The 57,671-nt window shown below is 41.7% G+C and carries 49 protein-coding genes, 9 tRNA genes and 1 rRNA gene (1 of these 59 running past the window's edge); 44 read left to right on the forward strand and 15 right to left on the reverse strand.

Going from position 1 to position 57,671, the window contains the following annotated elements; genetic code table 11:
- Positions 1-114 precede the first annotated feature (114 nt).
- The 11 genes from rrf (at position 115) to rocF (ending at position 2,273) form a co-directional block, all read left to right on the forward strand.
- Positions 115-230 (forward strand): 5S ribosomal RNA (gene rrf / locus ACQKFG_RS25125).
- Between the two features lie 45 nt (positions 231-275).
- A tRNA-Asn gene (locus ACQKFG_RS25130) sits at positions 276-350 on the forward strand.
- A gap of 3 nt (positions 351-353) precedes the next feature.
- A tRNA-Thr gene (locus ACQKFG_RS25135) sits at positions 354-426 on the forward strand.
- A 31-nt stretch (positions 427-457) separates the two neighbouring features.
- Positions 458-532, forward strand: a tRNA-Glu gene (locus ACQKFG_RS25140).
- Positions 533-542: 10 nt separating this feature from the next.
- Positions 543-618, forward strand: a tRNA-Val gene (locus ACQKFG_RS25145).
- Positions 619-633: 15 nt separating this feature from the next.
- Positions 634-709, forward strand: a tRNA-Thr gene (locus ACQKFG_RS25150).
- 18 nt (positions 710-727) lie between these two features.
- Positions 728-811: transfer RNA gene (locus ACQKFG_RS25155), tRNA-Tyr, on the forward strand.
- Positions 812-915: 104 nt separating this feature from the next.
- Positions 916-990, forward strand: a tRNA-Gln gene (locus ACQKFG_RS25160).
- 3 nt (positions 991-993) lie between these two features.
- Positions 994-1,065: transfer RNA gene (locus ACQKFG_RS25165), tRNA-Gly, on the forward strand.
- A 23-nt stretch (positions 1,066-1,088) separates the two neighbouring features.
- Positions 1,089-1,164 (forward strand) — tRNA-Ala (locus tag ACQKFG_RS25170).
- 206 nt (positions 1,165-1,370) lie between these two features.
- A complete protein-coding gene (rocF, locus tag ACQKFG_RS25175; RefSeq protein WP_342614899.1) occupies positions 1,371-2,273 on the forward strand; it encodes an arginase in 903 nt (300 codons plus the stop codon).
- Between the two features lie 138 nt (positions 2,274-2,411).
- On the opposite strand, the gene ACQKFG_RS25180 is transcribed toward rocF, so the two are convergent.
- The gene (locus ACQKFG_RS25180) at positions 2,412-2,597 is read right to left on the reverse strand and encodes an aspartyl-phosphate phosphatase Spo0E family protein (RefSeq protein ID WP_192207461.1); all 186 of its coding nucleotides are present in this window, start codon (positions 2,595-2,597) and stop codon (positions 2,412-2,414) included.
- A 172-nt stretch (positions 2,598-2,769) separates the two neighbouring features.
- Here ACQKFG_RS25180 and sigW point away from each other — a divergent pair, with 172 nt between their 5' ends.
- The 7 genes from sigW (at position 2,770) to ACQKFG_RS25215 (ending at position 10,673) form a co-directional block, all read left to right on the forward strand.
- Entirely contained in the window at positions 2,770-3,333 is a 564-nt protein-coding gene (gene sigW / locus ACQKFG_RS25185; RefSeq protein WP_063236211.1) for an RNA polymerase sigma factor SigW, read from the forward strand.
- A gap of 16 nt (positions 3,334-3,349) precedes the next feature.
- A complete protein-coding gene (locus ACQKFG_RS25190) occupies positions 3,350-3,973 on the forward strand; it encodes a zf-HC2 domain-containing protein (RefSeq protein ID WP_427563793.1) in 624 nt (207 codons plus the stop codon).
- Between the two features lie 218 nt (positions 3,974-4,191).
- A complete protein-coding gene (gene cdaA, locus ACQKFG_RS25195; protein WP_034304935.1) occupies positions 4,192-5,016 on the forward strand; it encodes a diadenylate cyclase CdaA in 825 nt (274 codons plus the stop codon).
- A complete protein-coding gene (locus ACQKFG_RS25200; RefSeq protein WP_427563795.1) occupies positions 5,009-6,367 on the forward strand; it encodes a CdaR family protein in 1,359 nt (452 codons plus the stop codon). Before cdaA ends, ACQKFG_RS25200 begins: the two co-directional genes overlap by 8 nt.
- Before the next feature lie 56 nt (positions 6,368-6,423).
- Positions 6,424-7,773 (forward strand): phosphoglucosamine mutase, encoded by a 1,350-nt coding sequence (gene glmM / locus ACQKFG_RS25205; RefSeq protein WP_427563797.1) that lies wholly within the window; start codon positions 6,424-6,426, stop codon positions 7,771-7,773.
- 451 nt (positions 7,774-8,224) lie between these two features.
- Complete coding sequence (gene glmS, locus ACQKFG_RS25210) at positions 8,225-10,027, forward strand: glutamine--fructose-6-phosphate transaminase (isomerizing) (RefSeq protein ID WP_427563799.1); 1,803 nt, start codon at positions 8,225-8,227, stop codon at positions 10,025-10,027.
- Positions 10,028-10,301: 274 nt separating this feature from the next.
- Positions 10,302-10,673: an iron chaperone gene (locus ACQKFG_RS25215; protein ID WP_427563801.1), complete on the forward strand. Its 372-nt coding sequence runs from the start codon at positions 10,302-10,304 to the stop codon at positions 10,671-10,673.
- Between the two features lie 130 nt (positions 10,674-10,803).
- Here ACQKFG_RS25215 and ACQKFG_RS25220 read toward each other — a convergent pair whose 3' ends face one another.
- From ACQKFG_RS25220 to ACQKFG_RS25230, 3 genes are read right to left on the reverse strand one after another with little or no spacing between them, the layout of a single operon-like run.
- On the reverse strand, positions 10,804-11,838 hold the full coding sequence (locus tag ACQKFG_RS25220; protein WP_427563803.1) for a sensor histidine kinase: 1,035 nt from the start codon (positions 11,836-11,838) through the stop codon (positions 10,804-10,806).
- Positions 11,835-12,509, reverse strand: a complete 675-nt coding sequence (locus tag ACQKFG_RS25225; RefSeq protein ID WP_427563805.1) for a response regulator — start codon at positions 12,507-12,509, stop codon at positions 11,835-11,837. The genes ACQKFG_RS25220 and ACQKFG_RS25225 overlap by 4 nt, the downstream gene beginning before the upstream one ends.
- A gap of 23 nt (positions 12,510-12,532) precedes the next feature.
- Positions 12,533-14,278: an ABC transporter ATP-binding protein gene (locus tag ACQKFG_RS25230; RefSeq protein ID WP_427563807.1), complete on the reverse strand. Its 1,746-nt coding sequence runs from the start codon at positions 14,276-14,278 to the stop codon at positions 12,533-12,535.
- 365 nt (positions 14,279-14,643) lie between these two features.
- On the opposite strand from ACQKFG_RS25230, the gene ACQKFG_RS25235 reads away from it, so the two are divergent.
- From ACQKFG_RS25235 to ACQKFG_RS25290, 12 genes are all read left to right on the forward strand, one after another.
- A complete protein-coding gene (locus ACQKFG_RS25235) occupies positions 14,644-15,813 on the forward strand; it encodes an ATP-grasp domain-containing protein (RefSeq protein WP_369619804.1) in 1,170 nt (389 codons plus the stop codon).
- Between the two features lie 13 nt (positions 15,814-15,826).
- Entirely contained in the window at positions 15,827-17,521 is a 1,695-nt protein-coding gene (locus ACQKFG_RS25240) for a methyl-accepting chemotaxis protein (RefSeq protein ID WP_427563809.1), read from the forward strand.
- 592 nt (positions 17,522-18,113) lie between these two features.
- On the forward strand, positions 18,114-18,314 hold the full coding sequence (locus ACQKFG_RS25245) for a cold-shock protein (RefSeq protein WP_034304915.1): 201 nt from the start codon (positions 18,114-18,116) through the stop codon (positions 18,312-18,314).
- Positions 18,315-18,851: 537 nt separating this feature from the next.
- Positions 18,852-19,223 carry an ArsR/SmtB family transcription factor gene (locus ACQKFG_RS25250; RefSeq protein ID WP_427563811.1) on the forward strand — a complete coding sequence of 124 codons (372 nt, stop codon included), beginning with the start codon at positions 18,852-18,854 and terminating at the stop codon, positions 19,221-19,223.
- Positions 19,216-21,339 carry a heavy metal translocating P-type ATPase gene (locus ACQKFG_RS25255; protein ID WP_427563813.1) on the forward strand — a complete coding sequence of 708 codons (2,124 nt, stop codon included), beginning with the start codon at positions 19,216-19,218 and terminating at the stop codon, positions 21,337-21,339. Before ACQKFG_RS25250 ends, ACQKFG_RS25255 begins: the two co-directional genes overlap by 8 nt.
- Positions 21,340-21,611: 272 nt before the next feature.
- On the forward strand, positions 21,612-22,877 hold the full coding sequence (gene hflX / locus ACQKFG_RS25260) for a GTPase HflX (protein WP_427563815.1): 1,266 nt from the start codon (positions 21,612-21,614) through the stop codon (positions 22,875-22,877).
- A gap of 694 nt (positions 22,878-23,571) precedes the next feature.
- On the forward strand, positions 23,572-24,945 hold the full coding sequence (locus ACQKFG_RS25265; protein ID WP_427563858.1) for an NAD(P)-dependent oxidoreductase: 1,374 nt from the start codon (positions 23,572-23,574) through the stop codon (positions 24,943-24,945).
- 10 nt (positions 24,946-24,955) lie between these two features.
- Positions 24,956-26,242 carry an NAD-dependent dihydropyrimidine dehydrogenase subunit PreA gene (gene preA / locus ACQKFG_RS25270; RefSeq protein ID WP_098371750.1) on the forward strand — a complete coding sequence of 429 codons (1,287 nt, stop codon included), beginning with the start codon at positions 24,956-24,958 and terminating at the stop codon, positions 26,240-26,242.
- A 14-nt stretch (positions 26,243-26,256) separates the two neighbouring features.
- A complete protein-coding gene (gene hydA / locus ACQKFG_RS25275; RefSeq protein WP_192207480.1) occupies positions 26,257-27,675 on the forward strand; it encodes a dihydropyrimidinase in 1,419 nt (472 codons plus the stop codon).
- A 42-nt stretch (positions 27,676-27,717) separates the two neighbouring features.
- Positions 27,718-29,202 (forward strand): NCS1 family transporter, encoded by a 1,485-nt coding sequence (locus tag ACQKFG_RS25280; protein WP_427563818.1) that lies wholly within the window; start codon positions 27,718-27,720, stop codon positions 29,200-29,202.
- Positions 29,203-29,218: 16 nt separating this feature from the next.
- On the forward strand, positions 29,219-29,434 hold the full coding sequence (locus ACQKFG_RS25285; RefSeq protein ID WP_427563820.1) for a hypothetical protein: 216 nt from the start codon (positions 29,219-29,221) through the stop codon (positions 29,432-29,434).
- A gap of 166 nt (positions 29,435-29,600) precedes the next feature.
- On the forward strand, positions 29,601-31,235 hold the full coding sequence (locus tag ACQKFG_RS25290) for a PucR family transcriptional regulator (protein ID WP_427563822.1): 1,635 nt from the start codon (positions 29,601-29,603) through the stop codon (positions 31,233-31,235).
- A 111-nt stretch (positions 31,236-31,346) separates the two neighbouring features.
- Here the strand turns inward: ACQKFG_RS25290 and yhfH (ACQKFG_RS25295) are convergent, their stop codons facing one another.
- Genes yhfH (ACQKFG_RS25295) through yhfH (ACQKFG_RS25315) form a run of 5 tightly spaced genes read right to left on the reverse strand, consistent with a single transcriptional unit; the run spans position 31,347 to position 32,166 of the window.
- Positions 31,347-31,487 carry a protein YhfH gene (yhfH, locus tag ACQKFG_RS25295; RefSeq protein WP_098371755.1) on the reverse strand — a complete coding sequence of 47 codons (141 nt, stop codon included), beginning with the start codon at positions 31,485-31,487 and terminating at the stop codon, positions 31,347-31,349.
- 29 nt (positions 31,488-31,516) lie between these two features.
- Positions 31,517-31,654, reverse strand: a complete 138-nt coding sequence (gene yhfH / locus ACQKFG_RS25300; protein ID WP_192207483.1) for a protein YhfH — start codon at positions 31,652-31,654, stop codon at positions 31,517-31,519.
- Positions 31,655-31,683: 29 nt separating this feature from the next.
- Positions 31,684-31,821, reverse strand: coding sequence for a protein YhfH (yhfH, locus tag ACQKFG_RS25305; protein WP_076372630.1), 138 nt, complete (start codon positions 31,819-31,821; stop codon positions 31,684-31,686).
- A 29-nt stretch (positions 31,822-31,850) separates the two neighbouring features.
- Positions 31,851-31,988 (reverse strand): protein YhfH, encoded by a 138-nt coding sequence (gene yhfH, locus ACQKFG_RS25310; RefSeq protein ID WP_192207484.1) that lies wholly within the window; start codon positions 31,986-31,988, stop codon positions 31,851-31,853.
- A gap of 43 nt (positions 31,989-32,031) precedes the next feature.
- Entirely contained in the window at positions 32,032-32,166 is a 135-nt protein-coding gene (yhfH, locus tag ACQKFG_RS25315; protein ID WP_427563826.1) for a protein YhfH, read from the reverse strand.
- A gap of 512 nt (positions 32,167-32,678) precedes the next feature.
- Between yhfH (ACQKFG_RS25315) and ACQKFG_RS25320 the strand changes: the two genes are divergently transcribed.
- The 10 genes from ACQKFG_RS25320 (at position 32,679) to ACQKFG_RS25365 (ending at position 44,395) form a co-directional block, all read left to right on the forward strand.
- Positions 32,679-33,569, forward strand: a complete 891-nt coding sequence (locus ACQKFG_RS25320; protein ID WP_192207486.1) for a diacylglycerol/lipid kinase family protein — start codon at positions 32,679-32,681, stop codon at positions 33,567-33,569.
- A 472-nt stretch (positions 33,570-34,041) separates the two neighbouring features.
- Complete coding sequence (locus tag ACQKFG_RS25325; RefSeq protein ID WP_192207487.1) at positions 34,042-36,075, forward strand: Na+/H+ antiporter; 2,034 nt, start codon at positions 34,042-34,044, stop codon at positions 36,073-36,075.
- Positions 36,076-36,195: 120 nt separating this feature from the next.
- Positions 36,196-36,720 (forward strand): GNAT family N-acetyltransferase, encoded by a 525-nt coding sequence (locus tag ACQKFG_RS25330; RefSeq protein WP_427563829.1) that lies wholly within the window; start codon positions 36,196-36,198, stop codon positions 36,718-36,720.
- Positions 36,721-36,884: 164 nt separating this feature from the next.
- Entirely contained in the window at positions 36,885-38,270 is a 1,386-nt protein-coding gene (locus ACQKFG_RS25335; protein ID WP_427563831.1) for a protoporphyrinogen oxidase, read from the forward strand.
- A 624-nt stretch (positions 38,271-38,894) separates the two neighbouring features.
- Positions 38,895-39,437 carry a helix-turn-helix domain-containing protein gene (locus ACQKFG_RS25340; RefSeq protein WP_192207490.1) on the forward strand — a complete coding sequence of 181 codons (543 nt, stop codon included), beginning with the start codon at positions 38,895-38,897 and terminating at the stop codon, positions 39,435-39,437.
- 63 nt (positions 39,438-39,500) lie between these two features.
- Positions 39,501-40,610 carry an ABC transporter ATP-binding protein gene (locus ACQKFG_RS25345; RefSeq protein ID WP_192207491.1) on the forward strand — a complete coding sequence of 370 codons (1,110 nt, stop codon included), beginning with the start codon at positions 39,501-39,503 and terminating at the stop codon, positions 40,608-40,610.
- Positions 40,600-41,403 carry an ABC transporter permease gene (locus ACQKFG_RS25350; RefSeq protein WP_192207492.1) on the forward strand — a complete coding sequence of 268 codons (804 nt, stop codon included), beginning with the start codon at positions 40,600-40,602 and terminating at the stop codon, positions 41,401-41,403. Before ACQKFG_RS25345 ends, ACQKFG_RS25350 begins: the two co-directional genes overlap by 11 nt.
- 1 nt (position 41,404) lies before the next feature.
- Positions 41,405-42,208: an ABC transporter permease gene (locus tag ACQKFG_RS25355; protein ID WP_192207493.1), complete on the forward strand. Its 804-nt coding sequence runs from the start codon at positions 41,405-41,407 to the stop codon at positions 42,206-42,208.
- Positions 42,205-43,278 (forward strand): ABC transporter substrate-binding protein, encoded by a 1,074-nt coding sequence (locus tag ACQKFG_RS25360; protein WP_427563835.1) that lies wholly within the window; start codon positions 42,205-42,207, stop codon positions 43,276-43,278. The genes ACQKFG_RS25355 and ACQKFG_RS25360 overlap by 4 nt, the downstream gene beginning before the upstream one ends.
- 226 nt (positions 43,279-43,504) lie before the next feature.
- Positions 43,505-44,395 carry a foldase protein PrsA gene (locus tag ACQKFG_RS25365; protein WP_349730359.1) on the forward strand — a complete coding sequence of 297 codons (891 nt, stop codon included), beginning with the start codon at positions 43,505-43,507 and terminating at the stop codon, positions 44,393-44,395.
- A gap of 282 nt (positions 44,396-44,677) precedes the next feature.
- On the opposite strand, the gene ACQKFG_RS25370 is transcribed toward ACQKFG_RS25365, so the two are convergent.
- Positions 44,678-45,220, reverse strand: a complete 543-nt coding sequence (locus tag ACQKFG_RS25370) for a YtxH domain-containing protein (protein WP_192207496.1) — start codon at positions 45,218-45,220, stop codon at positions 44,678-44,680.
- Positions 45,221-45,389: 169 nt separating this feature from the next.
- Here ACQKFG_RS25370 and ACQKFG_RS25375 point away from each other — a divergent pair, with 169 nt between their 5' ends.
- Both ACQKFG_RS25375 and ACQKFG_RS25380 read left to right on the forward strand, forming a co-directional pair.
- The gene (locus tag ACQKFG_RS25375) at positions 45,390-45,854 is read left to right on the forward strand and encodes a MarR family winged helix-turn-helix transcriptional regulator (protein ID WP_427563837.1); all 465 of its coding nucleotides are present in this window, start codon (positions 45,390-45,392) and stop codon (positions 45,852-45,854) included.
- Positions 45,855-48,971, forward strand: a complete 3,117-nt coding sequence (locus ACQKFG_RS25380) for an MMPL family transporter (protein WP_427563839.1) — start codon at positions 45,855-45,857, stop codon at positions 48,969-48,971.
- 114 nt (positions 48,972-49,085) lie between these two features.
- Here the strand turns inward: ACQKFG_RS25380 and ACQKFG_RS25385 are convergent, their stop codons facing one another.
- The 4 genes from ACQKFG_RS25385 to nagA form a co-directional block, all read right to left on the reverse strand.
- Positions 49,086-49,808, reverse strand: a complete 723-nt coding sequence (locus ACQKFG_RS25385) for an SIS domain-containing protein (protein ID WP_192207499.1) — start codon at positions 49,806-49,808, stop codon at positions 49,086-49,088.
- A 63-nt stretch (positions 49,809-49,871) separates the two neighbouring features.
- Positions 49,872-50,594 carry a GntR family transcriptional regulator gene (locus ACQKFG_RS25390; RefSeq protein ID WP_098372142.1) on the reverse strand — a complete coding sequence of 241 codons (723 nt, stop codon included), beginning with the start codon at positions 50,592-50,594 and terminating at the stop codon, positions 49,872-49,874.
- 15 nt (positions 50,595-50,609) lie between these two features.
- Entirely contained in the window at positions 50,610-51,344 is a 735-nt protein-coding gene (gene nagB / locus ACQKFG_RS25395; protein ID WP_192207500.1) for a glucosamine-6-phosphate deaminase, read from the reverse strand.
- Positions 51,341-52,522, reverse strand: coding sequence for an N-acetylglucosamine-6-phosphate deacetylase (gene nagA / locus ACQKFG_RS25400; protein ID WP_427563842.1), 1,182 nt, complete (start codon positions 52,520-52,522; stop codon positions 51,341-51,343). Before nagA ends, nagB begins: the two co-directional genes overlap by 4 nt.
- A gap of 311 nt (positions 52,523-52,833) precedes the next feature.
- On the opposite strand from nagA, the gene nagE reads away from it, so the two are divergent.
- Positions 52,834-54,744, forward strand: a complete 1,911-nt coding sequence (gene nagE, locus ACQKFG_RS25405) for an N-acetylglucosamine-specific PTS transporter subunit IIBC (protein ID WP_427563844.1) — start codon at positions 52,834-52,836, stop codon at positions 54,742-54,744.
- Between the two features lie 584 nt (positions 54,745-55,328).
- On the opposite strand, the gene ACQKFG_RS25410 is transcribed toward nagE, so the two are convergent.
- Complete coding sequence (locus ACQKFG_RS25410; protein WP_192207503.1) at positions 55,329-57,062, reverse strand: AAA family ATPase; 1,734 nt, start codon at positions 57,060-57,062, stop codon at positions 55,329-55,331.
- A gap of 249 nt (positions 57,063-57,311) precedes the next feature.
- Between ACQKFG_RS25410 and def the strand changes: the two genes are divergently transcribed.
- Positions 57,312-57,671 carry the 5' portion of a peptide deformylase gene (gene def, locus ACQKFG_RS25415; RefSeq protein ID WP_048688779.1) on the forward strand. It continues 219 nt past the right edge of the window, so the window shows 360 of its 579 coding nt (coding positions 1-360); its start codon is at positions 57,312-57,314; its stop codon lies beyond the right edge, outside the window.

The following is a 57,671-nucleotide window of genomic DNA, read 5'->3' on the forward strand; positions in this document are numbered from 1 at the left end:
TGGAGCTGACTGATACTAATAGATCGAGGACTTAACCAACGCTTTAAAAAAAATGAAATACCTTCTTATTATCTAGTTTTGAAGGAATGAAAATTCTTCAAAAAATGAATATAGTCTGGCAATGATGGCGAAGAGGTCACACCCGTTCCCATTCCGAACACGGAAGTTAAGTTCTTCAGCGCCGATGGTAGTTGGGGGTTTCCCCCTGTGAGAGTAGGACGTTGCCAGGCTATTCATTTAAATCTTTAAATGGGTTTTAGGAAACATTATATTATTCCGCAGTAGCTCAGTGGTAGAGCATTCGGCTGTTAACCGAACGGTCGTAGGTTCGAGTCCTACCTGCGGAGCCATATGCTTCCATAGCTCAGTAGGTAGAGCACTTCCATGGTAAGGAAGAGGTCAGCGGTTCGAATCCGCTTGGGAGCTTCCCAATCTATCTATGAACGCAAAACAGATCGGCCCGTTGGTCAAGCGGTTAAGACACCGCCCTTTCACGGCGGTAACACGGGTTCGAATCCCGTACGGGTCACCATTTTAAATCCGGAGGATTAGCTCAGCTGGGAGAGCATCTGCCTTACAAGCAGAGGGTCGGCGGTTCGATCCCGTCATCCTCCACCATTTCATTCTTTACTTGCCGGTGTAGCTCAACTGGTAGAGCAACTGACTTGTAATCAGTAGGTTGGGGGTTCAAGTCCTCTTGCCGGCACCACTTACAACCATATATTGCGGAGGGGTAGCGAAGTGGCTAAACGCGGCGGACTGTAAATCCGCTCCTTCGGGTTCGGCAGTTCGAATCTGCCCCCCTCCACCATTTTAATAAAATCCTGTGGATTAGTTATATATTCTCTGTATTGGGGAAGTATATGATTACCACCTTTTTATTTTGTTGAACATTAAACATTGCATATCATATATTGGGCTATAGCCAAGCGGTAAGGCAACGGATTTTGATTCCGTCATGCGAAGGTTCGATCCCTTCTAGCCCAGCCATTTGCGGAAGTAGTTCAGTGGTAGAATACAACCTTGCCAAGGTTGGGGTCGCGGGTTCGAATCCCGTCTTCCGCTTAATAAATTTTAAATCCCTTAAAGGGGCCTTAGCTCAGCTGGGAGAGCGCCTGCCTTGCACGCAGGAGGTCAGCGGTTCGATCCCGCTAGGCTCCACCATCAACTACATACACCAAAACTTACGTCTTAAGCCAAAAGTGGTTTAAGACTTTTTTTTGTTTAAGACATGTTTGGGTAAGCTAATCCCCAGAAAGATTTTATTTCACAAATAACATATGTGATAGGAACGTGCATTTTTATACATGGGAATGTCGAGTTGAACCAACCGGCATATACGATATAAAATGATGGAAAGGGGGAATTGTATGTCTATTCAGAAAATTTCCGTCATCGGACTGCCTATGGACCTTGGTCAAGCAAGGCGGGGGGTGGATATGGGACCTAGTGCCATTCGCTGCGCAGAGATTATCGAGCGTCTTGAAAAGTTGAATATAGAAGTGGAGGATTTAGGAGATATCATTGTAGGGCGTCCTGAAAACGCAGATGAGCCTGGGACAAATCTAAAAAACCTACAGCTTGTAGCGAAGGGTAACTCCCTGTTAGCAACAAAAGTTGATGAAATAATAGAAGGGGGTTCCTTTCCGCTTGTATTGGGAGGAGACCATTCCATAGCTATAGGTACACTGGCAGGAGTCGCAAAGCACTATGAAAATGTGGGTGTGATTTGGTACGACGCACATGGGGATTTAAATACGGAGGATACTTCACCATCAGGGAATATACACGGTATGCCCCTAGCTGTCAGTATTGGGCTTGGACATCCGGACCTAATCAATATCCATGGTTTTGCTCCAAAAGTGAAACCGGAAAACATCGTAATAATTGGAGCAAGGTCATTGGATGAAGGTGAAAAAGAACTTATCCGTGAGAAAGGGATTAAAGTATACACGATGCATGAGATCGACCGCATGGGAATGACACGGGTGATGGAGGAATGCATTGATTATTTAAGGGAAAGAACGGATGGCGTCCACCTGTCATTGGATTTGGATGGAGTTGACCCAGCAGATGCACCCGGAGTGGGGACACCGGTGATTGGTGGTATAAGTTATCGGGAAAGTCATTTGGCCATGGAATTGCTTGCGGAATCCAACTTGATTACATCAGCTGAATTCGTTGAAGTGAATCCAATTTTAGATGAGCGGAATAAGACGGCGATCGTTGCCGTGGCCCTAATGGGTTCGCTATTTGGAGAAAAATTATTATAACTGAAAAAATAAAAGAAACAGTAACCGGCTTGTAATGGGTTACTGTTTTTTATATGCTAGAAGACGTAGGTTTATTTACTAGGGCGTATGTAACAGGAACATATCTATAGATAATTGGTTGCAATCGTAAATCCATATTCACTTGAGGGCACTTCTGTTATTGAGATCTCCATTTTTAGTTAAATGGATGTATTGGATGATTAAAGAATCCAGTTTACTGCTAACTTCAACAACTTCATTATCCACCATCGAAGAACGGGAAGCCAAAAACATCATTTTCTGTCTGTATTGTTCAATATGGACTAAAATTTGTTCTGCAGTCATATAGAGAAACACTCCCTTAGATTTTACAATTTCTTACTATATAGCCCTGTTTTTTTTTTCTTAAACATAAAATGTAAAACTTTGTTAAAATTAATGTATTAAATTTTTGAAACCTTTTAGCTTACGATTCGTAGTAATCGTATAGCCGCATGAGCGGGGGTAATACCGGAAAATGGATGCACTCATTAAAGAGAGAATTAATCAAGTATTAAAGGGAGACCATAATGCATTTGGAGAAATTGTCGAAATATACAAGGACAAAGTGTTCCAAATATGTTTCAGGATGCTCGGAAACAGGCAAGAAGCAGAAGATTTGGCACAAGAGGCCTTTGTAAGGGCCTACGTGAATATTCGAAGTTTCAATATACAAATGAAATTTTCTACATGGTTATACCGGATTGCGACCAATCTTTGCATTGACCGGCTTCGCAAGAAAAAACCGGATTACTATTTAGATGCAGAGGTGGCAGGAACAGAGGGATTGAATATGTATTCCCAAATTGCATCGGATATGGCGAAACCCGAGGAAGAGGTTGAATCTTTAGAACTACAGGAAACCATTCAAGTGGAAATAATGAAATTGCCCGAGAAATACCGGTCGGTAATCGTATTGAAGTATATTGAAGAGTTATCCCTAAAGGAAATCAGTGAAATACTCGATTTGCCTGTCGGTACGGTCAAGACGAGGATACATCGTGGTCGGGAAGCCTTGCGTAAACAACTACGCCATTTATAAAAAGAAGGTGAGAAAAATGAACTGCCATGAGGAAATCATTGAATATATGCATGATTATTTAGATGAGGACATCAAACCGGAGCATAAAGAAGTTTTACGGGAGCACTTGCATAACTGTGCTGAATGCCGGGAGTACTTTCATGAAATGAAAAAGGCGGTCGCTCTTGTACAAAGCACTTCCCATATAAAGGCCCCGGATGACTTTACAGCAAAGGTTATGGCTCAATTGCCAAAGGAAACGAAAACAACAGGTGCCAAACGTTGGTTCAAAAGCCATCCCTTCATGACAGCGGCAGCGATGTTCATCATATTGATGACAGGATCTGTTTTCTCCACTTATAATCAGGACGAACATTTTTCAGTATCAAAGCAGCCTAACTTAGTGGTCGAAGGTGAAACGGTGATTGTGCCTGAGGGTGAGACAATCAAGGGGAATGTGGTAGTTCAAAATGGTAACATTCAAATAGATGGTGAAGTAGAGGGAGATGTGACAGTCATAAATGGGCATAAATATATGTCAAAAGCAGGGAATGTGACTGGAAGCATCCATGTTATTGACCAAGCTTTTGAGTGGATGTGGTATAAAGTAAAGGATACTGCAACCTCGTTGGTTCCTGCTAAAGAGGAGGAAAAGGAATAAGGAATAGAAGCTGGGAGAGGGCACCGTTTTTTCATTTACGGTGACTTCGCTCAGCTTTATTTTTTAAGGGAAGGGGACCCTTTTACATGATTCGTTTTTCCTATGTAAATTTCTCACACTAGTTTTTAGATGTATCATTTAAAAAATGGTATACTATTAAGGTTATCGTATAAAGATTGTAATTTGTATTTGGAGTAATACTGACTGGAGGAAACAACATGTCTTTAACCAACTTGACTGTTTGGGACTATGTAGTAAATTTCATTGATATTCTCCTTGTATGGTTTGTGATATATAAATTGTTAACTATTATTCGGGGTACAAAGGCTATTCAGCTGCTAAAAGGAATTTTTGTAATTGTCATTGTAAAAAGCTTAAGCAACCTGTTTGGTTTCAATACACTCGGATGGTTAATGGCACAAGTCATGAATTGGGGAGTATTGGCGATTCTCGTCATTTTTCAACCTGAACTGAGAAGAGCACTTGAACAATTAGGACGCGGGAAGCTCTTTGCAAGGGGCACCGTTCCGGAAGAGAATCAGCAAGAGCGTTTAGTCGAAGAAATTCTAAAGGCGTCCACCTATATGGCAAAAAGGCGGATCGGAGCCTTGATTACTATAGAAAAAGGTACGGAGCTAGGGGATTATGTTGAAACGGGGATACCTCTAAAATCCTATATCTCTTCAGAACTGCTCATTAATATCTTCATCCCTAATACGCCGCTCCATGATGGCGCAGTTATTTTGCAAAATAACCAGGTGGCAGCTGCAGCTTGCTATTTGCCATTATCAGAGAGTCCATTCATATCAAAGGAACTTGGAACGCGGCATAGGGCAGCCATAGGCATGAGTGAAGTTACGGATAGTCTTACGATTGTCGTTTCAGAGGAAACGGGAGGGATATCCGTCACTAAAAACGGGGAACTTTACCGCGATTTGAATCAAGAATCATTTAGGGCCATGCTTACAAGTGAACTGGTAGTGGAAAACATCAAATCAACTTCCTCAAGCATCTTTAACTGGAGGGGGAAAAAGAATGGATAAATTCACCAATAGCGCTTGGTTTATGAGAATCGTAGCTTTTGCCTTGGCGGCACTTTTATTCATTTCCATTAACTTTGAGATGGAGTCGGATAAGAAATCCCTTGGTTTATCGACTGCCCCTGAAATCAGCACGGAGACCATTGAAAATGTACCGGTCGAAGTGTACTATGACCGTGAGAATCTAGTGGTGAGCGGAGTGCCGGAGACGGTTGATGTTACTCTAAAGGGAGCAAAAAGCTTATTGATCAATGCGAAAAACCAAAGGGACTTTAAAGTGTATGTAGACCTTTCCGATCCTGCAATCTCAATGGGGGACAGAACTGTCACATTTAAAATAAGTGATTTGAATGAAAAGTTAGTGGCAACGATCGATCCGGAATATGCAGAAGTCAACGTTCAGGAACGGGTGACGAAGGAATTCTCCGTTGAAGCCGAGTATAATAGCTCTTTACTTGAAGAGGGATATACCGCTGGCCAGCCAACAGTCAGCCCTAAAACTGTCAAAATAACGGGTGCTAAAGATGCGATTGAACAAATTTCCTATGTAAAGGCAAACCTTGAAATAAGTAAGGGGCTTAACGAAACGGTGAACGGCAAGGCAACCGTAAAAGCCCTGGACAGGGACTTGAATAAGCTGGATGTGACGATCGAGCCATCTACTGTTTCAGTTTCCTTAAAAGTGAGCATTCCTTCCAAGACGGTGTCGATAGCACCGAAGCAAACTGGCAAGGCAAAGGATGGCATCAGGATCACGAGTATGAGTGTTGACCCGAAAGAGGTCACCTTATTTGGTTCGGAAACGGACCTTGAGAAAATAGATGTAGTAAATCTTCCTGTAAATATCTCGAAAATTGATGGTGATACAGAACTGGAACTCGATCTTGATAAACCGGAAAGTGTACAAAAAATGTCCTTGGGTAAGGCAAAGGTCAAGATTCGTACAGAGAAAGTTGATGTGGATGAAGATAATGCAGAGCCAGTCGTAGAAGAGGAAAAACCAGAAACCGAACAAAAACAAGAAGAACAAGTAGTCAAAGAAGAAGAGAAAGAAGATGAACCGGCTGCCATAGAGTCTAAAACCTTCAACAATATACAAATAGTGCCTGTGGGCATACAGGATGACCAAAATGCCGAATTGGAATCCGATGTAACCAGCATCACTTTGCTTGGTGAGGCGGATGATTTGAAGAAAATAACTAAAGACGACATTAATCTTACAGTAGATGTGAGTAATTTAGATGAAGGTACGCATGATGTGGATTTGGCGGTAACAGTGCCTGAGGGAGTGGAATGGGAACTGGATTCTAAAACGATTTCGGTCACCATCACACAGAAAGACGAAGAGACATGACCTTCCTTTAACATCATCATTAAATTCAGTAACGATTCGAAGAAGGAGCGATAAAGATGGGTAAATATTTTGGAACAGACGGAGTCAGGGGTATAGCGAATAGCGAATTAACACCGGAGTTGGCATTTAAACTAGGCCGTTTTGGTGGCTACGTGCTTACTAGAAATACAGAAAAACCCAAAGTGCTGATAGGACGCGATACTCGAATTTCAGGTGAAATGCTGGAAGGTGCGCTTGTTGCCGGTCTTTTATCCATTGGAGCTGAAGTGATGCGCCTGGGTGTCATTTCGACACCGGGAGTTGCCTATTTAACAAAGGCCTTAAGTGCTGAAGCAGGTGTCATGATTTCCGCTTCTCATAATCCGGTAGCGGATAATGGGATTAAATTCTTTGGACCGGATGGGTTTAAGTTATCCGATGATCAAGAAGCGGAAATTGAAGCACTATTAGATATGGAAAAGGATGAACTTCCACGCCCTGTAGGCGGGGATTTAGGCCATTTGAACGATTATTTCGAAGGAGGGCAAAAGTATCTCCAGTACTTGAAACAATCAGTGGATGAAGATTTTACAGGCATTCATGTTGCTCTTGATTGTGCACATGGGGCGACATCTGCCTTGGCCATGCATTTGTTTGCAGATCTTGATGCAGACATCTCTACGATGGGAGCATCGCCCAATGGCTTGAACATTAATGATAAGGTAGGTTCCACCCACCCTGAGGCACTTGCTGAATTCTTAAAAGAAAAAGGTGCGGATGTCGGACTTGCATTCGATGGTGACGGAGACCGAGTCATTGCGATAGATGAAAAAGGGAATATAGTGGACGGCGACCAAATCATGTATATCTGTGCGAAATACTTAAAAGAAAATAACCGTCTGAAACAGGGAACAGTGGTTTCTACGATCATGAGCAACCTTGGTTTTTATAAAGGTCTTGAAGAGCATGGTATACAAAGCGCCCAGACGGCAGTGGGGGATCGCTATGTGGTCGAGGAGATGCGAAAAGGCGGCTATAACCTTGGCGGCGAACAATCCGGACATATCATCTTCCTGGATTATAACACGACAGGCGACGGCTTATTGACGGGCCTGCAGCTCGTGAACATCATGAGTGACACCCAAAAAACCTTATCGGAGCTCGCTGGCGAGATGAAGAAATATCCACAAACGCTGATCAATGTCAGAGTTACCGATAAACACGCAGTAACCGATAATGAAAAGGTACAGGAAGTCATCAAGGCAGTCGAAGCGGAAATGAACGGGAACGGCCGTATTTTGGTGAGACCATCCGGTACTGAACCGCTAGTCCGTGTAATGGCTGAAGCACCGACAGCTGAGGAATGCACTAATTATGTAGAGCGCATCGTCGCAGTGGTAAAAGCGGAAATGGGTATGAATGAATAACTAATCCTATGCATAAAAGGAACGAAATTTCCTTTTATGCATATTTTTTATAAAGAAGTTCTTTTTATAGGTCTTGGTAATAAAGAATTGACCTATGTCCCTTGTTTAAGGTATGATTATCCTGATTTACAACAATCGTTGTCATGAAAAGGAGGGTAGACAAGGAACGGATTCATAAAAGCGCCTGAACTAAGTCTGGACGAGAAATGGCTTAGTTGACGAGGAGGAGGTTTATCGAATGATCGGCGGATACCTCCCGGCTGAAGTGCACAGCCGCAGTAATTCCAATCTTAAAACAGTAGGGCAACTTACTGCACAAAGGGTTGGAAATGCACAAAGGGAAAAAGTGCTTTAAAGCATTTCCTTTATAAAAAATATATATCAGAGATGAGGGGGCAGGGATGCCCCCGTGCATTCCTGTTCCCTCGAATCGGTTGGAGGAACAGAAATTATGTGTGGAATTGTTGGATATATTGGACTTAACGATGCAAAGGAAATTTTATTAAAAGGTCTTGAAAAACTTGAATACCGCGGTTATGACTCTTCAGGAATTGCTGTGAGAAATGAAGCAGGCGTTACAATCTTTAAGGAAAAAGGAAGAATCGCGGACCTACGTGGAGCCGTGGATGAAAATACTATGGCGCATACTGGAATAGGACATACACGCTGGGCCACCCATGGTGTGCCAAGCCGTGAAAATGCCCATCCTCACCAAAGTAATTCAGGTCGATTGACTTTAGTTCATAATGGGGTCATTGAAAACTATGCGATTCTAAAACGTGAATATTTGAAGGATGTTGCCTTTAAAAGTGAAACGGATACAGAAGTCATCGTTCAACTCATCGAGAAGTTCGTGAACGAGGGCATGGAAGTGGAAGAGGCATTCCGTCAAACACTCACTCTATTAGAGGGTTCATATGCGATTGCCCTATTGGATGCTGAAAATGATGAAACCATCTTAGTCGCAAAAAATAAAAGCCCGCTGCTGATCGGTGTCGGAAAAGACTTTAACGTTGTCGCTTCTGATGCAATGGCCATGTTGCAAGTCACAGATCAATTCCTTGAACTGATGGATAAGGAAATGGTTATCGTGACAAAAGAAAAGGTAACGATCAAGAACCTTTCCAACGAAGAAGTCATGCGTGCTCCGTACACTGCTGAACTGGATGCAAGTGATATCGAAAAAGGTACGTATCCGCACTATATGCTTAAAGAAGTCGACGAGCAGCCAGCTGTCATACGTAAAATCATTCAAGCATACCAAAATGAAGAAGGTAAACTTGCAATCGATTATAACATTACTGAAGCCGTAAGTGAGGCTGACCGTATTTATATCATCGCTTGCGGAACCAGCTATCATGCAGGATTGATTGGTAAGCAATTCATCGAAAAAATGACTGAAATTCCGGTTGAGGTTCATGTGGCATCTGAATTCACCTACAATATGCCGTTATTATCGAAAAAACCGTTATTCATCTTCATTTCACAAAGTGGTGAAACTGCAGATAGCCGTGCCGTGTTAGTGTCCATCAAAGCGCTTGGTCATAAAGCCCTGACCATCACGAACGTACCTGGCTCTACATTGTCACGTGAAGCGGATTATACGCTCTTGCTGCATGCCGGCCCTGAAATTGCCGTAGCCTCGACTAAGGCTTATACAGCTCAAGTGGCAGTCCTATCGATCTTAGCGAATGTAACTGGCCAATTCCGTAACATGGAGTTTGATTTCGACCTTGTAAAAGAGCTTGGAATCGTTGCGACAGCAATGGAAGCCCTATGTGATTCGAAAGAAGAGATGGAAGACATTGCCCGTGAATACTTGTCCGTTACGAGAAACTGCTTCTTCATTGGCCGTTCCCTTGACTACTATGTTGTGCTTGAAGGGGCCCTTAAGCTGAAGGAGATTTCTTACATCCAGGCGGAAGGCTTTGCTGGCGGAGAGCTGAAGCATGGAACGATCGCCTTGATTGAAGAAGGTACACCTGTCATAGCCCTTGCTACGCAAGCAGGCGTCAACCTAAGCATCCGTGGTAATGTAAAGGAAGTGGTTGCCCGTGGCGCAAACCCTTGCATCATTTCCATGAAGGGGCTTGAAGAAGAGGATGACCGTTTCGTCATCCCGGAAGTGAATGAACTATTAACACCCCTTATCTCTGTTATCCCGCTGCAGCTCATTGCTTACTACGCAGCCTTGCACCGTGAATGTGACGTGGATAAACCACGTAATCTTGCGAAAAGTGTAACGGTTGAGTAAGTCGGAATGAATGCAATGTATGTTATGTAGATCTAAATAAAGATTAACTGTTTATAAAGAGTTGCGAAGCTTCACCCCTTTGGCTATGATTAGCCATAGGGGTGTTTTTTTATGTCTAAAAGAACGGGAACCTCTCAAGTTGACAAGTGGATTAAAGAAGGCCGAGGAATCGGTGTGCAGTGTAAATAAAGCCGTTTAATACATATTGATTATGATACGGATGAGGGGAAAATGACATTATTCAAAAAAATTTTCAATTTTAGGAGAGAATGACATGGAAGTTTTTGCAGAATTTTTAGCGAAGATTGATGACCCGCAACATCGGGACCGAACGGAAGAAGTTTTGGCTTGGGTAACTAACAAATATCCAAATTTAATTCCGAAAATCGCGTGGAATCAGCCTATGTTTACCGATCATGGCACATATATCATTGGCTTTAGTGTAGCCAAACATCATTTGGCTGTTGCCCCTGAAATAGCAGGGATTAATCATTTCTCTGATGAAATCGTGCAGGCTGGCTATGATCACACCAAGCAGTTGGTGCGTATCAAGTGGGATCGCCCGGTTGATTACTCATTACTTGAGAGAATGATCGAGTTTAATATTTTGGATAAGGCAGACTGTTCAACTTTTTGGCGGAAATAAAAAATCACTTTATTAAGGGTGAAGTTAATTTTTATCAAACTTTTTACTACATAGATTTTAAAAACAGCTGCCATTGCAGCTGTTTTTTATTAATATGATTGTTAAAAAAACTTTAAAATGACAAAACCCTTCACGAAATAGGCAGCAGAATGGTGAAAGTCGTTCCCTTATCGAGCTCACTTTTTACGGATATGGTCCCTTCATGCATTTCAATAATCTTTTTCACGATGGATAGGCCTAAACCGCTGCCGCTTTTTGTACGTTCCCTTGCCAGGTCGGCTTTATAGAATCGTTCGAATATATGGAACTGGTCTGTTTCAGATATGCCAATTCCATTGTCGGATATCGTTATGGATGCCAGGTCATCAATCTGTTGTAATCGAATCGTGATCTTTCCACGATGGCGGTTGAATTTGATACTATTGTGTATTAAATTTGTCCATACATGGCTCATTAAATCCTGGTCTGCAAAAATTCGAATCTTTTCTAAAGATATATCCAATTCGAGTTCTTTTTCCAACCACGTCGGTTCACAAGCCAAAATAATGGTTCGTATCTGCTGATCCAGCCGGAAGTCTGTCTTTTCAAAAGGATGATGCTCGGATTCCAGGGATGTAAGCTTTAGAAGGTTTTCGCTTAATTTGGATAATCTCCTGCTCTCTGTCTCAATTATATGAAGATAATGATTTCGTTCTTCGATTGTCAGCTTATTATATTGAAGAGCTTGGGCAAATCCTACGATGGAGGTTAGGGGCGACTGTATTTCGTGTGAGACGTTAGAGATGAATTCCTGCCGCATTTCTTCCATTTGCTTTAATTGCTTGGCCATGTGATTGAAGTGGTTAATGATATCGGTCATTTCGTTTTTCCTATCGATTTTAAAATCCAATTGTACATTATAATCGCCATTTGCTATTTTCCTTAAGGCATCAATGATCTCGAGGTAAATATTTGCCCGTTTATTGTGATGGATGGCATGCATAAGATATCCAATGAATATCATGATTGCGATGCTTGTCATGATTGTGGTCAGATACCGAACAAAATCGGATAACCTTAATGGCAATAGCTCAATGATATAGTACCCGGCCGAAAAGCAAACTGAATTAAACGTAAGAAAAAACAATATGCCAAGCATTTTTTTGAAAAATCGATTGCTTCTCATCTCGTTATCTCCAAACGGTAGCCCAATCCCCAAATCGTTTTAATCCGGAAGGGGAATTCCGATTCCGGAAACCTTTCTCTTACTCTTTTAATATGAACATCGACAGTTCGTTCATCACCTTCATAATCATAGCCCCAAATGTCTTCAATAAGATCTTCCCTGGAAAAAGTTTTTCCAGGATAGCTTGCTAATTTAAACAACAATTCGAATTCTTTTAATGGAATCGTATATTCCTGTTCTTTGAATGACATTTCATGCGTGTTGCGATTCAGCTTTAATTCGCTGATATTTAATGTTTGTGAAATAGTGATTTTATACCGTTTAAGCAATGCCTTTATTCTAAGAACCAATTCGATCGGTTCAAATGGCTTTACAAGATAATCATCTGCCCCAAGGCCGAATCCTTTTACTTTTTGTGTTGTTTCCCCTTTTGCAGTCAGCATTAAAATGGGAATATCACTAAATTCCCTCAACTCTTTGCATAATTGCCAACCATCCATGTTAGGCATCATAATATCGATGACTGCCAAATCAATTTTCACCTTCTCCATTAATTTCAATGCTTGCAGTCCATCTGAGACTTCATATAAATCAAATCCTTCTTTTCTTAACAACAGGTTTATAAGTTCACGAATATGTGCATCATCATCGACTATTAATATTTTTGTCATCCTTCTTCTTTCCTTTCGGTGAATTAGGCCAGTTCAAGTTTGTGTAACTGCTGTTCTGCAAATTCGCGATATAATGAGTGTGTATTATAAAGCTCTTTATGTGTTCCGCTTCCTGTTATTTTGCCTTTTTCGAGGAAGATGATTTGATCTGAACCTATGACGGTTGATAGACGATGGGCGATTACTATTGTTGTTCGACCTCTCATTAAATCATTTAACGCCTGTTGAACCACTTTTTCTGATTTGCTGTCTAGACTGGAAGTAGCTTCATCAAGCATTAATATTTTAGGGTTTCTTAAAAATGCACGAGCGATCGCGATTCTTTGTCTTTGGCCGCCTGATAATTTCATGCCCCTTTCACCAACCTCTGTATCATATCCGTTCGGAAGCTCAGAAATAAACTGATCTGCATATGCCATTTTAGCCACTTTATTCAATTCATCATCCGTTATATCCCCATCGATGCCATAACAAATATTATCTCGAATTGTACCCGATACAATCGGGCTTTCTTGTGAAACATACCCAATCTGGCTTCTCCATGAAAGCAGTGTGAAGTCATTTATGGATTTCCCGCCTATAGAAATGGATCCTTGCTGTGGTTTGTAGAAACGCTCGAATAAAGAGAAAAGTGTCGTTTTTCCGCTGCCGCTTGGTCCGACAATTGCAGTGACCTTACCAGCTTCAACGTTAAAGCTTATATCTTTAAGTACCTGTTCTCCATTATTGTAACTATAGTTCAGGTGATCCACGCTGATAGATTGACTTATATTTTGAACTGGCTGCTTCGCATCTTCTTCCTCCACTGAATCCAATATGGAAATGATGCGCTCTGTTGCACCCGTTGCTTTTTGAAATTGTGTAAAGAAACTGGCTAATTGAGCCATTGGCATGATTATTTGGAAAAGATACATGATGAATGCAACTAGGGCTCCAGCTGTCAGGGCTCCTGAAGAAACACGCATTCCCCCATAACCTAAAATCAGCACGAGTAAGGCCATCATGACAAAACTCATTAGCGGTGCAATCAACGCTTGGATTTTTGCTTCTTTTAATCCGAATTGAAATAACTTATGGATTCCTTTTTTTCCATTTTGATATTCCAATGCTTCTGCATTCGATGCTTTAACAAGACGTATTTCCATTAGCACCTGCTGAAGGACTGAGGTGAAGCTTGCTGTCTCATCCTGCATCCCTTTTGAAATTTTATGCATTTTTTTCCCTAGTGGCATTAATATCAAAACAGAGAGTGGAATTGCAATGAACATCAATAATGTCATTTTCCAATCGAGGACGAATAAAACGATCATGGAACCTACGATGGAAATGATTCCAGTAACGAAATTAGCGAGGTGTTCAGAGATTAATCCCTTCACTACAGTTGTATCGTTTGTCATTCGGCTGACTGTTTCTCCCGAAGGATGTTCATCAAAATAACTCACGGGCAATACGAGTAATTTTTTCCATAGTTGATCACGGATACCCGCCACTACAGATTGACCGATCCGATTTAATAAATAGATGGAAAATCCACTGGCCAATGCTTGAACGATGATGGCAAGAACGAGAAGGGTGATCCGTTCAGTGCTTAGTGAGCTGATCGAAAAATCATTAATTAGATTTTTGGTGAATAAAGGGACTAATAAACCTACACCCGTTGTACCAAGGCTTAATGCCAATGCAATCCCTATCATTAGTTTAGAAGGCTTCGTTTGTTGAACTAACCGGATGAACTGGCGCCATCCCTTTTGTTTTTTTTCTTCTGACATATGAAATACATCCTTTCTTGATCTTCATAGGGCAAGTATATAAAGAAGTTATGAATTGAATATGAACTAGTCTTAATTATTCCAAGAAAATTACTGGTGAACTTTTTCTGAATGATAAATTTGAAAAAATATGGCGGACACTTAAAATAGTGTCGGCTCTTTTTAATGAAAATACAAGAAAATTAAATATGCTTTTTTCATGCCCTCATATGCATTTTGAATTTGGGAGTATAGGTAAAAAGATATATTAACATTTTGATTTTTAATGGATTTTTAATAATAAATACCTATATAAGCTAAATACTTACCACTTTTAACCGATTAAATATGGAGATACAAAAAACAGTATAAGTTAGGTGGAAAAAATGATTATTTTGAATGAGTCCATTGTGTCGCCAATTCTTCTAAAGGTGTTGGAGGAACAGCAAATTCCAGTGCTGGAACAGGGGCAATGGGGAGACACATTAACATCAGAAAAGCTAAACATTCAAAAGGATACAGAATTTTTCATGTCCATGGAAAAGGACAAAAGAATTCTTACAAACTCTGAAAATGGCATAACATTATTGGGTCATTTTCTACCAAATAGCAATGAGTACATTTGGTCAAAGTTATTGAAGGATAAGAGTCAGGTGCGAAATTTGACGAAATCTTTATATCCTGATTTCTATTTCCAAGATATTGATTTATCTATAATAAGTGACCTGGATAAAAATCAAATACCGTTTCCGGTAGTTATTAAACCCAATATTGGCTATTCGAGTGTAGGGGTCCACAAAGTCAAGAATGAGCAGGATTGGGATATAGCCGTGAATCAGCTAAAAGCGGACTTACTTCATTCGGATGGATTATATGATTCAGAAGTGGTCGGTTCCCAGACCGTTTTAATAGAAGAGTGGATTCAGGGTGAAGAGTATGCCATTGATGGCTATTACAATCAAGATGGTGAACCGGTCATTTTGAATGTCTTCAAACGATTATTCAAGGATGATTACGATACTTCCGATCGAATTTATTATACTTCGAAGTTGGCCATTAACGAAATCTATCATGATGCACTAAAGTTCATGAAGAATATTCAAACGGTCCTTCCACTTAGGAATTACCCTGTGCACTTTGAAATTCGCAAAAAGGAAAACCGGGTGATACCCATTGAAATCAATCCCCTGCGTTTTGCTGGGGCAGGTACAACGGATCTAGGTTACCATGCCTATGGAATGAATATGTATGAACACTATTTTTCAGGAACGAAACCCGATTGGAATCGGATATTGGAAGAGATGGACGATCATATATATAGCTTTTTCTTTGCAGAGGTACCACTGGAAATAAATCCGGAAGATGTTTCATGTATGGATCATGATGGACTCCGTCATGAATTCGAACATGTTATGGAATATAGGCAGCTTCCTTTTCAAAATGACCGGAGCATGGCAATCATCTTTTATAGAAGTGAGGATTTGAATGAAAATCTCCAATTGCTCCATTTGGACTTAATACCATATTTGACTATAAAACACCTGGTTTTCATCTAAGGGGGGCATCGAAATGAGATTTTCAAAGCTTAATCCTAATAAATCTTTGCTGGCAAAACTATTCTTGTTTTATATTATTCCTTTCGTACTTTTCGCAGGGGCCATGGGCCTTTGCTTTTCCTATATTACTAATAAAATGATCAATGAGAATGTCCTTCCGCAATTCGATGAACGCCTTTCTGAAAATGCCCACAGTTTAGCAGCGAGCCTCAATCCCACTTTGATAAACAAAGCTTCCGAACGGGGCGAAGAGATTAGGCGGAAACTAGATGCCTTTGTTGAAGATAAAAAGGGAATTGAATATGTTTATGTGCTGAAGCGGGAGAATGATGCCGACATGATTGCAGCCTTGAACGGCAGCGAGGACTATATGGTGGAATCCCCTTTCACGCCGGAACAGGCAAAATCGATAAATGGAAACGAAGACGTATTAAGTGAAATATATAAAGATAAGTGGGGTACACACAAATCGTACTTTACGCCAATCAAAGGGACGGACGCGATTGTCGGAATCGATATGGATGCAAAATTCATCGATGAATTGAAAAGCACAATGATATTCTATAATATCTTATTTCTTGCAAGTGCCATTATTTTAGGTGTGCTATGCGCCGTTGTCATCGGGAAAAAGATCTCGGGACCCGTCAATGAACTTGTTGGTTATACGAATGAAATGGCAAAAGGGGACTTAAGTAAATCGATTCCCGTTGGTAGACAGGATGAGATTGGCGATCTTTCAAATGGATTCGAAGATATGAGATTAAGTTTGGCCTATATTATCAAGAATGTCCGTGAACACGCTCAAACGATGAATCAAACGACAGTGTCCATTCAGCAATCATTTGAAGAGATGGTGGAATCCTATGGCCAGATAGTGACGGGGACAACGGAAGAAGCAAAAGCTTCAGAAGAACGTGCCCATCATATTGACCGAATTTCCAATATGATCAGTGACTTAACGGATACAATCCGTTTAATGAATGAACAAACGAATGAAATGAATGAATTTACCTTGCATACGAATACACTTGCTGAACAAGGAAGTAAACAAGTGCAAGATGTAACTAGCCAGATGGATAAGATCATGGAAAACGGCCAAGCGACTAAAGCCAATTTGGTGAGCCTGGAAGAGGATGTAGTGAAGATAAATGAAGTGATTGGCTTAATAAGGGTGATTGCTTCTCAAACGAACCTGCTATCCCTGAATGCTTCCATTGAAGCGGCACGGGCGGGTGATGCCGGCAGAGGTTTTGCCGTAGTGGCTCAAGAGGTGCAAAAATTGGCTGTGCAAACAGATGAATCCATCGATATCATTTCAGAATCCATCATGCGGATTAATGAACAAACAGCCAAAGTCATCCAAAATAATGATGAAAGTTTTCAGGATATAGTAAATGGTGTTTCCTTAGTGGAAAACAATGGCGAGATTTTCAATAAGATATTTGAATCCGTAGAGAAATTGCTGAAAGGCACGGAACGATTAGCCGTCCATTCGAAAAAAATCAATGAGTCCTCGGATGAAAGCCTGGCATCCATTCAGGAAATTGCAGCGATCTCAGAAGAAGGAGTCGCAACGACGGAGCAAATCTCGGCAGCTGCCATTCAACAAAACACCATAATGACTGGATTGAAGGAACAAAATGAAGAGTTAGCAAAAGAATCGGCCATTTTAGAAGAAATGGTAGAAAAGTTCATTACCGAAAAATGAATATTCGATGTGAACATTTACAAAAATCTCTCTTAACTTTGTTTACGAGAGGTTTTTGTAGACAAAAAGGTTCCATCTGAATTTTTAAACATAATTGATTGGAGCGGGTGTACGAGACTCCTTCGGGGAAAGCGGGCACAAGGGAGACCCCGCAGGCGCTAAGAGAACCGAGGAGGCTTCCGGACCGTCCGTGGAAAGCGAGTACCTGGAGGGTAAATCAACGTTGCGCTATACACCTCCTCAAAAAAATGTAGGCAATGATAAATAACATCAAGTTTGTCTACAGTTTGAAACCTCTTTAACTTTGTAAACGAGAGGTTTTGTTTGGATGAATGGGTGTGGCAGGTCATGAAGCCATTACCTGAATAGATAGAGCCTATTGGTTAATGCTTGATGAATTTAAAGAGTATTAAAAATTCTGGAAAAAAGTTTCCCCAAACTATTTGCAATCGCTACCATTTAATGTTATGCTTAGTCTTAATTATTTTTGTTCGGTACTAAGGATACTAAAAGTACTACTTTTCGTTTTCGATGATGACTTAGAGCAAGGATAGTAATACATTGTGCTTAGATGCACTAGGAGGCAACAACAATGGAACAAGGTAAAGTAAAATGGTTTAACGCAGAAAAAGGTTTTGGATTCATCGAACGCGAAAACGGAGACGACGTATTCGTACATTTCTCAGCTATCCAAAGCGAAGGTTTCAAATCTTTAGACGAAGGTCAAGAAGTTACTTTTGAAGTAGAACAAGGTCAACGCGGACCTCAAGCTTCTAACGTTCAAAAAGCATAATTTCAATAACAAAAAAAAGACGGATCCTTGTTATAGGGTCTGTCTTTTTTTGTTTTGTGAAAATACATGACAAAAAACCCTGCTCAACGATGAGCAGGGTAAATGGTACAAGTAAAGTAAAACGCTTAAAAAGGTTTGACTAAGTATAGCATAGTTTTTCTAAAAAATACTAAATTAAATATATTATACTTATCAAGGCATCAATAGGAAATTACCGAAATCATTGGATTGAAGGGCCGTGAAGGGATTTATGTCCCTTCTTTTTTTTCGCCTGAAGAATAGAGGTTTCGGTTCAGGAGATTCATGGAGACCCTGAAAAGAGGACAGCCTGCACTTTGTGTTCAGCAAAATTCCAGGGGAACGGCTGAGAAGTGAAACAAAAAACGATGGCCCACATATAAAGACATATAGGTACTTTCACTAAGCCGCTTTTGAGGAAGGAGAAAAGGCTCTTGAACATTCAAATATAGATTTGAATATTCAGGTGATTATGTTATATTATAATCAAACACGGATTTGAATGAGAGGTGTGAGAAGATGACGGAACCGAAAGATATATGTGATGTCCACCTGCATGATGAAGTGAAGGTTAATCGCATTCAAGAGGAAATGAACCAGGTGAATTTATCCAGCATGTCGAAGCTGTTTAAGGTTATAGGCGATGAGAATAGGGCAAAGATAGCTTATGCGCTCTGTAAGGATGAGGAATTGTGTGTGTGCGATCTGGCCAATATCATTGGTGCTTCGATGGCGACTACGTCCCATCATCTTCGTACGCTTTATAAACACGCAATCGTAAAATACCGAAAAGAAGGAAAGTTGGCTTTTTATTCTTTGGATGATCACCATATAAGGCAGTTAATTCTCATTGCACTAGAACATCAGCAGGAGGTAAGGGTCGATGGCTGAGTCCACATTAAAAACATATCGTATCCAAGGTCTATCTTGCACGAATTGTGCAGCTAAATTTGAGAACAATGTCCGGGAACTAGAAGGTGTGGAGGATGCCAAAATCAACTTTGGTGCCTCGAAGATTTCTGTACAGGGCAGTGCGACTATCGAAGAGATTGAAAAGGCGGGTTCTTTTGATAATCTGAGAGTCCGCGGTGAACAGGAACAGGTGAAACAAAAGGAACCATTTTGGAAGCAAAAAGAAAATATAAAAGTGGTGTTCTCGGTTATCCTTTTGCTGATCAGCTGGATTTTGGATAATCGATATGCTGGTGGAAGCATCGTGCCGGTAATCGGTTATGCGGCTGCAATCATAGTTGGGGGATATTCGTTATTTGTCAATGGATTGAAGAATCTTGTCAGGCTTCGCTTTGATATGCACACCCTTATGACGGTTGCAATCATCGGGGCGGCCGTGCTTGGTGAATGGGGCGAAGGGGCGACTGTCGTCATCCTCTTTGCGATAAGTGAAGCACTGGAAAAATATTCGATGGATAAAGCCCGTAATTCTATAGAATCATTAATGAACATCGCACCTAAGGAAGCTTTGATCCGTAGGGGGCATCACGAAATGATGGTTGCTGTTGATGAGATTGAAGTGGGCGACATCATGATCGTTAAACCGGGTCAAAAGCTTGCCATGGATGGCAGGATCATGAAAGGTGCCTCGACACTTAATCAAGCAGCCATTACTGGGGAATCCGAGCCGGTTTTTAAAACGTTTGATGGTGAAGTGTTTGCCGGAACCTTAAATGGTGAAGGGTTGCTCGAAGTGGAGGTCACGAAGCGAGTCGAGGATACGACGATTGCAAAAATCATCCACCTTGTTGAAGAAGCACAGGCTGAAAAGGCACCTTCCCAAGCCTTCGTGGATAAATTCGCAAAATTCTATACGCCGGCCATAATGCTCATTGCCTTGGCCATTGCCGTGTTGCCCCCGATTGTGATGAGCGGGGTTTGGAGTGAATGGATTTACCGGGGGCTGGCTGTACTTGTTGTCGGTTGTCCGTGTGCTTTGGTCATTTCTACGCCCATCGCCATTGTGACAGCTATCGGAAATGCTGCGAAACATGGTGTGCTGATTAAAGGCGGGGTCCATTTGGAGGAAGCTGGAGCCTTAAAGGCGATTGCGTTTGACAAAACGGGTACTTTAACAAAGGGCATACCTGAAGTGACTGATTTCACAGTGTTATCTGCTGAGTTGAATGAACAGGAAGTGCTGGCTATCGCTGCTGCTTTAGAAAGCAGATCACAGCACCCCCTTGCCACGGCCATTCTCCAAAAGGCGGAAAACCACGATGTGGACTATCAATCTTTATTGGTAGAGGATTTTACTGCAATTACCGGTAAAGGTATCAAAGGGAAAATCAATCAAGGAATCTATTACATTGGTAAACCCCACCTTTTTGAAGAAGAAGCAGGTTTAGGCTTCTCTGATGATGTGCTTAAATTAATCAGCGGCTTTCAAAATACAGGTAAAACGGTGATGGTGCTTGGCGATCAAGTGAAGGTCTTGGCGCTCATCGCGGTGTCTGATGAAATAAGGGAAAGCAGTAAGGAAGCAATTCGGAAACTGCATGAATTGGGCATTGAAAAAACGATCATGCTGACCGGGGATAATATCGGAACAGCTAAAGCTATCGGGGCGGCAGCTGGCGTTTTTGAGATCGAGGCGGAGCTATTGCCGCAAGATAAATTGACCATCATCAAACGATGGAAACAAAAATATGATCGAGTGGCCATGGTAGGCGATGGTGTTAATGATGCTCCGGCCCTGGCAGCTTCCACGGTAGGAATCGCAATGGGCGGGGCGGGTACAGATACGGCCCTTGAAACGGCCGATATTGCCTTAATGGGTGATGACTTATCGAAGCTGCCTTATACAATCAGCTTAAGCCGTAAAACATTAAAAATCATTAAGCAGAACATCACGTTTTCATTGGTGATTAAAATCCTGGCCTTATTATTGATAGCGCCGGGCTGGTTGACACTTTGGATGGCGATTTTTGCCGACATGGGTGCGACGTTATTAGTTACATTGAATAGTCTTAGGTTATTGAGAATAAAGGAATAGAGTAATATGGGCTCCCTGGTGCATCTTAAGGTGAACCAGGGAGCTTTTATTTAGGGACTTTCCAATTGTTTCATGTGAAACTTGAAAAAAGTGATCGGTCCGGTTATTTTTTTGTTGAATTTTCTTTTATAGTAAAAGGAAGTCCGATAAACTTATGCAGCGAACGTTATGCAAGTAATGTCTGGTGTGCTGGAATGTGGCTGGCTTTTAGGCAGTATGATAGGTTTGTTTAAGCAATATAGGGAGTAAGGTATGTATGGAAGGGATTTGAAATGATGGAATTACAGCAGAGGGCAATCTTGGTTGGAGTTAATCTCAACGGTCAAAAGGATTTTGAGTATTCAATGGAAGAATTGGCTAATTTAACGGAAGCATGTGAGGTAGAGGTTGCAGCGACCATCACACAAAATTTGCATCGGGTGAACCCGTCACATTTTATCGGTACCGGGAAGATCGAGGAAGTGAAAAATCTCGTTGAGCATAAAGAAGCGAATGTCGTCATTTTTAATGATCAGCTCTCGCCTTCGCAACTTCGTAATCTGGAGAGGGACATGGATTGCAAGGTGATCGACCGGACAATCTTGATTCTGGACATCTTCGCGCATCGGGCGAAAACGAAGGAAGCACAGCTTCAGGTAGAAGTGGCAAAGCTTCAGTATATGCTCCCGCGTCTCGTTGGTTTGAGGGAGTCATTAGGTCGTCAGAGTGGAGGGGTGGGTACAAACAAAGGTGCAGGTGAAAAGCAGTTAGAGCTTGACCGCAGGAGAATCGAGGAAAATATAAGTGTATTGAATAAAGAACTGGAAGCCCTTGTTGCACACCGGCAAACACAGAGGAAACAGCGGAAAAAGAATGCCATCCCTGTCGTATCCTTAGTCGGTTATACCAATGCAGGTAAATCTTCGATCATGAATGCCCTGATTGAGATGTTCCATCCAACAGCCGAGAAGCAGGTGTTTGAGAAGGATATGCTGTTCGCAACGCTTGAGACATCCGTCCGAAACATCCCGCTTCCGGATAAAAAGGAATTTTTATTGACGGATACGGTGGGGTTTGTGTCCAAATTGCCCCATCATCTCGTGAAAGCCTTCCGCTCCACATTGGAAGAAGTGGTAGAAGCGGACCTGTTGATTCATGTTGTCGATTTTTCCAATCCTGATCATGAGCATCAAATTGAGATAACGGATAAGACTTTAAACGAGATAGGCATTAAAGGGATTCCGACGATTTTTGCTTATAATAAAGCCGACCTTACCGATTTGGATATCCCTCAGGTGAATCGTGACTCTGTGTATATGTCAGCAAAAAACAAAGTTGGCATCGAGGAATTGATAGATCAAATTCGCAAGCATATTTTTGTCGACTATACTCACTGTGAAATGCTGATTCCATTTAATCAAGGACAGCTGGTTTCTTATTTCAATGAAAATGGTCACATAACCGAAACAGAATATGAGGCAACCGGATATCGAATAAAGCTTGAGTGCAAGAAAACGGATTATGAGAAATATAAACGGTACGTTATTCATCCGGAATGAACCTGTCTGTTGATAAAATGTTAACGGTTTGTTGATAAGTGGAAAAGTCGATTCTTAAATGTGGATAACTTTTGGTGGAATGCCTCCGCTCTGCAAAAACAAAGAGAATAACACCACATAATATGTGAATAAGTTGTGGATAAAGGTGCAAAGACTCAGGAAACCAAGATTTTAGTTTCCGGGGTTTTTTTTATGTGGACAAAGTGTTGATAATTAGGTCTTCAGTACAAACCTTCCGAAGAATATCAATAAGTATGATGAAAAGTACGTTTGAATGTAGAAAAATGACGATGTTTATCGCTTATTGTTAGGAAATATAACATGATTATTACATATTGCATAGCTAGCACATGGAAATGCTTTACACTTTGTATAATGTAACTTGCTTTTTAACATTATAAAATAAAGAATACTCAATTCTCTGATTTATCATCAGGATTTGAGTTTTTAAGATTAGTAGGGGGGGCTTGAAGCAGGGACCGAGGCGTGGCCAGTGAGAGAATAATAGAAAATATTAAACAAAACGAGAGAATTTGTCTGGGAAATCGCCATGACTGTAAGTTGAATAATGATGAAAACCATATTAGCAACGCTTTTAATTGTTTAAATAGTAGGACAGTAGAGAGAAACGCATGCAATTCCTCCCTTTTTATTTTTCAAAATAAATGTTTGGAAGGAGAAATAGTGAATGAGTATGACAAGCCCGTTAAAAGGTGATCTGGAGATTAACTTTCAGGAAGCGGAGAGGGGGTTATCCCCAAGGGAAGCTTTGGAAGAATCGAATCGATGTTTATACTGCTATGATGCCCCATGCATCCAAGCCTGTCCGACCGGAATAGATATTCCAGGTTTTATTAAGAAGATAGCTTCAGGTAATTTTAAAGGATCGGCCAAGACCATCATGACAGCCAATCCTGTCGGTGCCAGCTGTGCGCGGGTATGTCCGACTGAGGAGCTATGTGAGGGGGCATGTGTCCTGAACCATTCTACAAAGCCAATCATGATTGGCAATCTCCAGCGTTATTCCACAGATTGGGCCATCCAAAATAAACAAGCCCTATTCAAGGCCGGAAAGAAGAATGGCAAAAAAGTTGCCATTGTAGGAAGCGGTCCGGCGGGTTTGTCTGCAGCAAGGGAGCTAGCCTTGCTTGGCTACAGCGTAACCATTTTCGAAGCTGAAAAGAATCCAGGCGGATTAAATACTTACGGAATTGTATCGTTCCGTTTACCTCAGAGCATTTCTTATTGGGAAGTTGAACAAGTAAAGAGTTTGGATGTTGATATTAAAACGAATATACGGGTCGGGGTGGATGTTTCCGCAAATCAGCTGACTGCCGACTTTGATGCGGTCATTTTAGCGATCGGCATGTCCGATGTTCCTAAGCTTGGAATTGAAGGGGAGGACTTGGCTGACGTTTATGATGCAATCGATTTCGTAAAAGCAACGAAGACAGGGGCAATCACTGATAAATTCATTGGGAAGAAGATGGCGGTAATAGGGGCTGGAAACACGGCGATCGATGCCGCAACCTGTTCTGTACGCCTGGGCGCCGAACAGGTGAGCATTATTTATCGTCGTACCCAAAAGGAAATGACAGCCTATGATTTTGAATATGAGTTTGCCAAACAAGAAGGTGTCGGGTTTCATTGGCTGACTGCCCCTTCCAGAATACTCTCGGATGAAAGCGGTCAGGTTACGGGCATCGAATGCGTGAAGATGGTGCTTAGCGAGGCGGGGGAAGATGGCCGGCGCCGTCCAGTCCAAATTTCCGGATCAGAGTTCGTCATACCGGTCGATGGGGTCATTCGTGCCATAGGCCAATCCAGGTATGTGGGATTGATTGAACAGTTCGGCATTCAACATGATGATGGTGTCGTAACATTGGAGGGTGATTCCTACAGAACATCCAATGAAAAGATCTTTGCGTGCGGTGACGTGATCTTCGGAAAAGGACAAGGTGAGGCAATGGTTGTTTCAGCTGCCCAGCAAGGGAAAAAGACAGCCTATGAAATTGACTCGATTTTGATGGGCGAAGCGGTGACATTGCTTAATAACTATAAAAATTAGGAGGCTTATCATGGCTGATTTATCAATTGATCTTGCAGGTATTAAATCTCCCAATCCTTTTTGGCTTGCTTCAGCACCACCTACTAATTCGGGTTATCAAGTCCAGCGCGCATTTGAAGCTGGCTGGGGTGGAGCTGTTTGGAAGACATTGGGTGATCCCATCCTGAATGTTTCATCGCGTTTTGCAGCGGTCAGCTTTAATGGACAGAGAGTTGCCGGGTTCAACAATATAGAATTGATTACGGATCGTCCTCTTGAAGTGAATCTGAAGGAAATATATGAAACGAAGAAGAGATTCCCTGATCATGCAATCATTGCATCGGTGATGGTGGAGCCGCAACAGGAAAAGTGGCATGAAATCATCAAACGTATAGAAGATGTAGGGGTCGATGGTTACGAGTTGAACTTTGGTTGCCCGCACGGTATGGCAGAGCGTGGGATGGGAGCTGCTTCGGGACAGGTTCCCGAACTTGTGGAAAAGCAAACATACTGGGCGAAGGAAGCTGCATCCAAACCCGTCATCGTCAAGCTTACACCCAATATAACTGACATTACGGTTACGGCTGAAGCGGCGGTGCGCGGCGGTGCCGATGCAATAAGCATGATCAATACGATCAACAGCTTGGCGGGAGTGGACATCCATTCATGGAATACGATTCCTCATGTAGGCGGCAAGGGCGCTCACGGAGGGTATTGCGGTCCTGCCGTGAAGCCGATTGCCTTGAATATGGTGGCTGAGTGTGCAAGGAATAAAATGATCAATGTTCCCATTTCCGGAATAGGGGGCATTTCAAATTGGCAGGATACTGTGGAATTTTTATTGATGGGTTCGACTGGAGTTCAAATTTGTACGGCTGCCATGCATCACGGTTTTAGAATAGTAGAAGACTTGATTGATGGCCTGTCCAATTACCTTGATGAAAAAGGGATTTCTTCCGTGATGGATATTGTCGGTAAGTCTGTACCGCGTTATTCCGACTGGGGGAATTTAGATCTCAATTACAAGGTTGTTGCGCGCATTAATAATGATGTGTGCATCAACTGCAATAAATGCCATATTGCGTGTGAAGATACATCTCATCAATGTATAGATATGTTAAAGGACACGTCAGGCAGCTCCTTCTTGAGAGTGCGCGAAGAGGATTGTGTAGGCTGTAACCTTTGCTCGATCGTCTGTCCGGTCGATGGGGCGATCGATATGATCGAATTGACAAATGAATTACCGCCAATGACATGGAATGAACGCCAGTCGTTCCTTGGGGGCATAAGCAGTGAAAGTGTTGATTTCGTAAAATGATGGAGGGATTGAAGATGAAGAAAATCATTAAAAATGGAACGATTGCAACCGCTGCAGATACGTATCAGGCGGATATATTGATTGAAAATGAGAAGATTGCAATGATTGGCAAGGACCTGCCTGCTGAAGGGGCTGAAATCATTGATGCAAGAGGGGCTTATATTTTTCCGGGGGGCATTGATCCGCATACCCATCTCGATATGCCGTTCGGAGGGACAACGACGAAGGATGATTATGAAACGGGGACGATAGCTGCTGCATATGGAGGCACGACAACAATCATCGACTTTTGTCTGACCGAAAAAGGGGTGCCGTTAAAGAAAGCAATTGAAACTTGGCATGAAAAGGCCAATGAAAAAGCGGCCATAGATTATGGATTTCATTTAATGATCAGTGAGATTAATGATGATGTATTGGCTGAGCTGCCAAGTATCATCGATAATGAAGGGATTTCTTCCTTTAAAGTGTTCATGGCTTACAAGAATGTTTTTCAAGCTGATGATGCCACGCTATATCGCACTTTGTTGCAAGCTAAGGAACTTGGCGCACTTGTCATGGTTCATGCTGAAAATGGTGATGTCATCGATTATCTTACAAAGGAGGCGCTTGCTGAAGGTAACACCGATCCAATTTACCATGCATTGACAAGGCCACCGGAGCTTGAAGGGGAAGCAACTGGACGTGCAGCTAAACTGACGGAAATGGCAAATGGTCAGCTCTATGTGGTTCATGTCACCTGTGAAGATGCGGTTGAAAAGATTACTGAGGCAAGAAATAAAGGGGTGGATATTTGGGGGGAGACTTGTCCGCAATATTTGGTTCTTGACCAGTCTTATCTTGAAAAGCCCCATTTCGAAGGATCTAAGTATGTATGGTCCCCGCCGTTAAGGGAGAAGAAAAACCAGGAAGTGCTATGGAATGCTTTGAAAACGGGACAGCTGCAAACCATTGGCTCCGATCAATGCTCTTTTGATTTTAAGGGACAGAAGGAACTTGGGCGTGAAGATTTCACGAAAATACCGAACGGTGGCCCAACGATTGAGGACCGCATGAGCATCCTCTTCTCTGAAGGGGTCATGAAAGAGCGTATTACCTTGAATCAATTCGTCGACATGACCTCCACGCGTGCTGCCAAACTATTTGGATTATTCCCTCAGAAAGGGACGATTGCAGTAGGTTCGGATGCTGATATTGTCATTTTTGACCCTAAAGTTGAAAGGGCCATTTCTGCTGATACCCATCATATGGCTGTGGATTATAATGCGTTCGAAGGTATGGAAATTACAGGTGAACCGGTTTCCGTTTTATCGAGAGGTCAATTCGTCATTAAAGACAAACAATTTGTAGGCGAAGCTGGAAAAGGGCAATTCCTGAAACGGGCAAAATATAATGCGGCGCTGAAGCCGGATACCGGGAAAAAGCTTCCAGTCTAACTTCCGTAAGGAAACTTGCAAATTAATTTAGGGGGATTTTCTATGAGTGAGAAGAAGGATTATTTAAAGTCTCCCGATTTGCTGCCTATACCTCATAGTGAGAAAAATATAAGTGCAGCCGGATTTGGTTTCATTTGGGTGGGCATGGCTGTAGTATTGGCCGCCTTCGCAATCGGTGGGAACGGTGTTCAAAGTTTATCCTTAGGCTGGGTCGTTCTTGCAACGGTCATTGCCTGTGTGGTTCTCGGCTTTTTGATGACAATGACAGGGGATATTGGTGTTGAACATGGAATACCATTCCCAGTCTATATGAGGGCGCCGTTCGGTACGATTGGCACCCACATCCCTTCGGTTGTACGGGGTTTTGTAGCGTCATGCTGGTTCGGCCTCAATACTTACTTTGGAGCCACTGCAATGAACGCTATCTTCACAACCCTTTTTGACTTTGATAATTGGTTTATATGCTTTCTCATTTTTGCCGTTTTACAATTGGTCAACACGGCAATGGGAATAAAGTCGATAGAACGATTCGCCGACTTGGCAGCGCCCGTTATCATTTTAATTTCTGGCTGGATGTATTTCACTTTATCCGATCAGGCTGTGGCCAAAGGAAGAGATGTATGGTCCTGGATTGAAAGTCCGGTCACTGGCGGGGCTGCCGCCACGGCCTTCGTGGTCGTCATCATGGCTAATATGGGTTTTTGGGGCACATTGACTGCAGATATGCCCACGCTTTCCCGCTATATTAAGGCACCAAAAAATGAAAAAAATTGGTTCAAGCGCAATAAGGGGCAAATAATTGGGAATATTATCACCTATCCCATCACGCAGACGTTCATGGTGATTATCGGAGCGGTTTCTTATATGGCTGTTTCCAATTATGATCCTGTAGTTGCCGTACAGGGATCAGCAAGTGGAATTGCTCTCGGCGTCCTTTTAATCATGATCGTATTCGCTCAATGGTCGACGAATACTACGGCCAATGTTATTCCCGCGGCTACCATTTTCTCCAATGTCATGGGTCCTAAAATGCCATTCTGGGCGGGAGTCGTTGTGGCGGGAGTTATAGGGATAGTAGTTCAGCCATGGAGCCTGTTCGGCATCATAATAGAAGTTTTATTAATAATAGGTGGAATCCTGGCATCCATTGTCGGCATCCTTGTAGCGGATTACTATTTCCTCCGTAAACGGAGAGTGAATGTACAAGAACTTTATGAGAGTGAAGGCCAGTATAAATACTTGAATGGAGTGAATTGGGCAGGAATCATTTCTTGGGTGATTGGAGGAATAGGTGCGACGATTTTTTCAAATTATTCGTTTATTATTGGCTTACTTCTCGGCGGTGCAAGTTATTATATATTAGCTAAGTATTGGTGGTTCAAGCGATATGAACAAGCTGAAATCATGGATCCCAGCGATGAGAAATATTTAGGGATTTCCGTTGGCAGGGATTGGAAAATCGAAAAAGGTACAGAACTTGAGGAAGAGATGGTTTTTCCGGCTACAACGGGCAAGGAGAACGTATGAAAAGGGGGGAATGGAAATGTCCGAATATCAAGAGTATCTCTTAGAAAGGGAAAAAATCGATTTTTTACTTGAAAGAGGATATCGAATCACCCGGGTTTCCGAAAGTTTAAGTGGAGCTTTTCTCGATTTTGAACTGATTGAAGGAACGAAGCAGGAATGGAAGCAATTGAACATCAAGACCCCGGAAGGAAGGAAATACTTCTCTACATTGCTTGTCAAAAAATTGCATTGAAATGGTTATGGACTGGGCCTATTCCTCACGAATGGGTCCTTTTTCTTGTACCTGCTCGAGCTTTTTGTAGAATTTTGACGTTAGATTTTCTAACAAGTGTCTGGAGATTTAAGGGTTGTCCGTTTATAATAGATTTTAAAGCAGTTTTATAAAAGGATGTGGACGGATGAATACATCGATTACAATCGAGGAAATTCTAACACGCAAGCATTTCAATCTGACGGATATAATTGCAGGTAGCGGTGGGATAAAGCGTCAAGTGAAGTGGGTACACTGTATGGAAGTCACCCAAATCAGCCATTTGTTAAATGGAAATGAACTGATTCTGACTACAGGTTTAGGGTGGAAGGATTGCGATGACACATTTCTATCCTACTTAAGACAGTTAATTGAATGCGATGCAGCTGGACTCTGCATAGAGGTTGGCGCTGACACCATGGCCGTGCCGCAATGTGCCATTGATCTCGCAAATGAACGGCAATTCCCTATCATCCTATTTCATGAAGAAGTTCCTTTCGTAGAAATCACACAGGATATTCATTCCCTTATCATCAATAAACAATATGAGATGATCTCCAACTTAGAAAACTACTCCCAGCAGTTAAATAAAAATCTCCTCGAAATTGACCATTATGAACCAATTCTAAAATTTCTCCACAGCTATTTAAATGTACAGGTTATTCTTATCTTTAATGAAAATGAAATAGCAACCATTCCAAAAACCAAGAAAAAAATAACCTTTCAAATGGTAGCGGACATATACGAAGAGAAGCGGAAATTAAATAAAACCGTTCTTGGACAGCCGATTCAAGTGCTCGGTGAAAATTATGCGGAACTGCTCATTTGCAGCAACGACAGAGAGTTGACTGATTTTGATTCTCTGATCTTGGATCGAACGGCTACCGCATTGGCGCAGCATCTATTAAGGGAGTTATATATAGAAGAAAAGAAAATGTCGGAAGAAAGTAAATGGCTTACAAATTGGATTGAAGGTGAATATAGTGACGAAGCAATCCGGGAGAGGCTTTCCTATCTTGATCCGAAAATGCAGTTGGATGGCGGAATTGTTTGCATTTGCAAACCACACCCAAAATATAATAAAAGTTCCACAAAATTAGATGGAACCTATTTTAAGATAATGTTTAGAACAGTTTTTGAACAATACGGATTCCAGATATTTTCCATGGAAATACATCAGCATCTTGTTTTTATTTTAGGTGATAATCGTTCATCTGAAGATTGGAAATCAAGGGTCACAAGCGCGTTGGATCGAATCATGAAAATGGATGTAAGCGGGCGTAATCGCATGGGTCTGCTTTCCATTGGGTTTGGAAAGCATGTTCAAAGGTTAAGTGAGATTTATAAAAGTTATGAAACGGCCCGTGAGACTTTGCTGCTTCAGGATACACTACCAGAGGATAACAGAAGCTTCTTTTATCAGGACTTACATATGCATCGCATGATTTCGCTCATAAATAAATATGGTAATCTGGGGGAAACGGTGTACGAATATTTAGGTCCGGTCATTGAGTATGACAAGCAAAACAATGGTGAGTTAATGCCTACCTTGAAGACCTATCTTGCTTGTAACGGTTCCAAACAGGAAACATCGAAACAACTATTCATTGTCCGGCAAACACTATATCATAGGCTTGAAAAATTGGAGAAACTGCTAGGTTCAGATTTTATGCGTTCAGATAAGCGTCTAGGCCTTGAATTCATGATTTTTGCATTGGACTTTTTACAATACAGCAGCGGGCAGGTAAGTGGGAAATATGTAGACAAATATATTGGGAGATAAAAAAATAAGAACGGCCGAAGGGTGTCCCGGGGACATCCTTTTTTAATGCAAGAAGGGATTAATGCTGACATCAAAATGGCATAAATAGCTTCTTGATGTCAGCATCTTTTATTAATATTCATCTTTTTTTGAAAGGCAGCGGTCACATTCCAAGAGGTAGGATTCAGCTTGTTCAGTAATATGGGTCCCGCATTCCGAACATTGTTTAGGTGGCAGAGTCCTGAAGAATTCCAATGGGTTTTTAGTTTGCATGATGATTCCTCCTTATGATTTGGTTTAATTTATTCTTCGTGTTTGGAAAGGCAGCGGTCACATTCCATTAAGTAGGATTCAGCTTGTTCAGTGATATGTGTCCCGCACTCCGAACATTGTTTAGGCGGCAGCGTCCTGAAGAATTCCAATGGGTTTTTAGTTTGCACGATGATTCCTCCTTTTTGATTTGGTTTAATCAGTCTTCGCGTTTGGAAAGGCAGTGGTCACATTCCATTAAGTAGGATTCAGCTTGTTCAGTGATATGGGTTCCGCACTCCGAACATTGTTTAGGCGGCAGAGTCCTGAAGAATTCCAATGGATTTATAGTTTGCATGATGGCTCCTCCTTTTTGATTTGGTTTAATCAGTCTTCACGTTTGGAAAGGCAGCGGTCACATTCCATTAAGTAGGACTCAGCGTGCTCAATAATATGGTCACCGCACTCGGGGCAATGTTTAGCAGGGATATTGTTAAAAAACTCAATGTTTTTTTTCATTTGCATGATATTTCCTCCTTTTTAATGGTAGATATATTTTCCGATCGCTTTATTCTTCACGTTTGGAAAGGCAGCGATCGCATTCCATCAGATAGGAATCTGAGTGGTCCACATGTGTTTCACCACAATCCGGGCAATGTTTAAATGAATCGATTATGAATAAATCTGATTTATTTGCTTGCATGTCTCGCTCCTCCTCTTTATAGTACAGTTTTCGCTGTTTGCTTGTTGTTGTAATACAGTATATACCCGAATTTGGAAATTGTATAGGTATTTTACAGAAAATTTGAAATTTTTTTCATGATTAGTGTGGAAACCTTATAGGAAAGGGATTTAACATCAATTTATTTTTGTATTTTTCTTTATGGCAAGTAGAGAATGGAAGAAATAATGCTTTTTATGAAAGGAAAAAACAAAGAGCGAAGTGAAAGGGACAGACAATTTTCAATTGGTTGTGATAGATATAATGTAACAGATGTGGAACAGGAAAGTTCAGTGATCAGTGAATGCCTGTTTCACAGCTATGTAACAAATCAGAGCTTGTTTTAAAATGATGCAAAATTCAAGTGGAAGGGGATTATTTGTAAGTTACTGGGGGAAATGCTTATTTAACAATCAGAAAAAATGTCCGTGTGGTTTTAGTACATCAGTAAAGAGGTAACTTGCTAATAGAAGTACAATCATGGGAGGTAGCATATGTCGAAAGCGATGATTATCATCAATCCATCTTCAGGTAAGGAAAAGGCAGGGAAGATTTTGCCGAAAGCGGAAAAGGCCCTTGGTGAAATTTATGATGAGGTAAGCGTTTGTAAAACGGAAGGAGAGGGGGATGCTACCGATTTTGCTAAGGAGGCCTGTGCAGAAAGGTTCGATGCTGTCATTTCCATGGGTGGGGATGGAACGGTGAATGAGATAGTGAATGGCTTGGGCGAGCAACAACATCGGCCTATTTTCGGAATTATTCCACTAGGAACCATTAATGATTTCGCGAGATCTTTGGGAATACCTTTGGATCCGAATGCAGCCATTGAGATATTAAAGGATATGCATATTAAGGAATCGGATATAGGAAAGATCAATGACCGTTACTTCATGAATGTGTTGGCAGTAGGGGCGATCGCCGAGGCTACCTATAATGTTACCGTCGAACAAAAAACCCGTCTAGGGTCTTTTGCATATTTCATTGAAGGAGCAAAAGCGATCATTAAAAAGACTCCGTTTCCTTTAACGGTTGAACATGATCAGGGAAAATGGATAGGCGAGGCACATTTACTAATTGCAACAATGACTAACTCTGTCGGCGGTTTCGAACAACTTGCACCAGAGGCGGAAGTAAATGATGGAAAGCTGCACACATTCATCATTAAGGATTTATCTCTTCCTCTCATCGTCAAGATCATTCCCAGTTTAATTAAGGGGGAGATCAAGGGGCATGACGAAGTTGAATATATTAAAACATCCAAGCTCCATTTAGCCACATCAGAGGAATTGGCAGTCAATATCGATGGCGATGAAGGCATCCTTCTTCCCTTCCAGGCAAACGTACTGCACAAACATCTTCGCCTCTTTGTCCCGGGAACTAACTAAGTTTTTTAGTCAAAGCTTATGTGATGTCTTTTCACAAGGCTGTTTTCGCATACTTTGTTGCTATTTACCAAGTAAAGCGGTGTGGTTGCTCCTCCAGATGCTCGCTTTCCGGGGCTCACCTATCCCGCTGCTCCCGCAGGAGTCTCGCACTTCCGCTCCAATCAATCTTAAATCGATTTGTTTTAAAAACAACAATCTTTACGAAAAGAGCCTTTCACAAAGACCCTTTTCATTCATCATGCGGGAAAAGCTGATTATGGTTAGCCAATCAGCTTTTTTCTGTTTTATGCGTACCCAAGTTTGTTGATGGAGTGGATTTTGAATACATCCAATCTTGATCTTCATGATATTCTAACAGGTATCATTATTCAGGAGGATTCTAGGTTAGAATAGTTAATGCATGAATGAATGGGTATAAATATGTTACGCTTATAGTTATGAGAATAGATGAGAGAGGAAGTTTGATGTTTGTATGGAGTTTTTTCTTGTTATATTAGCCCTTCTTATATTGATTGGAGTGTCTAATATAATTAATCATTTTATACCCTTTATACCTGTACCATTAATACAGATAACACTGGGTGTCATATTGGCACTTTTACCCTTGGGAATGCATGTTGAGATGGAGACGGAATTGTTTTTACTACTATTCATCGCGCCCCTATTGTTCAATGATGGCAAAAATGTACCCCGAACAGCACTATGGAAGTTGAGAGCGCCCATTCTAATGCTTGCTCTGGGCCTTGTATTCATAACGGTTTGGGCAGGAGGGTATTTGATTAATTGGATGATCCCTTCGATTCCATTGCCGGCAGCTTTCGCTTTGGCGGCCATTTTGTCACCTACAGATGTTGTGGCAGTGAGCGCTTTGGCGAGTCGGGTCAAGTTACCGAAGAGCATCATGCACCTTCTCGAAGGAGAAGGACTAATGAATGATGCCTCAGGTCTAGTTGCCTTTAAGTTTGCCGTTGCGGCTACAGTCACTGGTGTTTTCTCCTTAGTCGATGCAACCTTCAGTTTCATATGGATTTCAATTGGTGGGTTTGTAGGTGGAGCAATACTTGCTTTCATCATTATCAGGCTTCGTGTTGTTCTTCGCCGTTTAGGGATGGAAGACGTCACGATGCATATGCTGATCCAAATCCTAACTCCTTTTATTATTTTCCTCGCTGTGGAACATTTCCACCTTTCAGGGATTTTAGCAGTCGTGGCGGGGGGAATTGTCCATGCCGTTGAACGAGATCGGGAAATATCACCAACCGTGGAACTTCAGGTCGTTTCAAGAAGTACATGGTCCGTCATTTTATATATATTGAATGGCCTTGTATTCGTCTTGCTTGGCTTGCAAATCCCAAGCGTTGCGAAAATTATCTTTCAAGATCCAGCCTTCAATAATGGACAAGTGATCCTTTATATCGTGGTCATTACACTTTTCCTCTTCGCTTTACGATTCATTTGGCTTACGGCTGCCTGGTCGATTGGCTGGATGACGAAAAAAGCAGGCGCCCAAAAACCGGACTTCAAAGCGGCCGGAATCATTACCATTTCCGGCGTTCGCGGAGCTGTAACGTTAGCGGGTTCGTTTTCGATTCCGTATGTGTTGGCGGATGGAAGTCCTTTTCCTGAGCGTTCGTTAATCATTTTCATAGCAGCAGGAGTCATTTTGCTGACCTTGATTGTTGCGAGTGTATTTCTGCCAATCGTGGCACGGTCCGAAGAAGAGGAAGTGGTGGACAAGCAGGCTGACAAAACGAAAACTGCTGCCATTCACTCACATCAAGCGGCTATTCGGGTGATTGAGTCACAAATGACTGATGAAAACCGGGAAGCGGCTTTAGCAATCATTTCGAGGTACTGTACCAAGATCAATGAATTATCCTATGTAGAACAGGAGAAAGAACCAGCTGCATTAAGGGAAGAAGAGAAGGATCTTCGCTTCAAGGCCCTTGAAGCAGAGCAAAGATTCCTGGATAAGCTCATTAAGGATGAAAAAGTGGACCGGGAGACGGCGTATATATGCAAGGAATACATCCAGCGTATGGAAAGTGCCGTAACAAATCGACTGAAGTTCCGTTTTTTCAGGTCAGTAACGCTTTTCAGAAGAAGTATGCTGAGGGTTTTTAAATTATTTTTCCCTAATAAAAGAGAAATAAGAAAAATCAATCTTGAGAGATTGGAAAAGGTCAGGGATCTTAAAATCAGGATGTATAAAGCTGCCATCCAAGAGATACAGGCCGGAATTACAGCCGATAATCATAAGACATCCTCGATGATCATAGATGAGTATAAAGTGCTTATTTTAAAATGCAAACGTGAAAATAGAGGCCGGACCCCGAGTAAAATGGTCGATTATGAAAAAGAGCTGTTCTATAAAGCGATCCAGGCAGAACGGGACGAAGTGCAGGATATGTTTGAAAAACGAGTAATTTCCCGAGATGTTGCCAACATACTCCGCCAGCAGATCAATTTACGGGAAGCACTAACAATCAATGAAAATGCACATTGATTAACTTAATGAGCACTGCCGGTATATTCGGCAGTGCTCATTGCGGTTTTGTGAAGGGAATATCGGACGGGTCATCGAATCATTAATGTATCCAATAATTGATGATAGAGGGTGTGCTTAATGAACCAGGACAAGGAAAACGAAACCATCATCTTAACGCCTTATTTACCGGAACATCTTCACCAGCTTTCCCAGTTTTATTTACCGGATACACAAACTCCTTTTTCAGCTCTGCCCGAAGTGTCACTGAAATATTGCCGGGAAGATTGCGACAGGCATCCTATCGTAATATTGGCTGAAGGTATACCAGTTGGTTTTTTCGTTTTACACATTGGCGAGAACATCGCCCCTTTCACCAATGATGAAAAAGCGATATTACTCCGTGGATTTCTTGTTGATCAAAACCATCAAGGTAAAGGGGTTGCAAAAAAAGCCTTGCAAAACCTTCCGGAATTCGCAAGAGCGGTTTTTCCAAACAAGGATTCGATCATTCTGGCAGTGAATGTCATGAATGTGATTGCAAAATCGCTATATGCGAAGTCGGGGTATCAGGATACAGGGATCCAAAAAGAAGGCAGAAGCGGGTGGATGGAGATAATGGAGTATCGATTAGATACGATGAACAAGGAAGAAGCGAATAACTAATATTGTTTGATTTAGACTTTTCCAAGAGGAGAAGTCTTTTTTTGTCGAATTTGTTACAGGTTTCTTTACGAAACCAATGAATTAGAAGTGCCGCTTTTAATAATGCCGCGGCCTTATGGTACACTTTAATTAATGCAAAATTCATTAATCGAGGTGTAGTCCTAATGAAAACAGTCGTAGTCGTAGGTGGAGGCATTACCGGTTTATCAACGATGTATTATTTACAAAAAACAGTTAAAGCGAGGAGTCTCTCCGTACGATTGATATTAATAGAAGGAAATGAGGAACTAGGCGGTAAAATAAGGACAGTGCACAATGGTCCATTTAAAATTGAAGCGGGTGCCGATTCGATTGTCGCCCGGAAACAAAATATAAAACCATTTATTAAGGAATTGGACCTAGAGGATCAAGTTGTCTATAATGCAACGGGAAAATCCTTCATCCATACAGATGGGATGCTGAAGGGAATCCCCGAGGATGCCCTATTCGGAATACCAATGAGCCTGGAGTCGCTGGCGAAAAGCGATCTAGTTTCTGCCCAAGGGAAGGTTGACGCCTTAAAGGATTTCTATACAAAAAATGAGACGTTTACGAAGAATGACTCAATTGGTTTATTTCTTGAAAGCTTCTTAGGTAAGGAATTGGTGCAAAAGCAGATATCGCCTGTCCTATCGGGTGTTTATTCAGGAAAATTAAATGAATTGACCATTGCCAAAACACTGCCAGAGATGCTGGATTATAAAAATGAATATGGCAGTATAATACGGGGTCTATCGGAAAATAAGCAGAAATACCAAAGCAAGGGAAATAAGAAGTTCCTTTCGTTTAAAAATGGCTTATCAACATTGGTTGATCGAATTGAGGAAAGCCTCGATCTGGTGGAAATTTCAAAAGGGGTCAGCGTGGAAAAAATCGGAAGAAGAGATGAAGGATATATCATTTCATTGGCAAACGGTGAAACGCTGGAAACAGACTTCATCGTATTGAGTACACCGCATACAGTTGCCCATAAATTATTGGATGATCGGGAGTTGGATGAGGACTTCGACGGCTTGTTCAATAGTTCGATGATTAGCGTTTATCTTGGCTTCGATATCCCGGACAGCAAGCTTCCTAAAGACGGGACGGGTTTCATTGCAGGTGATAATAGTGATTTGATTTGCAATGCATGTACATGGACTAGCCGAAAATGGGAGCATACTTCTGAAAACAGTCAGCTTTTAGTAAGGCTTTTTTATAAAAGCTCTAGTCCGGACTATGAACGCTTACGGTCCCTTACAAACCAGGAGTTGATCCAGGTGGCTTTACGCGACATTAAAAACAGTCTAAGCATTTCCGCGGATCCAGTAACGAATGAAGTGACGAAATGGCATGAAAATATGCCGAACTATCATATTAAACATCCACAAATCGTTCAATCACTGGAGGCGAAAATCTCCGAGAATTATCCAAATGTTTTACTTGCGGGCTGTTCATATAATGGTGTCGGAATACCGGACTGTATTGCTGATGGGGAAAAGAAAGCGCAAGAGATATGTCTGAAGTTGTAAAAGGGGGCTGCCAGGTGGCGGTCTCAGACTGTAGACAAACTCGAGGAAAAATATCATCTACTGTTTTTTGAGTGTTTGTAAAATGGAACGATGATTTCCGCTCCGGGCACTCGCTTTCCGCGGGCGGTCCGGGAGCCTCCTCGGGGTGCACTTGCGCCTGCGGGGTCTCCCTGGACGCACTTTTCCCGCAGGAGTCTCGTACCTTCCGTTCCAATCAACTTTGTTTTAACTTTTAGCGGTACGATTGCACCAGCTATGATAATAATATCTAAGAATTACAATTGGAAAACGTATTGGAAGAGGACACGAAACATATTTGCCGTTCTTTTTTAGCAATGTACGGAAAGAAAGGATCATCAAAGGTTTGACACGTCACATTTGGCAAGAATACGTGGAGGAATCACGAGAGGTAATTATTTCTATACCCTGCTTTGCTTCATTTCCAATAGTAAATCAGAAAGGACAGCCCATGTGGCGGTCCTTTTTTTGCATGACTGGAAATTCCGTTTGAAGTTTCCCGCATTTCCTGTATAATGATATTCGTAAAATTAAACTGGAAGTTTACTTATACAAAACTTTAACTACTGTGGGTTTACTATAAGTAAACCGATTGAGGGTAATGGGATGCAAATTGGAAGAAAAATAAAGAACCTTCGTTTGAAAAAAGGGTTGACCCAGGAAGAATTGGGGGAAAGAACGGATTTAAGCAAAGGGTATATTTCACAGTTGGAAAGGGATCTGAGTTCCCCTTCAATTGAAACTCTTTTCAATATTTTAGAAGTACTCGGCTGCAAGCCGAAGCAGTTCTTCGATGAAGAGGATCAAGTCCAAAAAGTGGTTTATGAAGAAGAAGCACAAACATTTTTCATCGATGAAGAACGCGGGTATCAAATCCAGTGGCTCGTGCCTGAATCGAATGAAAAGGAAATGGAACCTATTCGATTGACTCTCCAGGAAAAAGGGGAGTTTAAACAGTTTGAACCATCCCTGTCGGAAACATTCGGTTATGTATTAAGCGGCAGAGTCATTGTAAAGCTTGGTACACATACGTATTTCGTCAAGGCAGGAGAATCGATTTATTTTCATGCTTCAGATGAACATCAAATCATCAATGATTTTGAAGGTCCGTCAGAGTTATTACTCGTGGTGACGGAATCATACTTATAGAATCCAAAACAAATGCAAAGGTTGGAGATTGATGAGTAAGGTAATGGAGAGAGGGAAGAAGCTATGGCAAACGGGAATATAATACGCTTCGATCAGGTTACGAAGCAATTTGATGATGATACGGTAGTTCTCGATAATGTGAGTTTTGAAATCGAGAGAGGGAAGTTCTATACGCTTTTGGGTCCTTCCGGATGTGGGAAGACCACGATCCTTCGCTTGATTGCTGGATTTACGGAAGCCTCCAAAGGTGATATTTACTTTGAAGGAAAAAAGATCAATGATGTGCCAGCCAATAAAAGGCAAGTGAATACGGTATTTCAAGATTATGCACTTTTTCCGCATTTAAATGTGTTTGAAAATGTAGCATTTGGTCTTCGAATCAAAAAAATGAAGAATTCGGAAGTGGAAATCAAGGTGAAGGAAGCCCTCAGTTTTGTCAATTTGGAGGGGTATGAAAAACGGGAGATTAGGGAAATGTCCGGCGGTCAGCGGCAAAGGGTGGCGATTGCCAGGGCAATTGTTAATGAACCGGAAGTTATCCTTCTGGATGAACCGCTATCTGCCCTCGATTTAAAATTGCGTACAGAAATGCAATATGAATTGCGGGAGCTGCAACAGAGGCTTGGAATCACGTTTATCTTCGTCACTCATGACCAAGAGGAAGCATTAGCGATGTCAGATGAGATTTTTGTCCTTAACAAAGGGAAAATTCAGCAAAGTGGAACCCCTACGGATATTTATGATGAACCGCTGAATCGGTTCGTTGCCGATTTCATTGGTGAGTCTAATATTGTAAAAGGAAAAATGATTGAAGATTATCTCGTGGAATTCGTCGGCAGACAGTTCGAATGTGTCGACCAAGGATTGAACAGTAATGAAGCTGTCGATATTGTCATCCGCCCGGAAGATTTAGAGATTACTTCCGTCGACCGCGGAAAACTGCAAGTTCGGGTGGGCTCCCAGTTATTTCGCGGTGTTCATTATGAAATCAGCTGTTATGACCATGATGGGAATGAATGGCTTGTCCAATCAACGAAAAAAGTGGCAGTTGGAGATGAAATAGGTCTTTATTTCGATCCGGAGTCGATTCATGTCATGCGATTGGGTGAGACTGAAGAAGAATTCGATAAGCGTCTGGAAGCGTATCATGATGGAGAAAGTCATGAAGAATAAATTATCCAGGAATATTTACTTCATCCCATATGTCCTATGGATTGCTTTATTCGTGATTGCACCCATTTTGTTAATCCTATACTATTCCTTCTTTGACATTGAAGGCAATCTATCATTGATTAACTATCAAAAGTTCTTTACACCAGTATATTTAACAATGACATTAAGCTCATTTTGGTATGCATTCCTGATTACAGGAATATCCCTTTTAGTCGCTTACCCAACCGCATATTTGTTAACGAAAACAAAGCATAAGCAGCTGTGGCTTTTGCTGATCATCGTCCCTTCCTGGATCAATTTACTTTTGAAGGCTTATGCCTTCATTGGTATTTTTGGCACATATGGTGTGGCGAATGGTTTTCTAGAGGTTGTAGGAATCGGAAAGCAGCAGATTCTCTTTACGGATTTCAGCTTCATATTCGTTTCGGTTTATATTTTCATCCCGTTTATGATCTTACCGATATTCAATGCGCTTGATAAAATGAATCCAACCCTTGTGGATGCGGCTAATGACTTGGGAGCTTCCCGTTGGATGACATTCCGCCGTGTCATTTTTCCATTGACGTTAGATGGTGTAAAGACGGGATGCCAGGTAGTCTTCATCCCGGCACTTTCTTTGTTCATGCTTACAAGACTGATTGCCGGTAACCGCGTCATTACGCTTGGTACGGCTATCGAGCAGCACTTCCTTGTGACACAGGATTGGGGAATGGGTTCCACAATCGCGGTATTTTTGATTATTATAATGTTCCTGATTATGTTTGTAACGGGTAACCGAAAGCAGGGTGTGTAAATTGGGCAATAAATTATCACCAATATCAAAAGCGTTTCTCGTTTTGATTTTTATCATACTCTATGCACCGATTTTCTTTTTAGTCTTTTACTCCTTTAACAGCGGTGGAACGATGTATGACTTTAAAGGGTTCACGATGGAGTGGTACAAGGAACTGTTCCAAGATACAAGGCTGCTGATCATTGTATTGAATACACTTGTGATCGCTTTATTATCTGCACTGATCTCAACGATCATAGGGGTGATGGGGGCGATTGGTATTCGGTCCTTTACGAGCAGTAAAGCTAAGAATACGGTATTATCATTGAATAATGTATTGATTGTCAGTCCCGATGTGATCATCGGTGCTTCCTTCCTGATTTTATTCACAATGGCCGGGATCAAGCTTGGATTCTACTCGGTACTGTTGTCGCATATCGCCTTCAGCATCCCGATCGTAGTGCTGCTGGTCCTTCCGAAACTTCAGGAAATGAGCCCTACTTTAATTGATGCCGCTAGAGATTTAGGGGCAAGCCGGTGGGATGTATTGACGAAGGTCATCCTTCCATACATCTTACCAGGTATCTTTGCTGGTTTTTTTATGGCATTGACATATTCACTTGATGATTTTGCGGTTACGTTCTTTGTGACCGGTAATGGTTTCTCCACTCTTTCTGTGGAGATCTATTCATTGGCCCGCCGTGGGATTTCATTGAATATCAATGCACTATCGACACTGCTGTTCGTCGTGACACTGCTGTTGGTTGTCGTATATTACTTTATAACTCAACGTGTAAGGCAAACGGGAATGGGGGGGAAACGATGAAAAGGCTTATCCAAATGTTTTTGATCATTTCCCTCATATCCGCTTTGCTGCTATATGCGATTTCAAGATTGAATTCATCGCAGGGGTTTACGAGCAGCAATACGCTTACCATCTATAATTGGGGCGATTACATCGATACGGATTTAATCGACCGTTTTGAAAAAGAAACAGGTATAAAGGTCATTTATGAGACGTTCGATTCGAATGAGGCCATGATGACTAAAATCGAACAGGGCGGTACGACTTATGATATTGCTATTCCGTCTGAGTATATGATCGATAAGATGCGGCAAGAAGACTTGCTGATTCCCTTGGATCATTCCAAGCTTCCGAATTTGAAAAACATCGATGAGCGGTTCATCGACCTGCCATTCGATCCGGAGAATAAATATTCCGTCCCTTATTTCTGGGGAACGGTTGGAATTGTTTATAATTCCAAGATGCTCGGTGGCAAAGAAATAACGGCCTGGTCAGATTTATGGGATAAAGATCTAAAAAATGAAATCCTTTTGACGGATGGCGCTAGGGAAGTGATGGGCATGGGTCTGAACTCTTTGAATTATTCATTGAATGATATAGATGAAGAGCACCTTCAAGAGGCAAAATCCAAACTTGATGCCCTCACCCCGAATATTAAGGCGATAGTAGGAGATGAAAGCCGCATGCTATTGGAAGCCCAGGAAGCGGCGATTGGCCTTGTTTGGTCGGGAGTTGCTTCTGAAATCATGGCTGAAAATGAAGATCTCGAATACGTTGTTCCAAAAGAGGGGTCCAATTTATGGTTTGATAATATGGTCATCCCGAAAACAACTAAAAACGTCGATGCGGCTCACCAGTTCATCAACTTCATGCTGGACCCGAAAGTTGCAGCACAGAATGCTGAATATGTAAGTTACTCTACACCCAATAAAGCAGCACTGAAATATATGCCTGAAGAAGTGGTGAAGGACGAACGTTTCTATCCATCGCCGGAATTGACAAAGAAACTCGAAGTGTACGAAAACCTTGGGAAGAAAAACTTGGCCCATTACAACGAACTCTTCCTTGAATTCAAGATGCATCGTAAATAACAAGAAGAAAAGCATGGTGTAGGAATTCCCTCCGTACACCATGCTTTTTCGTTATGGGTAATGATCAACCAAATCAATGGTAGCAAGATGAAATACTCTAAAATATCTGTAGGGATATAAGTATGTTAGTATAATGATGGGTTAGTGCATATTGAAAGTTGTAAAATCTTAAGGATTAATTAATATTCACAAGCTATCATGATAGAAAAATTAAGGGAGAGTATTCATGAAACTATTAAGAAGCACGAAGGCATATATTTGGGCAGGGAGTATTTTGATCATTGCCGGGATCATGGCATTTGCGATGATATCATCAACGGATAAGACAATGGCGAGTATCGATGGCGAGAAAATCAATAAGGATGAGCTGTATGACGCGCTTGTTGCAGGGTACGGAGCAGATACTTTAGACCTGTTAATTACGAATAAATTGGTTGAATTGGAAGCGGAAAAAGCGGGAATTAAAATTAAGGATGAAGAAATCCAGAAAGAAATCGATGTTATGGCTGAGTCCTATGGTGATGAAAAGTCGTTAAAAGAGCAATTGGAAGCAAGCGGCTCTTCCATGGATGCCTTAAAAAAGGACATCGTGGTTTATCTGCAAACGAAAAAACTGGTTGAACCGAGAATTACCGTGACGGACGATGAAATCAGTACGTATTTTGAAGACAATAAAGAAACATTTGATCAAGCTGAACAAGTGGAAGCTAGTCATATTTTAGTCGAAGACGAAAAAACGGCTAAAAAAGTTGCGAAAGAAATTGCAGAAGGCGGTGATTTCGCTAAATTGGCAGCTGAATATTCCACTGATGCACAAACGGCGGATAAGGGCGGAAGCCTAGGGTATTTTGGGAAAGGTGATATGGTGAAAGAGTTTGAAGATGTTGCCTTTGATCTTGATATAAATAAAGTCAGTGATCCAGTCAAATCCGATTATGGGTACCATATCATAAAAGTAACCGGTAAGAAGGAAGCAAAAAAGGCTAATTTAGAAGACAGTAAAGATGTAATTAAAGAAACGCTTCTTTCTGAAAAATTACAAGAGGAATATCCCGTTTGGTTGGCTGAAGTGAAAAAAGACCATGAGATAACGAATAAATTGGAGGACTCTAACTAAGGTTATCAAGTGAAGTAATCTATGAAAAAACAAAAGGGTTCCGAAAAATGTACCTTTCATCAAATGTTCCCGAACCTATGACCCACAGTTTGTAGACTTCTATCTAAATCTTATAACAGAGTTGATTGGAGAGGAAGATACGAGACTCTTACGGGAAAAGCGCGTCTAGAGGAGGCTCCACGACCGCCCGGGGAAAGCGAGTGCCTGGAGCGGAAATCAACATCCCAATTGTACAAGCGATAAAAAAAAAGCTGAGGCATCATGCCTCAGCTTTTTTTTATATTAGAAGTTGGATGAAATGGATTTTTGATTGGATAATCCTGATTCTTTAACGATTTCATCACTCTCTTTTTCACCTTTATCATTATCGGCTTTCAATGATTGTGAGGGTGTTTCTTTCAGCTGTTTACCGGCAACGACCACTTTTGAGCTGATGTCTTTCAATTCACTTGTTGCATCTTTAGCTGTACCAAGGGCATCAGTGGAGATATCCTTTACTTCGGATACTCTACCCACCACGTCTTCATTAACGGTTTCATATAGTGTTTCAACGTCATTAATTGCCTCTTTAATCGTCTCTGTTGCCCCTTTGACTCCTGATACCATCTGTTCCTTCATTTCGCCGGGATTTTCCTTGACCTGTTCAATCATATTCATGGAGTTGTCTTTTAAAAGGACGGCTGAACGCTTTACTTTATTTCTTGTATTGGAGTCAAGCAAGGTCAACGCACCACCAACAAGCCCCCCAATCAGAATCCCTTTTAAGAGTTTGCTATTCGGTTGAGTTTCGATAGTTGATTGATTTTCGATAGTTGATTGAGTCATTTATAGTTCCTCCTTTAGAATAGTAGATTGTTTGCTTACTTTGGGTTTTCCCTTATTTACCATAAGATAAACTGGAAATAATAAACTATCTTGGGATTGACATAATAAATAAAACAATAGTAATCTACATATAGTTAAATGACTGAACTACTTTTCAGGAGGTGCAACGATGTCTAATGACAAAGTTTCTGGATTGATTGATCGATATATGAGGGTTTCCTTCTATGTCAATAAAATGGGTGAGCTTTTAATAAAAGATCAGATTTGTGGTGTGCTGACGAATGAACAATATTATACTTTACGGTTCATTCAACAACAGCGGTTGTGTACATCGACGGAAATCAGTGATGCCTTTTATATTAATAAGAGTGCCGTCACGTCCAACATCAACAGGCTGGAAGGCAAAGGATTGATAGAACGGGAACAGGACCTGGGTGACAGAAGGGTCTTTCACTTGAAGCTTTCCAAAGAGGGGGAAGCATTGTTACAGGAAACGGAAAATAAGATTTATAAATTGGTAGAGAGCATCATGACGAAATTCGATTATGAAGAGATCGTTAAATTCCTTGATACATATGAGAAGCTTTCACAAATTTTCATTCAAATGAAAAATGAGGAATGGGAGGAAATATAAATGAGGGGGATCATAAAGGGAAGATGGCTGGTCATTATCGTTTGGGTTGCAATGACAGCAGGATTATTGTTTGCGGCACCGAATATGGCGGAACTTGTCCGGAATAAGGGACAGCTGGATGTACCGGCAGAGTATTCCTCCGGGATGGCCAATGCGCTAATGAAAGAGATCCAGGATAAGGATGAGTCACAAGTGGCTCTCGTATTCCATGGTGATAAGAAGTTGACTTCCTCGGAATTGAAAGAGATTGAGACAGCGGTCCAAAAGCTTGAAAAGAATAAAGCGGAGCTTGGTATCAAAGAGGTCATGACCCATTTTAAAGAGCCCTCGCTAAAAGATCAGTTGGTCTCGGAAAATGAATCAACAGTTTTGACTTCCATCACGATGGTAAAGGGGGACCGAGAAGCTAAGGATGTGATCGATGCCCTTTATAAAGAGTTGGAACAAGTGGATGTCGAGCATTATTACACAAGCAGCTGGATGATCGATGAAGATCTTAATGCCAATTCCCAAGAGGGGCTGAAGAAAACTGAAGGCATCACGGTTGTCTTCATTCTGGCAGTATTGCTGATAGTCTTTCGTTCAGTGGTGACACCGATCATTCCGTTAGTGACAGTCGGTTTCACTTATTTATGTTCACAATCCATCGTCTCATTCCTGGTGGATAAATGGGACTTTCCGATTTCGTCTTACACCCAAATATTCCTGGTAGGTATTTTATTTGGGATCGGGACTGATTATTGCATCTTGCTTCTTAGTCGCTTCAAGGAGGAGCTATCGTCACAGGAGTCCTTGCCTGAAGCAATCGTGGAGACATACCGAACCGCCGGCAAGACTGTCTTCTTCAGTGGGCTGACCGTTATGATTGGCTTTGCGGCAATCGGTTTTTCTACTTTTAAGCTCTATCAATCTGCGGCGGCCGTTGCCATAGGGGTTTTCATTTTAATGATCGCCCTTTATACGATCGTTCCATTTTTCATGGCGGTTCTTGGCAAGAAGCTATTTTGGCCGGCAAAAGGGAAGCTTGAGCATAGTGAAAGTAAACTATGGGGAATTCTGGGTAGCTTCTCCTTGAACCGCCCATTGTTGGCGCTTATGATCGTGGCAATCGTCTGTGTTCCCTTTTTGTTTATGTATGATGGGAAGATTTCATATAACTCTCTTGAAGAAGCGGGCGATGATGTTCCTTCCATCATGGCATTTAATATCATTTCCGATGAATTCGGGCCAGGACAATCCATGCCAACACAGATTGTCATAAAAAATGACGAACGCATGGATTCGGAGGATTACATCGCACTTGCTGAAAAAATCAGCCAGGAAGTCGTCAAGGTGGATGAAGTCGATGTAGTTCGTTCCATGACCCGCCCGACAGGTGAACCCATTAAGGACTTATTTGTCGCGAACCAAGCCGAAACTTTGGAAAAGGGAATCGGGGAAGGAAATGAAGGCATTAAACAAATCAGTGATGGATTAAAGACGGCAGGCAGTGAGCTTTCCGATTCAGGACCGCGCTTGAAGCAAGCGACGGATGGAATAGGGGGTCTCATATCAGGCACCAATGAATTAAAGAGCGGCGTAGGTCAGGTGGAGAAGGCGTTAACAAGCATTGAAGCAGGCATTCGCGATGGTTCCTCAGGGACTGGGGATATAAAAAACGGCCTGATTGAGGTCAAGGCAAACTTGGAAAAGCTCGCTGCCGGAAGCGGACAGCTCCTCGAAGGCTATAAACAATCAGCTAATGGGTTAAGTGAGCTTACAGGGGGATACAAAGAGATTCAAACTAACCTTACGGGCGTATCACAAAGCCTTGCTGGTTTAAATCCTTCTTTTGAGCAAATGGAAGCCGCACATCCAGAGTTACAGGCTGATCAGTCCTATCAAACGATCAAGCAAACGGTGCAAGGGGCACAGGGTGGCTTGGAGCCCATGGCAGCAGGCCTTTCGGAACTCAATAGGAATCTTGGTTCAGTGTCAGGCGGTTTGAATACGGCGAATCAAAATATGGCAGAGATCGTAAAGGGTCAAACGTCTCTTGGGGAGGGCCTGAACCAATTGATTTCAGGCGTTGACACTTTACAAAAGGGTCTTAGCACGATGGCCAATGGTCAGGGGGAAGTCATAAATAACCTGTCAGGATTTAAAGGAGGACTTACCAGCTTAAGTAATGGGCAGCAAGAGCTCCTAAATGGTTTTTCAAGCCTCGGCGGACAACTTACCGATTTGACAGATGGCTTAAATGAAAGTGCGGATGGTCTGAATGAAGTCCATGATGGACTATCGTCTGCACAGGGTTATTTATCAGGACTGGCAAAAACGGATAAAACGGTAACAGGCATGTACATTCCCAAAGAAGTAGTGGAAAGCGAAGAATTCGGGGAGGCATTGAACGCGTATTTATCTGAAGATGGTAAAATCATGACAATGGATGTGGTATTCAAGGCAAACCCATATTCCAATGAAGCAATCGAGCAAATCGATTCGATCGAGGCAGCCGTTGAAAGAGTAACGAAAGATACAAAGCTTGAAAATGCGCAGGTGGCGATAGGGGGAATCACAAGTACGCATCATGACTTGGGCATGATGTCTGAGGAGGATTTCTCACGGACGGTCGTTTTGATGCTGTCGGGTATCGCAATCATTCTCTTTTTCATGCTGCGATCCCTGGTCATGCCGGTCTATTTGATTGTGTCGCTCGTTTTGACTTATTATACAGCGGCCGCCATTACAGAGTTGATTTTTGTTAATATTCTCGGTTATGCCGGCATCGGCTGGGCAGTTCCTTTCTTTGCTTTCGTCATCTTGATTGCTCTAGGCATTGACTATAGCATTTTCTTGATGGATCGCTTTAACGAATGGAAAGATAAACCGGTCAAGGAAGCAATGTTACTGTCCATGAGAAAAATGGGTACGGTGATCATCTCAGCAGCTGTCATTCTGGGTGGAACCTTTGCTGCCATGATGCCAGCAGGAGTTTTATCGCTCTTGGAGATAGCCACTTTAATTTTGGTGGGGCTTGCTTTATATGCGTTTGTCATATTGCCATTGTTTATTCCTGTTATGGTTGCGACGTTTGGTAATGCGAATTGGTGGCCCTTTTTGAAGAATAAGGAATAAAGGAAGGGAAGTACCCATTGAATGAAAGAAGGCATCCGAATGGAATGCCTTCTTTTATATGACTGCTTCACGATGAACATAAAAGCTTATGTATTCCTTTTTGGCTATATCGGTTCATAATTGGGCGATTCTTGTTTTATATTTCGCGATGATCTTTTGATTATGTTCATCTGCCCCTTCGATATTACTGCTAAGGAATACGGGAGGGGTCTCCCCTGTTTCAATAATCGTTTGGATGACTTGCGTGAAAATCATATTGAGGAGAACAGCCCCGATCACGGTCGATCCAGAACCAAAAGATATATTATTTGATTTCAGTAATGTGTCACCTTTGGCAATATGGTTGTCTATGACCAAATCAACGACATCGTGGAGATAATGCTTCTGTTTATGCCGTGAAGGACAACTTTTTGCATACTCCGGTGATGTTAGTCCGATGACGAAGGCCCCTTTTTCTTTAGCGATAGTGGCGACATCTATGGGAACGGGATTTACGCCGGATGATGAAATGACGATACAGACATCACCAGGACGGATATCCTCATCATGCATGAATTTCTCTGATAGGTCATTTTGCCGTTCAAGTTGGGATGACCTTGAAGCTCCCTTAAAAAGCATCAAGTCTTCAACGAAAATAGGACGAATCGCGGCTAACCCACCTGCCCGGTAGAATACCTCTTCGGTCAAAATATGAGAGTGCCCGCTTCCGAATAGATGGATGATTCCATCCGACATCACCGCTTTTGAGATATGGTCCACGGCTTCCCTAATTGACTGCTGTTCCTGTTCTCCCACAATTGTGAGTAAAGCCTGCACTTCTTCAAAGTATGAATTCATATTTGTGACACCCTCCGATTACCTTTGGCAATTAAAAGACTTTAGTGATGAAAATATTCAATTTTATCTGCTTATAGTGATAGTGAACTTATACCTGTCCGCACGATATGCCGATTTAACATATTCGAGGGGAGTTCCATCCATTAAGAACGTATGCCTTTGAATGAATAATATGGGTGAGTGCTTTGGAATCGCTAAATGGGTGACTTCTAATTCAGAAGCAATCGACGATTCCAACGTTTGTGTAGCATAGTCTATTTTAAGTTTAACGTAATTCTCTACATATTGGTAAAGAGAGAGGTTAATGATCTCTTCCGTTAACCCTTTAATTAAATTGGCAGACATGTATACGGTCTCGAGGGCCATTGGAACATCATCAGCCAAACGAATGCGTTTTATTTCATAAACAGGAGCATAAAGCGAAATGTGCAATTCACTGGCAATCTTTTTATCAGCCGGAATGATTTCAAAGCTCAGCAGCTTACTGCTTGGATTTAATCCCCTGGCTTTCATGTCCTCGGTGAAGCTGGTCAACCCATTGAGCTGCTGCTCCAGTTTCTTATCGGCGACAAAGGTTCCCCTTCCTTTTTGACGGTATAAGTATCCGTCATTCACCAAATTATTTATGGCTTGCCGGACGGTCATCCGGCTAATTTCGAATTGCTCGGCATATTCACGTTCTGATGGAAGGGCATTATGCGCTTGGAACTCACCGTTTTCTATTTGTCTTTTTATTTGTTCTTCGATTTGAAAATAAATCGGAAGAGGTGAGTTTTTATCAATCATCGACTTTCGCTCCTTTTAGGGTATTATCACTCCGGATAATGCTTTTTGGTCTGCGATAATTGTAACACTATCATGTTTTTTTAGGATAGATGCAGGGAAGTCCTCGGAAATGTCACCGTGTATCAATTTCTTCAAGGTTTCGGCTTTTTCTTCACCAGATATCAGCAGCAGGATTTCCTTGCTTTTCATGATTGTTGAAATGCCCATCGTAACGGCATGTGTAGGAACTTCGTCTATGGAATCGAAATAACGTGCATTCGCTTGGCGCGTTGAATCTTCAAGTGTCACGACATGTGTACCCGATGTGAATGAAGTTCCAGGTTCATTAAAACCAATATGGCCATTTTGCCCAATACCAAGTATCTGAAGATCGATCCCTCCCACGGAATCAATCATTTCGTCATACCGTTTACATTCCCCGTTAGTATCATCAGCCGTACCATTTGGCAGGTGAGTACGCTCTTTATTTATATTGATATGAGTGAATAAGGAGTCATTCATATAATAATGGTAACTGTTTGGATCATTTGGTTTTAAGCCGACATACTCATCAAGATTAAAAGATGTTACATTTTCATAGGAAGTATGATTATTCACATGATCTTCAATCAAATTATCATACATTCCTTTTGGGGTGCCGCCTGTAGCAAGGCCCAATTTGATATTTGGATTTCCTTTGACTTTTCCGATCACTATTTCTGCAGCTGTCCGGCTCATTTCCATGTAGTCCTGCACTTGTATGATATTCATTCTACATTCTCCTTTTTAAAAGCTAAATTTCCTCTGCAGAACGTCATTTCAACGTCCAAGCGGTCATTCAATATTACAAAATCGGCGTCTTTTCCGACCTGGATGCTTCCTTTTCTGTCAAAAATCCGAAGCTGTTTGGCAGGGTTTTCTGCCGTCATTTTTATAATGTCAGTCATGGAACAATCGGTATATTCCAATGTGTTCTTGATGGCATCGTTCATTTTCAATATACTGCCGGCTAGTGTACCGTCTGAAAGCGTTGCTTTCGTTTCGTTCACATACACAGGCTGACCTCCTAAATCATAGGTTCCCTTTTCAAGCCATTTCGCACGAAGCGAATCCGTTATCAAGATCATGCGTTCACTGGTAATTTGGTTATACGCCAGCTTCACCATTTCCGGCCTGCAGTGAATGCCGTCAGCAATAAGTTCAACATATAGCTCGTCTCGAAGATAAGCAGCTCCCAAAACACCAGGTTCGCGGTGATGGAGTCCCCGCATCCCATTATAAAGATGTGTAACGTGGGTGGTACCTGCCTGGATTGCTTCATCTATTTGGTCATATGTTGCATCTGAATGTCCAATGGAGGCGACGACGCCAGTTCCCCTTAAGTGGGCGGCTAGATCTAATCCATTTGGTTGTTCAGGAGCAAGCGTTACAAGCTTGATTTGATTTTCGGCCAGTTCCTGCCACTTTTTAAATAGAGTGACATCAGGATCAATGATATAATCCTCAGGCTGCGCTCCTTTACGGGCCGGTGAAATGAAAGGACCTTCTAAATGGATCCCAACTATTTCAGCGTGTTCTTCAGTTTGATTTTCGATATATTTACCAGCATTAAGAAGGGCAGATTCAATGGCTTCGGTAGATTGAGTCATTGTAGTGGCCAGAAAGCTTGTGGTTCCTTCTTTGGGAAGAGTCCCTGCCATTGTGGATAATGCTTCATATGTGGCATCCATTGCATCGGAATTGGATGCCCCGTGAATATGAATGTCGATGGCACCGGGAATTACCTGATAATCCGGTGAAAGAGTAATTACTTTGGCATCATCGTCCTGTTTATATTGGCTGACTGGACCAACCTCGGCAATTTTTCCCTCCACGACTTTAATATACCCATTTTTGTATGTTTCTTTTTCGCCATGAACTATTAGATTATTAATAATGAATGTTTTCATACATAATCTCCTTTATGAAAGTAAAACTTAATGAATGAGTCATGAAATGGTCTCATATATTTTGCCCTCATTTTATCGTTTTTATTAAAAGTTGTCTAGACCAGTTGAGAAGTATAAGGAATAAAAAAGATATTATTGCTTTATTTACAAAGAATATAGTATATTTTCAAGTAAATTGGTATAGACATCTATATATTTTCTGTGCTAGTATAATCCAAAGAAAAGTTATTATATTGATAAAATGAAAACGCTTTATACTTCTCATTCAACAGAATCAATAGAAGAAGTTAGGAACAAGGGAGATGAGTTCGATGTTGAATTTTTTACAAAAGATTGGTAAAGCTCTTATGCTGCCAATTGCTGTTTTGCCAGCAGCAGCTATATTGCTTCGCTTAGGTCAGCCAGATTTACTTGATATTGCATTTATGGCGGCCGCGGGAAAAGCGATTTTTGATAATCTTGCCTTACTATTCGCTTTAGGTATTGCAATAGGATTATCTAAAGACGGTAGCGGTGCCGCGGCATTAGCTGGTCTTGTTGGTTACTTTGTTTTAACGAATGGAACACAAGCAATTAATAAAGATATCGATATGGCTGTTTTAGGCGGTATTATATCGGGTATAGTTGCAGCTCTTCTATATAATAGATACTCCGACATAAGACTCCCTGAATGGCTTGGATTCTTTTCAGGGAAAAGGTTCGTCCCAATCATCACTTCGCTGGCGATGATTATACTTGCGGGAATATTCGGTTTTGTCTGGCCGCCAATTCAAGATGTAATCAATAGTGTTGGAGACTGGATTACAGGTGCAGGGGCATTGGGTGCCGGCGTATTTGGCGTATTGAATCGCTTATTGCTTCCAGTAGGATTGCATCATGTCCTGAATAGTATGGTTTGGTTTGTTTTTGGTGAATACAATGGAGCGACAGGTGATATAAATCGTTTCTTCGCAGGGGACCCGACAGCTGGGCCCTTCATGACCGGCTTTTTCCCAATCATGATGTTCGGACTTCCAGCAGCAGCATTAGCGATGATTGCAGCTGCTAAGAAGGAGAAACGTAAACTGGTAACAGGGATGCTTGTTGGGTTAGCTTTCACTTCTTTTCTTACAGGAATCACTGAACCTATTGAATTTCTATTCATGTTCATCGCACCGGTGTTATATGTAATACATGCCCTTTTAACCGGTGTCTCTATGGCACTCGCTGTTATGTTGGATATCCATCATGGTTTTGGATTCTCCGCAGGGGCCATTGATTATTTCTTGAACTTCGGCATTGCGCAAAAACCGCTATGGTTAATACCAATTGGATTGGTATACGCAGCAGTTTACTTCGTGATTTTCTATTTTGTCATCAAGATCATGGATTTAAAAACACCTGGCCGTGAAGACGATGAGGAAGTTGTGGAAGAAGAAACTATTGTGAAAACAGGGGATAAATATACCGATATGGGATCGCTTTTCATTCAAGATCTTGGCGGTAAAGAGAATATAATGCTAATTGATAACTGTGCAACGCGCTTGCGTTTACAAGTGGCCGATTCAGAAAATGTGAATGAAGCAGCCTTAAAAAGGCATGGTGCGCGCGGTGTCATGAAGTTGAATAAATCGAGTGTGCAAGTTATTGTTGGAACGAATGTCGAATTCGTTGCAAATGCAATGAAACAACTTGTCAAGAATGGCGTCGACCCAAGCAAAGTGAAAACAAGTCCAGCTGCACAAGTGGCAGCGGATAAAATGGAAGAAAACCAAGCTTTGGGTGCAAATGACTTTGTCCTTCCAATTGAAGGAACCGTTTTACCGATCGAACAGGTTCCCGATCAAGTGTTTGCCATGAAAATGATGGGGGATGGCTTTGCTATCGAACCTGTCAACGGAAAACTAGTATCCCCAATTGATGGGGAAGTTCTAAGTATTTTCCCGACAAATCATGCACTCGGATTGAAAATGGATAATGGTCTGGAAATCCTGATCCATGTTGGGTTGGATACAGTTAAACTAAATGGCGAAGGGTTTACATCTCTTGTGCAGGAAGGTCAAAGAATAACAAAAGGAACACCTCTTTTGGAAATTGATTTAGATTTCATAAAACGGAATGCACCATCAACGGTCACTCCTATTATATTCACTAACTTACCTGAAGGAACGGCAGTGAAGTTGCAAAAGTCAGGGATCCAGAAACAAAATACACCAGATATCATCCGGTTGGAAAAACTATAAAACGTGTCAAAAAAGGGGTGTCGACTTGTCGGCGCCTTTTTTTAATTGGATGAAACGGCTTCTCTGTATACTTCTTACTGTGATAAATTGTCTTAACCAAAACAAACGGGTGTCCCATTGGCAGGATCTATCATGACCCTTGCGTGAATACGAAAGACTTCTTCCAAACGGCAGGTGTAATTATTTCGCCTGGGGTACCTATTTTAATGTTTCTTCCTTCATTCTGAACGATATTATGATTTCACTCTGCCTGTTGTGGTCAGTGAGTTACCTGTAAGAACAGACGGAAGTCCATGGCCTTCGCATCGAGGAGCGGAAAACTTTCTGAAATTCATATCTGCCAAGGGGATTGTATTTGAGCTGCCATCGAATATTTGATTTTGATTAGGAAAGGGAGTGTCAAGGTGGTCAAGAGGAGGAAAAACCGTAAAAGATCATATCGCGTTGACTAGTATGAGGAATATCCATCTGGTTAATTCATTTCTTTGTCCTGCGGCCATATATGATAAAAAAAGAGCCTGTTCGATTGGAAACAGGCTCTAAAAATTATATTAGGTACTTATAAGACTCAACGAAAAAGAGTCTTAAGCATTCGAGCATATGCCGGTTATTTCTGAAGCATCAACGATACGCTGAACCTCTGATCCTTCAAGTGTCTCTTTTTTCAATAACTCTTCAACGAGCTCTTCATATTGTAAGCGATTCGAGTCAATCAACATTTCCGTTTCAGAAATCGCCTTCGTGAATAATTCCTGCATCTTTTGCTCCTTCTCACCTTTATTAAAGGTGAGGGTAAATCCATCTTGAAGCATTCCGGTATCGACCATTTGTTCAAGCAGATGCTTCGCCTGTTGTACATCTCCGCCTACACCGATGCTATGTTCTCCTAAATACATTCTTTCCGCCACGCCACCTGCTAAGATCATTTTGACTTGATCAAGCAATTCACTGGCTGTTGCCAGATGGAGTTCTTTTGGTATTGGCGCTACATATCCAAGGGCTTCCCCACGCGGAATGATGGTCGCCTTTCGAACGGAACCGGGCTTTGTCAAAGCGGCAATCAGGGCATGTCCACTTTCATGAATGGCCACGCGCCGCTTCGTATCCGCATCATTCAAGGTACGTGATGTCGCTCCAAGTATCGTACGGTCAATGGCGTAATCAAGGTCCTGCTTACGAATCATGTCCTGTTCATTCCTCAGGGCATGACGTGAGGCAGTATCGAACAGGGAGCTTAAGTCAGCGCCGGAGAAACCGGATGTACTTTCAGCCAACTCATCCAGGGAAGCCAGGACATCTGTCGCTAGACGCTTTCCCTTCGTATGGATATCGATGATTTCCTTTCTTCCTTTTGTATCTGGAAGTGGAACTTGGAAAGAAAAATCGATCCTGCCCGGACGTAGAAATGCCTCATCGAGCATATCTTTCCGGTTGGTCGCTGCAATGAATAAAATACCTTCATTTGGATGGCCTCCATCCAATTGCACAAGCAGTTCAGTTAACGTTTTTTCGCCTTCTTCCCCGCCATGAGCTTTCCTTTTACCAGCCAACGCGTCCACTTCATCGATGAAAATAACGGCTGGCGATTGCTTACGTGCATTTTGGAAAAGGCTGCGGACACGGGCTGCACCGACACCAACAAACATTTCGTTGAAGGCTGAACCGCTCGTTGAGAAGAAGTTTGCACCAAGCTCTTTTGCAATTGCCTGTGCAAGCAGTGTTTTCCCCGTTCCAGGGGGGCCATATAATAAAATGCCTTGAGGCGGCTTAATTCCAATTTTAGCTGAACGTTCAGGTTCCTTCAGTGTAGTGAGTGTCTGTAGGATTTCCTGTTTGATTTCGGATTGCAAACCGCCTACATCATCCAAAGTTATCTCTGGCAGGGGTTTTGGGGTGGAAAGGCTTTGTTTTTTACTGCCGATCCGCAATCCGTTCTTTGATTTTTTCTGTATTATGACACCGGTTGTGACGAGAGCCGCCATTAATCCGCCTAAAATCCATAATGCAGATTTATTAGTTGATGAAAAAGAATATTGAACGTTATAAGTTTCGACAAGTTTATTGATCATTTGACTGTTGGGAGGAATATTGGAAACATATTCTCCATCTGGCGTGGAGATGTGAAGAGTGCCATTTCTTTTTTCTTCAATGGTGACAAGGGCTCCATTTTGGGCTTTAATCGTCTTTTCTACCGAAGAAAAGGGAATGACCATATCCTTTGACTGAGTAACAACATACCAACTGACTCCAGCGATTATCACAATGAGAGCCGTAAGGAACGGCAGCAATTTCGAAACTAATTTAGAGTTCGAGTTCAATTTTTCATCTCCTTTAAGAGTATATATCCAGTATAAAATTTTTAAACATGTAATCTATAGGTCTTTGTACCTTAAAATAAAGGTAAATAATGTGAAATGCAAGAAATAATATCTATTATGGAAGTTTAATGAGTCCGGAATTTTGAAATATTTAATCTAACCAGCATATTAGACTTTTTAAAAGCGAAATGCTAAAGTGAAAGGGTCTAAGTCATGAAAAAATAAAATGGTAGAAGAGTGTGAAGTTCTATGAGTAAATTTATAAAAGACTATATGATTACGATGAAGGATATCGTTAGAGAAGGGGATCCCATTCTGCGTCAGGTAACGGATGAAGTTAGCCTGCCGATTTCGGATGAAGATCGTGAAACGTTGGAATGCATGATGCAATACCTGAAAAATAGTCAGGATCCAAAACTCCAAAAGAAGTTCAACCTGCGTGAAGGAGTTGGGTTGTCTGCAAATCAGATAGGCTTGAATAAACGCATGTTCGTCATGTATTTTCCCGACGAAAAGGGGAAGCTGTTTGAATATGCCCTTGTGAATCCGAAAATCATCAGTCATTCGGCCACAATGATCTATTTACCGCAAAGTGAAGGCTGCCTTTCT

This window comes from Peribacillus sp. NPDC076916, assembly GCF_050269675.1.
Taxonomy (GTDB): Bacteria; Bacillota; Bacilli; order Bacillales; family DSM-1321; genus Peribacillus; species Peribacillus aracenensis.

Excerpts from the sequence above, each read along its gene's own strand:
- ACQKFG_RS25335 (WP_427563831.1), top strand. The coding sequence starts at position 36,885 with ATGAAAACAGTCGTAGTCGTAGGTGGAGGCATTACCGGTTTATCAACG.
- ACQKFG_RS25225 (WP_427563805.1), bottom strand. The coding sequence starts at position 12,509 with ATGACAAAAATATTAATAGTCGATGATGATGCACATATTCGTGAACTT.
- ACQKFG_RS25220 (WP_427563803.1), bottom strand. The coding sequence starts at position 11,838 with ATGAGAAGCAATCGATTTTTCAAAAAAATGCTTGGCATATTGTTTTTT.
- yhfH (WP_192207484.1), bottom strand. The coding sequence starts at position 31,988 with ATGCAAATGAAAAAAAACATTGAGTTTTTTAACAATATCCCTGCTAAA.
- ACQKFG_RS25230 (WP_427563807.1), bottom strand. The coding sequence starts at position 14,278 with ATGTCAGAAGAAAAAAAACAAAAGGGATGGCGCCAGTTCATCCGGTTA.
- ACQKFG_RS25390 (WP_098372142.1), bottom strand. The coding sequence starts at position 50,594 with ATGATTGATAAAAACTCACCTCTTCCGATTTATTTTCAAATCGAAGAA.
- ACQKFG_RS25200 (WP_427563795.1), top strand. The coding sequence starts at position 5,009 with ATGGATAAATTCACCAATAGCGCTTGGTTTATGAGAATCGTAGCTTTT.
- ACQKFG_RS25385 (WP_192207499.1), bottom strand. The coding sequence starts at position 49,808 with ATGAATTCATACTTTGAAGAAGTGCAGGCTTTACTCACAATTGTGGGA.
- ACQKFG_RS25190 (WP_427563793.1), top strand. The coding sequence starts at position 3,350 with ATGAACTGCCATGAGGAAATCATTGAATATATGCATGATTATTTAGAT.
- sigW (WP_063236211.1), top strand. The coding sequence starts at position 2,770 with ATGGATGCACTCATTAAAGAGAGAATTAATCAAGTATTAAAGGGAGAC.
- nagE (WP_427563844.1), top strand. The coding sequence starts at position 52,834 with ATGTTGAATTTTTTACAAAAGATTGGTAAAGCTCTTATGCTGCCAATT.
- ACQKFG_RS25360 (WP_427563835.1), top strand. The coding sequence starts at position 42,205 with ATGAAAAGGCTTATCCAAATGTTTTTGATCATTTCCCTCATATCCGCT.
- preA (WP_098371750.1), top strand. The coding sequence starts at position 24,956 with ATGGCTGATTTATCAATTGATCTTGCAGGTATTAAATCTCCCAATCCT.
- ACQKFG_RS25340 (WP_192207490.1), top strand. The coding sequence starts at position 38,895 with ATGCAAATTGGAAGAAAAATAAAGAACCTTCGTTTGAAAAAAGGGTTG.
- ACQKFG_RS25215 (WP_427563801.1), top strand. The coding sequence starts at position 10,302 with ATGGAAGTTTTTGCAGAATTTTTAGCGAAGATTGATGACCCGCAACAT.
- ACQKFG_RS25365 (WP_349730359.1), top strand. The coding sequence starts at position 43,505 with ATGAAACTATTAAGAAGCACGAAGGCATATATTTGGGCAGGGAGTATT.
- ACQKFG_RS25380 (WP_427563839.1), top strand. The coding sequence starts at position 45,855 with ATGAGGGGGATCATAAAGGGAAGATGGCTGGTCATTATCGTTTGGGTT.
- ACQKFG_RS25375 (WP_427563837.1), top strand. The coding sequence starts at position 45,390 with ATGTCTAATGACAAAGTTTCTGGATTGATTGATCGATATATGAGGGTT.
- ACQKFG_RS25285 (WP_427563820.1), top strand. The coding sequence starts at position 29,219 with ATGTCCGAATATCAAGAGTATCTCTTAGAAAGGGAAAAAATCGATTTT.
- yhfH (WP_076372630.1), bottom strand. The coding sequence starts at position 31,821 with ATGCAAACTATAAATCCATTGGAATTCTTCAGGACTCTGCCGCCTAAA.
- ACQKFG_RS25235 (WP_369619804.1), top strand. The coding sequence starts at position 14,644 with ATGATTATTTTGAATGAGTCCATTGTGTCGCCAATTCTTCTAAAGGTG.
- nagA (WP_427563842.1), bottom strand. The coding sequence starts at position 52,522 with ATGAAAACATTCATTATTAATAATCTAATAGTTCATGGCGAAAAAGAA.
- hflX (WP_427563815.1), top strand. The coding sequence starts at position 21,612 with ATGATGGAATTACAGCAGAGGGCAATCTTGGTTGGAGTTAATCTCAAC.
- ACQKFG_RS25345 (WP_192207491.1), top strand. The coding sequence starts at position 39,501 with ATGGCAAACGGGAATATAATACGCTTCGATCAGGTTACGAAGCAATTT.
- cdaA (WP_034304935.1), top strand. The coding sequence starts at position 4,192 with ATGTCTTTAACCAACTTGACTGTTTGGGACTATGTAGTAAATTTCATT.
- yhfH (WP_427563826.1), bottom strand. The coding sequence starts at position 32,166 with ATGCAAGCAAATAAATCAGATTTATTCATAATCGATTCATTTAAACAT.
- glmS (WP_427563799.1), top strand. The coding sequence starts at position 8,225 with ATGTGTGGAATTGTTGGATATATTGGACTTAACGATGCAAAGGAAATT.
- ACQKFG_RS25325 (WP_192207487.1), top strand. The coding sequence starts at position 34,042 with ATGGAGTTTTTTCTTGTTATATTAGCCCTTCTTATATTGATTGGAGTG.
- ACQKFG_RS25320 (WP_192207486.1), top strand. The coding sequence starts at position 32,679 with ATGTCGAAAGCGATGATTATCATCAATCCATCTTCAGGTAAGGAAAAG.
- ACQKFG_RS25245 (WP_034304915.1), top strand. The coding sequence starts at position 18,114 with ATGGAACAAGGTAAAGTAAAATGGTTTAACGCAGAAAAAGGTTTTGGA.
- ACQKFG_RS25250 (WP_427563811.1), top strand. The coding sequence starts at position 18,852 with ATGACGGAACCGAAAGATATATGTGATGTCCACCTGCATGATGAAGTG.
- ACQKFG_RS25330 (WP_427563829.1), top strand. The coding sequence starts at position 36,196 with ATGAACCAGGACAAGGAAAACGAAACCATCATCTTAACGCCTTATTTA.
- ACQKFG_RS25265 (WP_427563858.1), top strand. The coding sequence starts at position 23,572 with ATGACAAGCCCGTTAAAAGGTGATCTGGAGATTAACTTTCAGGAAGCG.
- ACQKFG_RS25280 (WP_427563818.1), top strand. The coding sequence starts at position 27,718 with ATGAGTGAGAAGAAGGATTATTTAAAGTCTCCCGATTTGCTGCCTATA.
- ACQKFG_RS25290 (WP_427563822.1), top strand. The coding sequence starts at position 29,601 with ATGAATACATCGATTACAATCGAGGAAATTCTAACACGCAAGCATTTC.
- rocF (WP_342614899.1), top strand. The coding sequence starts at position 1,371 with ATGTCTATTCAGAAAATTTCCGTCATCGGACTGCCTATGGACCTTGGT.
- ACQKFG_RS25240 (WP_427563809.1), top strand. The coding sequence starts at position 15,827 with ATGAGATTTTCAAAGCTTAATCCTAATAAATCTTTGCTGGCAAAACTA.
- ACQKFG_RS25255 (WP_427563813.1), top strand. The coding sequence starts at position 19,216 with ATGGCTGAGTCCACATTAAAAACATATCGTATCCAAGGTCTATCTTGC.
- yhfH (WP_098371755.1), bottom strand. The coding sequence starts at position 31,487 with ATGCAAACTAAAAACCCATTGGAATTCTTCAGGACTCTGCCACCTAAA.
- glmM (WP_427563797.1), top strand. The coding sequence starts at position 6,424 with ATGGGTAAATATTTTGGAACAGACGGAGTCAGGGGTATAGCGAATAGC.
- ACQKFG_RS25370 (WP_192207496.1), bottom strand. The coding sequence starts at position 45,220 with ATGACTCAATCAACTATCGAAAATCAATCAACTATCGAAACTCAACCG.
- hydA (WP_192207480.1), top strand. The coding sequence starts at position 26,257 with ATGAAGAAAATCATTAAAAATGGAACGATTGCAACCGCTGCAGATACG.
- nagB (WP_192207500.1), bottom strand. The coding sequence starts at position 51,344 with ATGAATATCATACAAGTGCAGGACTACATGGAAATGAGCCGGACAGCT.
- ACQKFG_RS25180 (WP_192207461.1), bottom strand. The coding sequence starts at position 2,597 with ATGACTGCAGAACAAATTTTAGTCCATATTGAACAATACAGACAGAAA.
- ACQKFG_RS25350 (WP_192207492.1), top strand. The coding sequence starts at position 40,600 with ATGAAGAATAAATTATCCAGGAATATTTACTTCATCCCATATGTCCTA.